The sequence below is a fragment of the Saccharibacillus kuerlensis DSM 22868 genome (assembly GCF_000378145.1).
In the GTDB taxonomy this organism is placed as follows: Bacteria; Bacillota; Bacilli; order Paenibacillales; family Paenibacillaceae; genus Saccharibacillus; species Saccharibacillus kuerlensis.
In genome coordinates, this window is the sequence record NZ_KB899291.1 from 1 (window position 1) to 57,671 (window position 57,671).

Annotated in this window: 49 protein-coding genes and 1 tRNA gene (1 of these 50 running past the window's edge); 29 read left to right on the top strand and 21 right to left on the bottom strand. The window is 50.9% G+C overall.

Features of this window, described 5'->3' with window-relative positions; translation table 11 throughout:
- Positions 1-1,262: right-handed parallel beta-helix repeat-containing protein (locus F456_RS0114545; protein WP_018977778.1), on the top strand; the 1,262-nt coding region annotated here is incomplete at its 5' end.
- Positions 1,263-1,347: 85 nt separating this feature from the next.
- Here F456_RS0114545 and nagZ read toward each other — a convergent pair.
- Together nagZ and F456_RS0114555 are read right to left on the bottom strand one after the other, a co-directional pair.
- Positions 1,348-2,802 (bottom strand): beta-N-acetylhexosaminidase, encoded by a 1,455-nt coding sequence (gene nagZ / locus F456_RS22660; protein WP_018977779.1) that lies wholly within the window; start codon positions 2,800-2,802, stop codon positions 1,348-1,350.
- Between the two features lie 93 nt (positions 2,803-2,895).
- Positions 2,896-3,864, bottom strand: a complete 969-nt coding sequence (locus F456_RS0114555; RefSeq protein WP_018977780.1) for a LacI family DNA-binding transcriptional regulator — start codon at positions 3,862-3,864, stop codon at positions 2,896-2,898.
- 90 nt (positions 3,865-3,954) lie between these two features.
- Here F456_RS0114555 and F456_RS0114560 point away from each other — a divergent pair, with 90 nt between their 5' ends.
- Positions 3,955-5,394 (top strand): glycoside hydrolase family 1 protein, encoded by a 1,440-nt coding sequence (locus F456_RS0114560; RefSeq protein ID WP_280513572.1) that lies wholly within the window; start codon positions 3,955-3,957, stop codon positions 5,392-5,394.
- Between the two features lie 299 nt (positions 5,395-5,693).
- Here the strand turns inward: F456_RS0114560 and F456_RS0114565 are convergent, their stop codons facing one another.
- Positions 5,694-6,245 (bottom strand): CcdC family protein, encoded by a 552-nt coding sequence (locus F456_RS0114565; RefSeq protein WP_018977782.1) that lies wholly within the window; start codon positions 6,243-6,245, stop codon positions 5,694-5,696.
- Positions 6,246-6,486: 241 nt separating this feature from the next.
- Here F456_RS0114565 and F456_RS0114570 point away from each other — a divergent pair, with 241 nt between their 5' ends.
- The 10 genes from F456_RS0114570 to F456_RS0114615 all read left to right on the top strand — a co-directional run bounded on the left by F456_RS0114570 (position 6,487) and on the right by F456_RS0114615 (position 20,087).
- Positions 6,487-8,298 (top strand): GGDEF domain-containing response regulator, encoded by a 1,812-nt coding sequence (locus F456_RS0114570; RefSeq protein WP_018977783.1) that lies wholly within the window; start codon positions 6,487-6,489, stop codon positions 8,296-8,298.
- On the top strand, positions 8,295-9,395 hold the full coding sequence (locus F456_RS0114575) for a HEAT repeat domain-containing protein (protein WP_018977784.1): 1,101 nt from the start codon (positions 8,295-8,297) through the stop codon (positions 9,393-9,395). Before F456_RS0114570 ends, F456_RS0114575 begins: the two co-directional genes overlap by 4 nt.
- Positions 9,376-10,878, top strand: a complete 1,503-nt coding sequence (locus F456_RS0114580) for a glycosyltransferase family 2 protein (protein ID WP_018977785.1) — start codon at positions 9,376-9,378, stop codon at positions 10,876-10,878. The genes F456_RS0114575 and F456_RS0114580 overlap by 20 nt, the downstream gene beginning before the upstream one ends.
- A 7-nt stretch (positions 10,879-10,885) precedes the next feature.
- The gene (locus F456_RS0114585; protein ID WP_018977786.1) at positions 10,886-12,094 is read left to right on the top strand and encodes a hypothetical protein; all 1,209 of its coding nucleotides are present in this window, start codon (positions 10,886-10,888) and stop codon (positions 12,092-12,094) included.
- Positions 12,095-12,368: 274 nt separating this feature from the next.
- Positions 12,369-15,362 (top strand): beta-phosphoglucomutase, encoded by a 2,994-nt coding sequence (pgmB, locus tag F456_RS22665; RefSeq protein WP_018977787.1) that lies wholly within the window; start codon positions 12,369-12,371, stop codon positions 15,360-15,362.
- A 232-nt stretch (positions 15,363-15,594) separates the two neighbouring features.
- Entirely contained in the window at positions 15,595-16,128 is a 534-nt protein-coding gene (locus F456_RS0114595; protein WP_018977788.1) for a sigma-70 family RNA polymerase sigma factor, read from the top strand.
- 21 nt (positions 16,129-16,149) lie between these two features.
- Positions 16,150-17,580, top strand: coding sequence for a hypothetical protein (locus F456_RS0114600; RefSeq protein WP_018977789.1), 1,431 nt, complete (start codon positions 16,150-16,152; stop codon positions 17,578-17,580).
- Between the two features lie 262 nt (positions 17,581-17,842).
- Positions 17,843-18,358: a sigma-70 family RNA polymerase sigma factor gene (locus F456_RS0114605; protein WP_018977790.1), complete on the top strand. Its 516-nt coding sequence runs from the start codon at positions 17,843-17,845 to the stop codon at positions 18,356-18,358.
- Between the two features lie 15 nt (positions 18,359-18,373).
- The gene (locus tag F456_RS0114610; RefSeq protein WP_018977791.1) at positions 18,374-19,780 is read left to right on the top strand and encodes a DUF4179 domain-containing protein; all 1,407 of its coding nucleotides are present in this window, start codon (positions 18,374-18,376) and stop codon (positions 19,778-19,780) included.
- 79 nt (positions 19,781-19,859) lie between these two features.
- Positions 19,860-20,087 carry a hypothetical protein gene (locus tag F456_RS0114615; RefSeq protein ID WP_018977792.1) on the top strand — a complete coding sequence of 76 codons (228 nt, stop codon included), beginning with the start codon at positions 19,860-19,862 and terminating at the stop codon, positions 20,085-20,087.
- A 78-nt stretch (positions 20,088-20,165) separates the two neighbouring features.
- Here F456_RS0114615 and F456_RS0114620 read toward each other — a convergent pair whose 3' ends face one another.
- Positions 20,166-21,095, bottom strand: coding sequence for an ArsR/SmtB family transcription factor (locus F456_RS0114620; RefSeq protein ID WP_026293901.1), 930 nt, complete (start codon positions 21,093-21,095; stop codon positions 20,166-20,168).
- 333 nt (positions 21,096-21,428) lie between these two features.
- On the opposite strand from F456_RS0114620, the gene F456_RS0114625 reads away from it, so the two are divergent.
- Positions 21,429-22,490 (top strand): lactonase family protein, encoded by a 1,062-nt coding sequence (locus tag F456_RS0114625; RefSeq protein ID WP_018977794.1) that lies wholly within the window; start codon positions 21,429-21,431, stop codon positions 22,488-22,490.
- Between the two features lie 36 nt (positions 22,491-22,526).
- A complete protein-coding gene (locus tag F456_RS0114630; protein ID WP_018977795.1) occupies positions 22,527-22,979 on the top strand; it encodes a DUF4385 domain-containing protein in 453 nt (150 codons plus the stop codon).
- 281 nt (positions 22,980-23,260) lie between these two features.
- Here F456_RS0114630 and F456_RS0114635 read toward each other — a convergent pair whose 3' ends face one another.
- Positions 23,261-24,196: a hypothetical protein gene (locus F456_RS0114635; protein ID WP_018977796.1), complete on the bottom strand. Its 936-nt coding sequence runs from the start codon at positions 24,194-24,196 to the stop codon at positions 23,261-23,263.
- Positions 24,197-24,449: 253 nt separating this feature from the next.
- Here F456_RS0114635 and F456_RS0114640 point away from each other — a divergent pair, with 253 nt between their 5' ends.
- Both F456_RS0114640 and F456_RS0114645 read left to right on the top strand, forming a co-directional pair.
- Positions 24,450-25,082 (top strand): NAD(P)-dependent oxidoreductase, encoded by a 633-nt coding sequence (locus tag F456_RS0114640; protein ID WP_026293902.1) that lies wholly within the window; start codon positions 24,450-24,452, stop codon positions 25,080-25,082.
- Positions 25,083-25,138: 56 nt separating this feature from the next.
- On the top strand, positions 25,139-26,797 hold the full coding sequence (locus F456_RS0114645) for a bifunctional ADP-dependent NAD(P)H-hydrate dehydratase/NAD(P)H-hydrate epimerase (protein ID WP_018977798.1): 1,659 nt from the start codon (positions 25,139-25,141) through the stop codon (positions 26,795-26,797).
- Positions 26,798-26,956: 159 nt separating this feature from the next.
- On the opposite strand, the gene F456_RS0114650 is transcribed toward F456_RS0114645, so the two are convergent.
- The 6 genes from F456_RS0114650 to F456_RS0114680 form a co-directional block, all read right to left on the bottom strand.
- Positions 26,957-28,543, bottom strand: a complete 1,587-nt coding sequence (locus tag F456_RS0114650) for a methyl-accepting chemotaxis protein (protein WP_018977799.1) — start codon at positions 28,541-28,543, stop codon at positions 26,957-26,959.
- 274 nt (positions 28,544-28,817) lie between these two features.
- The gene (serS, locus tag F456_RS0114655; protein ID WP_018977800.1) at positions 28,818-30,098 is read right to left on the bottom strand and encodes a serine--tRNA ligase; all 1,281 of its coding nucleotides are present in this window, start codon (positions 30,096-30,098) and stop codon (positions 28,818-28,820) included.
- Positions 30,099-30,717: 619 nt separating this feature from the next.
- Positions 30,718-31,170: an IDEAL domain-containing protein gene (locus F456_RS0114665; protein ID WP_018977802.1), complete on the bottom strand. Its 453-nt coding sequence runs from the start codon at positions 31,168-31,170 to the stop codon at positions 30,718-30,720.
- A gap of 273 nt (positions 31,171-31,443) precedes the next feature.
- The gene (locus F456_RS0114670; protein ID WP_018977803.1) at positions 31,444-32,286 is read right to left on the bottom strand and encodes a TerC family protein; all 843 of its coding nucleotides are present in this window, start codon (positions 32,284-32,286) and stop codon (positions 31,444-31,446) included.
- 333 nt (positions 32,287-32,619) lie between these two features.
- Complete coding sequence (nrdG, locus tag F456_RS0114675) at positions 32,620-33,147, bottom strand: anaerobic ribonucleoside-triphosphate reductase activating protein (protein ID WP_018977804.1); 528 nt, start codon at positions 33,145-33,147, stop codon at positions 32,620-32,622.
- A gap of 69 nt (positions 33,148-33,216) precedes the next feature.
- A complete protein-coding gene (locus tag F456_RS0114680) occupies positions 33,217-35,325 on the bottom strand; it encodes an anaerobic ribonucleoside triphosphate reductase (RefSeq protein WP_018977805.1) in 2,109 nt (702 codons plus the stop codon).
- Between the two features lie 188 nt (positions 35,326-35,513).
- Between F456_RS0114680 and F456_RS0114685 the strand changes: the two genes are divergently transcribed.
- The 6 genes from F456_RS0114685 (at position 35,514) to F456_RS0114710 (ending at position 39,885) form a co-directional block, all read left to right on the top strand.
- Positions 35,514-35,714, top strand: a complete 201-nt coding sequence (locus F456_RS0114685) for a hypothetical protein (RefSeq protein ID WP_018977806.1) — start codon at positions 35,514-35,516, stop codon at positions 35,712-35,714.
- Positions 35,696-36,028 (top strand): MTH1187 family thiamine-binding protein, encoded by a 333-nt coding sequence (locus F456_RS0114690; RefSeq protein WP_018977807.1) that lies wholly within the window; start codon positions 35,696-35,698, stop codon positions 36,026-36,028. Before F456_RS0114685 ends, F456_RS0114690 begins: the two co-directional genes overlap by 19 nt.
- A 144-nt stretch (positions 36,029-36,172) precedes the next feature.
- A tRNA-Thr gene (locus F456_RS0114695) sits at positions 36,173-36,244 on the top strand.
- Between the two features lie 162 nt (positions 36,245-36,406).
- Complete coding sequence (locus tag F456_RS0114700) at positions 36,407-37,456, top strand: tyrosine-type recombinase/integrase (protein ID WP_018977808.1); 1,050 nt, start codon at positions 36,407-36,409, stop codon at positions 37,454-37,456.
- 188 nt (positions 37,457-37,644) lie between these two features.
- Positions 37,645-38,781, top strand: coding sequence for a tetratricopeptide repeat protein (locus F456_RS0114705; protein ID WP_018977809.1), 1,137 nt, complete (start codon positions 37,645-37,647; stop codon positions 38,779-38,781).
- A gap of 474 nt (positions 38,782-39,255) precedes the next feature.
- Positions 39,256-39,885 carry a hypothetical protein gene (locus F456_RS0114710; RefSeq protein WP_018977810.1) on the top strand — a complete coding sequence of 210 codons (630 nt, stop codon included), beginning with the start codon at positions 39,256-39,258 and terminating at the stop codon, positions 39,883-39,885.
- Between the two features lie 320 nt (positions 39,886-40,205).
- Here F456_RS0114710 and F456_RS0114715 read toward each other — a convergent pair whose 3' ends face one another.
- Positions 40,206-42,113: an FtsX-like permease family protein gene (locus tag F456_RS0114715; RefSeq protein ID WP_018977811.1), complete on the bottom strand. Its 1,908-nt coding sequence runs from the start codon at positions 42,111-42,113 to the stop codon at positions 40,206-40,208.
- 504 nt (positions 42,114-42,617) lie between these two features.
- Here F456_RS0114715 and F456_RS22670 point away from each other — a divergent pair.
- Positions 42,618-44,234, top strand: coding sequence for a sensor domain-containing diguanylate cyclase (locus tag F456_RS22670; protein ID WP_051086746.1), 1,617 nt, complete (start codon positions 42,618-42,620; stop codon positions 44,232-44,234).
- A gap of 235 nt (positions 44,235-44,469) precedes the next feature.
- Here F456_RS22670 and F456_RS22675 read toward each other — a convergent pair whose 3' ends face one another.
- The 5 genes from F456_RS22675 to F456_RS22685 form a co-directional block, all read right to left on the bottom strand.
- Positions 44,470-44,709, bottom strand: coding sequence for a hypothetical protein (locus F456_RS22675; RefSeq protein ID WP_018977813.1), 240 nt, complete (start codon positions 44,707-44,709; stop codon positions 44,470-44,472).
- Between the two features lie 215 nt (positions 44,710-44,924).
- The gene (locus F456_RS23700) at positions 44,925-46,220 is read right to left on the bottom strand and encodes an Rv1352/Rv1906c domain-containing protein (RefSeq protein WP_018977814.1); all 1,296 of its coding nucleotides are present in this window, start codon (positions 46,218-46,220) and stop codon (positions 44,925-44,927) included.
- A 76-nt stretch (positions 46,221-46,296) separates the two neighbouring features.
- A complete protein-coding gene (locus F456_RS0114740; RefSeq protein ID WP_018977815.1) occupies positions 46,297-46,779 on the bottom strand; it encodes a heme-degrading domain-containing protein in 483 nt (160 codons plus the stop codon).
- Between the two features lie 59 nt (positions 46,780-46,838).
- A complete protein-coding gene (locus F456_RS0114745) occupies positions 46,839-47,828 on the bottom strand; it encodes a polyprenyl synthetase family protein (RefSeq protein WP_018977816.1) in 990 nt (329 codons plus the stop codon).
- 2 nt (positions 47,829-47,830) lie between these two features.
- Positions 47,831-48,262 (bottom strand): hypothetical protein, encoded by a 432-nt coding sequence (locus tag F456_RS22685; RefSeq protein ID WP_018977817.1) that lies wholly within the window; start codon positions 48,260-48,262, stop codon positions 47,831-47,833.
- Positions 48,263-48,568: 306 nt separating this feature from the next.
- Here F456_RS22685 and F456_RS0114755 point away from each other — a divergent pair, with 306 nt between their 5' ends.
- Together F456_RS0114755 and F456_RS22690 are read left to right on the top strand one after the other, a co-directional pair.
- A complete protein-coding gene (locus F456_RS0114755; RefSeq protein ID WP_018977818.1) occupies positions 48,569-48,796 on the top strand; it encodes a CsbD family protein in 228 nt (75 codons plus the stop codon).
- Positions 48,797-48,884: 88 nt separating this feature from the next.
- Positions 48,885-49,148 (top strand): hypothetical protein, encoded by a 264-nt coding sequence (locus F456_RS22690; RefSeq protein WP_018977819.1) that lies wholly within the window; start codon positions 48,885-48,887, stop codon positions 49,146-49,148.
- A gap of 44 nt (positions 49,149-49,192) precedes the next feature.
- On the opposite strand, the gene F456_RS0114765 is transcribed toward F456_RS22690, so the two are convergent.
- The 3 genes from F456_RS0114765 to F456_RS0114775 all read right to left on the bottom strand — a co-directional run bounded on the left by F456_RS0114765 (position 49,193) and on the right by F456_RS0114775 (position 51,508).
- Entirely contained in the window at positions 49,193-49,861 is a 669-nt protein-coding gene (locus F456_RS0114765) for a hypothetical protein (protein ID WP_018977820.1), read from the bottom strand.
- Positions 49,862-49,947: 86 nt separating this feature from the next.
- On the bottom strand, positions 49,948-50,646 hold the full coding sequence (locus F456_RS0114770) for a GNAT family N-acetyltransferase (RefSeq protein WP_018977821.1): 699 nt from the start codon (positions 50,644-50,646) through the stop codon (positions 49,948-49,950).
- 4 nt (positions 50,647-50,650) lie between these two features.
- Entirely contained in the window at positions 50,651-51,508 is an 858-nt protein-coding gene (locus tag F456_RS0114775; protein ID WP_018977822.1) for a carbon-nitrogen hydrolase family protein, read from the bottom strand.
- A gap of 214 nt (positions 51,509-51,722) precedes the next feature.
- Here F456_RS0114775 and F456_RS0114780 point away from each other — a divergent pair, with 214 nt between their 5' ends.
- The 3 genes from F456_RS0114780 to F456_RS0114790 all read left to right on the top strand — a co-directional run bounded on the left by F456_RS0114780 (position 51,723) and on the right by F456_RS0114790 (position 55,154).
- Positions 51,723-53,117 (top strand): ATP-binding protein, encoded by a 1,395-nt coding sequence (locus tag F456_RS0114780; protein ID WP_018977823.1) that lies wholly within the window; start codon positions 51,723-51,725, stop codon positions 53,115-53,117.
- Positions 53,118-53,258: 141 nt separating this feature from the next.
- Positions 53,259-54,584 carry an MFS transporter gene (locus F456_RS22695; protein ID WP_018977824.1) on the top strand — a complete coding sequence of 442 codons (1,326 nt, stop codon included), beginning with the start codon at positions 53,259-53,261 and terminating at the stop codon, positions 54,582-54,584.
- Between the two features lie 183 nt (positions 54,585-54,767).
- Entirely contained in the window at positions 54,768-55,154 is a 387-nt protein-coding gene (locus F456_RS0114790; RefSeq protein ID WP_018977825.1) for a RidA family protein, read from the top strand.
- Positions 55,155-55,664: 510 nt separating this feature from the next.
- Here F456_RS0114790 and F456_RS0114800 read toward each other — a convergent pair.
- Positions 55,665-56,429: a tryptophan-rich sensory protein gene (locus tag F456_RS0114800; protein ID WP_018977827.1), complete on the bottom strand. Its 765-nt coding sequence runs from the start codon at positions 56,427-56,429 to the stop codon at positions 55,665-55,667.
- A 415-nt stretch (positions 56,430-56,844) separates the two neighbouring features.
- Between F456_RS0114800 and F456_RS0114805 the strand changes: the two genes are divergently transcribed.
- Positions 56,845-57,671, top strand: partial view of a glycoside hydrolase family 31 protein gene (locus F456_RS0114805; RefSeq protein WP_018977828.1) — the start only. Its footprint extends 1,615 nt past the window's final position; the window shows 827 of its 2,442 coding nt (coding positions 1-827); the start codon lies at positions 56,845-56,847; the stop codon falls past the right edge of the window.

A 57,671-nucleotide genomic window follows, 5' to 3' on the forward strand; every position in this document is an offset into this window, starting at 1 on the left:
AGGTATCGGAAGAGCCGATCGATGAACCGGAAGAGCCTGAAGTGCCGGAAGAACCGATCGATGAACCGGAAGAGCCAGAGGTATCGGAAGAGCCGGTCGATGAACCGGAAGAGCCTGAAGTGCCGGAAGAGCCGATCGATGAACCGGAAGAGCCTGAGGTACCAGAAGAGCCGATCGATGAACCGGAAGAGCCTGAAGTGCCGGAAGAACCGATCGATGAACCGGAAGAGCCTGAAGTACCGGTTAAAGGATTATCTGTAATGGATTTTGGTGCTATTGCCAATGATGATAATGACGATTATGAGGCTTTTGCTGCTGCTGCTGAAGAAGCCCGGTCAAAAAATGAGGCTTTGCATATCCCGGAAGGTGAGTTTAAACTGGGCAAAATATTGAAGGTTGACGGGATTCGTATGGAAGGTGTCGGCAAAGACAAAACGCTGCTAGTCTCGACCGACCCGGAGAATGGATCGATCGATCTGCTCGGTGACGGCGTACAGATCCGCAACTTTAAGCATGCTTATCAGACGACCGTGCCAAGAGGAAACGGTTCGCATGATAAGAACAGTATCACGGTACGCAGTGCAACCAACTTTGTGATCGACAATATTCATGTTGATAGATCCAGTACGGCCGGCATCATGATCGCGTACGGTTCAAGCGACGGTACAATTTCGAACAATACGGTCGAAAACACGGGAGCGGACGGCATTCATATGACGACCGAAAGTCACGACATTAAGGTAGTTAATAATAGAGTATCGAATGTCGGTGATGACGGAATTGCGGTTGTCAGCTACGGAAGCAGCAAGGTTCCTGTTCGGGATATCCTCATCAAAGATAATTGGGTCGGCAATTTTTCCAAAGCACGCGGCATTTCCGTAGTCGGTGGAGAAGATGTGCGAATCGAGGGAAACGAGATAAGCGATACGATGATGGCAGGCGTTTATATTGCGGCTGAAGGTTCCTATAACACATTGGATGTCCACAGAGTCCAGGTTAACAACAATACAATTGATAGTACCGGCATTAAAAAGCCCGAGAATCATCCGAACGTGCTGGTGTATGCTTCGCATGGAGTTGTCGATGACGTCAAGTTTTACGGCAACCTGATTCAGAATGGAGCGCACCGGGGCATTGGGGTATGGGGACAGGGCGAGATTGGGGACGTCGTTTTCGAACGCAATACTCTCATTAATGTTAATGGGAGCGCGACAACTTTTGAGAACGGTAATATCAAGCTGATCGACAACATCGGTTTCTAAACACAGTAAAAACGAGCATCCGATTTTTCGTCGGAGGCTCGTTTTTTGCTGTCAACTGTGATCCGGCAGCGCTTATTTTAACTACTTACTTCTCGTTTAAATATTTACTTTTTAATGCAAAAATTCGTGTGAGACTCTCGTCAATGCGCTGCTCGGAAATCCTGCCGGATTTCACTGCCTGAGTGATCGCCTCAATCGCTTCGATCGCGTTGTCTGCACCATGTGCAACAAGAATAATGTCGCTGCCCGCTTGGACGGAGTGAACTGCCGATTCGCCGATCCCATAGTTTTTTGCGATAGCGCCCATGGTCATATCATCGGTCATGACTACACCTTTGAAGCCAAGTTTACTACGCAGCAGATCGGTAATGACCGCTTTCGACATCGACGAAGGAAACTGCTGATCGAGCTTGGGCAGCAGAATGTGGGCAATCATGACAACGTCTGCTCCTTCGTTAATCGCTTTTCGAAACGGAATCAGCTCCAGCTTGTTGAGTTCGGCCAAACTCTTGTTCACAACGGGGAGCGAGATATGCGAATCAACCGACGTATCGCCGTGTCCCGGGAAATGTTTGACGACGGGAATGACTTTTTTGGATTCCAATCCTTGCATGACCGCAATGCCCATTTTCGATACCATTGCTGCGCTGTCGCCGAACGAGCGATCGCCGATAACGGGGTTGTCGGGATTGCTGTTCACATCAAGCACCGGTGCGTAGTCGAGGTTAAATCCTTGGGACTTGAGCTGTTCGCCCAGCTGCTCGCCGATCGAACGCGCATATTCCGTATCGTTCTTTCTGCCGACAGCCGCTGCCGTTGGAATTTTCTCTACGCCTTTGAGCCGTGCTACGCGTCCGCCTTCCTGATCGACGCTGATCAGCAGCGGCAGCTCTTTGTTGGGGTTGGCCGCTTTGATGCTGGCGGCGAATTTCTTCGTTTGCGCCGCGGATTGAATATTGTCCGCGTAGAAAATGACGCCGCCAATCCCGTAATCTTGAATAAGCTTCTTGTCTTCCGCACGCAGCGAAGTGCCTTCCAGACCGGCAAGGACCATCTGCCCGATCTTTTCTTCCAATGTCATACCGGTGATCGGGGAAGAAGCGTTGTCCGATTTAGCCGGGACGGCGGGAGCTGCCGTCTGTCCGGATTGATCGGAACCGGCATTGGGTGAATCCGCCTTCGGCTTAACTGGAGCGTTTGTTTTGCTGGAATCGGAAGAGTCTTCTTTGGAGGCATCTTTCGAATCTGAGACATTAGGCTTGGTACTACTAACCGTTTCCGCAGGCTCCTGGTTTGGCCGAGCAGAAGCTTCGGCTTGAGGTTCAGTCTGAGGGTTAGCTTGGGCATCAGCCTGCGTTTCTGAAGATGATGGAGACACCTGGGATGCCTGAGATGCTTGAGATGCCTGCGTAGATGTATCCGTGGCTGTATTGCTGCGCTCTCCGAACAAGAGCAGGCCACCTGTTGTGATGATTAGCATAAGCAGTATGGCCGAAATGATTTTGAATAATGGAGAGGAACTCCTGGGTTTGCGGGGCATAAAGGTAGTGCTCCTTTCTAACATGGACTGCATAATGTGGAATAATGTTGACTGTATTGTTCATGAAAAGAAGCTTGGTGGCAGCCAGTCTGCTTACGTGGTCTCCCGAACAACCAATCCGAATTCCAATGGCTTTAATGGAAGAGGCTGCTTGAGCAGACCGGGAGAGAGCAGCGCAAACGCATTGTAAGCCTGATTTCGAATCGGATTCTGAACGCTGGTTAGGCCAAGCGTGCTGGCAATCTGCATATTGTCGAAGCTGACGATTCGCAGCTCGTTTGGCACGTCCCAGCCGAGTCGGCGCGCTTCACTGAGCACTCCCGCTGCCACATAGTCGTTTGCGCAGATAATGGCTTGCGGCTCTTCTCCAAGCCCCAACATTCTATGGACTACATTCTGTCCATCCGTAAGATGATAGGCAGACTTGAAATACCAGTCGCGCCGGACCTCGAGTCCATGTGCTGCCATCAAGTCCTCGTAAGCTTGAATCCGCCGCTGCGTATTCAGGCTCTCCGGGCGGCCGAACGCATTGGCGATTCGTGTGACGCCGCACGACAGCAGATGCTGGACGGCAAGCGCATAGCCGTCGTACTGGTCCATTGCGACGGATGGAATATCCGGACGTTCCATTCGCTGCCATGAGACGATCGGACCGTACTTGCCGTAGGCGCTGATCACGGATAGATCGTTAACAGAGGTAATAATAAGCAGCCCGTCTACCCTTTTCTGCTTCAGATCCTCGAATGCCTGCAGCTCCCTTTGTTTGTCCAGATTCGACGTATAAATGATTGTCTGAAATCCGTGTTCGGCAGCTGCTTCGACGAAACTGGTCATAAATGGAAGGATAATTTCGCTGATGTCTGCGGTGATCATGCCGATTTGCAGGGTTTTGCCTTTCGACAGAGAGACGGCGTTTCGGTTCGGCACATAATCCATTTCGCGGATAACACGCAGAACTTTCTCCCTGGTTTCCGGGCTGACATGACGGGATTTATTGAGCACACGCGAAACGGTCGCTTTGGAAAAGCCCGAAAGTTTCGCAATTTCTTCAAGATTGGACATACGATCGCTCCTTGGGGGTTGACGTGGAACGCGTTTCACGATTTATGCTGTGTTTAAGAACTTCTTTCCTATTCTAACACACAGGAGTGAATGCATATGAGTACACAGTTTCCGGAAAACTTTTTGTGGGGCGGCGCAGTAGCGGCAAACCAGCTTGAAGGCGCATACCAGACAGACGGTAAAGGCTGGTCCATTCAGGATGTTACGCCAAAAGGCGGTTTTGCAGGACACGGAGAAGATCCTTTTATTACGGAAGAGCCGACCGAAGATAACATGAAGCTGATCGGCATCGACTTCTATAACCGTTACAAAGAAGACGTAAAGCTGTTTGCCGAAATGGGCTTCAAAGTATTCCGCACATCGATCGCATGGTCGCGCATTTTCCCGAAAGGCGATGAGACCGAACCAAACGAAGCGGGTCTGCAGTTCTATGACGACCTGTTTGACGAGTGTCATAAATACGGCATCGAGCCGCTCGTGACGATCTCCCACTATGAGACGCCGCTGCATCTGTCCCGCGAATATGACGGCTGGGTCAACCGCAAAATGGTCGACTTCTACGTAAATTATGCAACGACCGTGTTCAAGCGCTACAAGGACAAAGTCAAATACTGGCTGACATTCAATGAGATCAACTCGATTCTCGAAGCGCCATTTATGAGCGGAGGCATCTCAACGCCGAAGAAAGACTTGAGCAAGCAGGATCTGTACCAGGCCATTCACCATGAATTGGTTGCCAGTGCGAAGACGGTCAAAGTTGGCCACGAAATTAATCCGGACTTCCAGATCGGCTGCATGGTGCTGAGCATGCCGATTTACCCGCTCACTCCAAATCCGGACGACGTGATCCAGGCTATGGAATCCGATCACAAAAATATGGCATTTGCCGATATTCACGTGCGCGGTCAATATCCGGGCTACATGAAGCGCTACCTGCGCGAGAACGGTATTGAGATCAAGTTTGAAGACGGTGATGAAGAAGCACTGAAACATACGGTCGACTTCATTTCTTTCAGCTACTATATGAGCATCTGCGAAACGGCCGACGCCGAGAAAAAAGCGAGAGGCGAAGGCAATCTGCTCGGCGGCGTGCCGAACCCTCACCTCCAGGCGAGCGAATGGGGATGGCAGATCGATCCTAAAGGCCTGCGTTACGTACTGAACACCTTCTGGGACAGATACCAAAAGCCATTATTTATCGTGGAGAACGGTCTGGGCGCAGTCGATGAGCTGATTACAAACGACAAAGGCGAGAAGACGGTTGAAGACGATTACCGCATTAATTACCTGAATGATCACCTTGTACAGGTTGGCGAAGCGATCGAAGACGGCGTTGAAGTGATGGGTTATACGACTTGGGGCTGTATCGACCTTGTCAGCGCATCGACTGCTCAGCTCAAGAAACGTTACGGCTTCATCTATGTAGACCGTCACGACGATGGCAGCGGTACGCTGGAGCGTTACAAAAAGAAATCGTTCAACTGGTACAAAGAAGTTATCGCAACCAACGGCAAAAGTCTCAAGCGCTAAGTTTGAGCACGTACATCCGACTAAAGCATAAAAAGACGCTTCCCTTTGGGAAGCGTCCTCAACATGTTGAGAAAGTCTTAATTAAAGTGAAGCGGATGTACGAAGAGGGGAATTCAGTGAAGGAACGATAGTGTTCGCCTTTGAAATCGGGAAAATTCCACTAAAATTCGATCCCTTTTCCCGATTTCAACACGCGACCGGAACGAATTCCCCTCGCAGCTATTGAGCTTCTATAACAAATTGAACTTTCTCAACAGCCTTAGGACGCTTCCCACTCGGGAAGCGTCCTTTTCTATAAATCAAGCTTTTGAAGCACCCGCCGGATTGTCGCCGTTCTGAGAACTTGCGGTCATCCGCTTGAACCGCCGGAGCATATTAAGCCGCCAATGCAGAATCATGCCAAAAGCAAGAATAAAGAATACGCCGCCAGTCTGGGGAAGTGTTACAAAACGTTCGACATAGCTGTGCAGTCCCAGTCGAATTACGATCAGCACAACGAGAATAACGAGGAATGCTTTGGACCTTTTGACAAACAGATCGCTGCCGATCTGTTCGAATTGGGTGCCGAGAATCAGGGGGTAAGCAAACAGGAACCAGCCAACGAGGAATGCGATCAGAGCGCCGGTCCAAGGAATCTGGATATCACGAATCACAAACATAAAGAAACCGGTAGCCATACCGACCGGGGGCATCATGATCTTGCGGACCGACAGCGGCCGCTTGCTGGCCTTTATGCGCATAACCAAGGCCATGGATGCCATACCGGCAAAGAACAGAGTGAACAGAACGCTGAGCAGAATCGGGTTCAGCGAGAACAATTTATCGAAGATCGAATTGATCCAGTCTATCATTATAAGCCTCTTCTCTGTATAGAATTCGAAAGTAATTATTATGAAAAATGCAGTTCCAGTATACCACAAGCGGGATATGCTTTTTACAATTGTTGGGCGCGAAATATTAGTTTTTGGGTAAGATTAAGAAGTAATATCATATACGAACGGTTTCCAATCCGGGACACCGAAGCTGAACGGGGGACCCTAATGAGCAGTTTTACGATTGCGGAGATCGGACCTCACAATGAAGGAGGCCCTCATGAATAAATATCAGAAACTGTTTATCAGTCAAGCGGAAGAAAATTTGAACCGCATGTTGAGTTCGAATGCGCACACGGATGAACGCACCGTATACCGTATGCTGCATTCGATCAAAGGAACTTCCGGAACGATCGGTTTGCAGGACTGGTACGAAGTTTCGGTGCGTCTCCTGGAAGAGTTTCAGGAAGATGGTGAGCGCATCTTTACAAACGAAGAGCTGCAAGCACAGCTGGGCGATCTTGGGCTGCTGCTTCAGTCTTCCCGCGCGGCACTCCCGTCCAATGCTGCTGCGGCGGGAGAACAGGCGGAAACTGGTGGAAGCAAAGGCAGCAAAGAAGCCGAACGCCAGCCGCCGGGCAGCGCATCTTCCGCTCTGAGCAGTCTTAGAAAAGCGATGACGAAGCGGAACAGCACACAGGATAGTGCGGACATGACATCCTTGGAAGAAACGTCCGGGGAAGGACTGAAGACTTCGGAAGAAGCACAAAATGTGAAGGGGAGCGCTCTGGCGGAGGAAGAGAAAGTGTCCGAAGGCACTGTGCTGCTGCTTGACGATGACCTCGGCCTCTTGGCGCTGCTTAAGGATGAATTGGAATCCCGCGGATTTACAGTTTTCGCGACGCCTCGCTTCGACAAGGCAGTAGAATGGTTCTACGAGATGCGGCCTGACTGTGCCATACTCGATGTGCTGATGCCGGAACAAAGCGGCTTCGAACTCATGGAGCGGCTGCGGGAGCTGTGCGAACGTTATATGATCCCGGTCGTGCTGATGACGGCCAAGACCGATGATGCGACCCGGCTGCGCGCTTACGAAAGCGGAGTCGATGACTTCCTGACCAAGCCGCTGAATCTCGATGAATTTATTATTCGGATACGACGTCTGATACGGCGTCGGCACCGCCTGACCGGTCAACTGCTGCTTGATCAGACCACCGGGGCTTATGGTATGGCGTTTCTGGAGCGGGAGCTCACGCGGCAGCTTGGTCTGCTCGGCGACTCTAGTGAACCGCTGGCGATCGCGTCCGTCCAACTGGAAGGGCTGCGTCGGCTCAATGAACGAACAGGCTACCGGGAAGGCGACCGTCTAATGAAAGCTTTCTCGGATCACGTACGCCGGAAGCTGCGACCGCATGATATCTGGGCGCGGGACCGGGCCAATCGCTTCTTTTTGCTGCAGCCGGGAATCGGTGAAGTTCAGAGCAGTGCTTTTTTGCAAAAGATTCTGCTTGAAGAAGATTTGCTGGAGCTGCTTGATTCCAATGAAGTCAGCGTCGTCTATGGCCTGGAAGAGGTCAGACCCGGAATGTCCCGCCAGCTGGCACTTGCAGGAGCGGTAAGATCTCTCGAAGCAAAGCTCGCCCAATCTGCTGTAGGCAGTGAGCAGGAAACGCCCAATGAGCCGGCTTCCCGTCAATTGCGATTGGCGCTGATCGACGATGATGGGCTGATCCGAATGATCTTGGAGCGTCAGCTTCAGAGCCTGGAGGAGGAGTATGCGCTGGAGATCCGCTCCTTCTCCGATGGAGAGGAATTCCTGAGCGATCCTTGGCATGTGGGAGGCGCACATTATTTGCTGATTCTGGATCGCATGATGCCCCGAATGAATGGTATGGAAGTGCTGTCCCGTTTGCGGAGCGGAGAGTATGACCCGGTCTATACGGTGCTGATGCTGACTGGAATCAGCGATGAACGGGGGATTGCAGAAGCGATCCGGGCAGGTACGGACGATTACATGACCAAGCCGTTCAGCATGGTCGAACTTGAAGCGCGTGTCCGCAGACTGCTCGGGAAGGTAGGCACTGCCCTATGAACGATGCCGATATTCTGCGAATCCTCTGGATAGCTGCGGCTGTTCTGATTCTGCTGATCGGACTGATTCTGTTCTACCTGGTTGAGCGGAAGGTTCTGCGTACCCGTTACCGGAAGCAGGTGGCGGAGGCGGTCGATAGGCTTGCCGCACCGGATTCGCCGCTTGTCGATTATCTAATGAGCGGCGAAAGATCTCGGCGGCTCGCTGCTTCCGGCGAAGGTTTGCGCCGGGAAGCGTTGGAGGAAGCACTGTTGAACCGGCTGACAGTCAGCGCATCGCAGATCGAACGGGAAAGAATCTATGATTTTGCAGCGTACTATTTTACCGAGGAATATGCGTATATGCTGGAACAACGGCGCTGGAGCGACCGAATGAACGTCCTGCTGCACATCGAGAAATTTCAAATGACCGGATTGAAAGACAAGATTATCGACCGGCTCGACGGACTGAAAGAACACCCGAGTCATGACGACGAGCGCTTCCTGCTGGTTCGCACGCTGTCATCTTTACAGGCAAAAGAAACGTTTGATTATTTTGATATTGCGGAGAAGCGATTTTCCGAGCTTCAGCTGATGCAGATGCTTCGTCCGCTGCAGGGCGAGCTGCTGGACCGCTTAATTCACGAATTTGAATGGTTTCCGATCCGGATTCGTTACTGCGTACTGGATACGCTGAGGCTGGGCAATGTGCGTACGAACGAAGTGCTGGAGCTGCTGGAAAACTGTATGCGTGTGGAGGACCGGGAGATGAGAATTCGGGCGCTCAAGGCATTGGCCAACTTCGGGTATATTACGCCGGCAGCTGCGGATCACCTCGAAGCGCGTATGATTGAAAGCGAGACAGTTTCCTGGCCGGAGCGGCTGATGCATGCTCGTTTGGCCGGTATGCTGCGCGAAGAACGTTTTGTTCCGCATTTGGAAACCATGATGGCCGATCCGTCCTACGAGGTGCGGCGGGAAGCGGCTTCTTCTCTAGCAAATTATCGGAATGGACTTGAGCGTATCGGCCGGATCGCTGAAGAGCACCCAGACCGTTTTGCCCGTGATATGGCCATTGAGACACTGGAAAGGAGGGCCTATGAACGGAACGTGGGTTGATATTTTGATGGATGCCCATCGCATCTTCGGTATCCTGATTATTATTTACGTGGCCATGTCGGCTGCCGTTTATTTGATTCTGACCGCAGCGGCAGCTTTCAGTCTGTGGCGCGACCGTGACTTGAGTGAAATTCAATACAGCAGTGTGCTGGAGACAGAGTTTATCCCGCCGCTCAGCATTATTGTGCCTGCCTACAATGAAGAGATTAATATTGTCGGAAGTGTGCGCTCTCTGCTTGGCATCAACTACAAACAGTTTGAAATTGTAGTCGTTAACGACGGTTCAAAAGACCGAACGGTCGAAATTATGCGGGAAGAGTTCGATATGACGGAAGTGAAGAGCAGGGTTCCTTTTTCAGGACTCAAAAAAGAAACGAAGCCTATTCGCACTGTGTATCGTTCACTGCGCCATCCCAATCTGGTGCTCGTCGACAAGGAAAACGGAGGTAAAGCCGATGCGCTTAACGTAGGTATTAATGTGTGCCGGTACCCTTACTTTGTCTCGCTTGATGGGGATACCGTACTCGATCCGGATGCATTCATCAAAGTAGTCAAACCAATTATGGATGCCCGTCCCGGCGAAGAAATCGTAGCGACCGGCGGCAGTGTCGGCATCGCCAATGGAAGTATGGTCGACAGCGGTCATCTGAGCAGCGAAAGTGTCCGCTTGTCGAACAAACCTCTTGTCGTTATGCAGGTCGTCGAGTATCTCAGAGCCTTCCTGATGGGACGGATCGGGCTCAGCCGCTATAATATGCTGCTGCTTGTTTCCGGAGCGTTCGGCGTATTCAAGAAAAGTTGGGTTGTTGAGGTGGGTGGTTATGAGACCGGAACGATCGGCGAGGATATGGAACTGACTGTCCGTCTGCATGAACTGATCCGCCGGAAGAAGAGCAAAGCGCGTATCGTTTATGTGCCGGAGCCGGTCTGCTGGACGGAAGCTCCGGAAAGCATGACCATCCTCAAACGGCAGCGTACAAGGTGGCATCGGGGCTTATACGAAAGTCTCAGGGCCCACAAAAAAATGATGTTCAATCCCCGTTACGGGCGAGTTGGATTGGTTTCGATGCCCTTTTTCCTGCTTGTTGAACTTTTGGGTCCGCTGGTTGAGCTTCTCGGGTACTTTACAGTCGTTTTCGGGTTCTTCCTGGGCCGAATCAATGTAGAAATCTCCCTAATGCTGGCGCTGGTTATGCTGCTGTTCGGCTCGCTGATGTCTACAATGAGCGTATTGTTTGAAGAATGGAGATTCCACAACTACAATCGGGTATCAGACACGTTCAAACTGTTTTTCTACGCCTTGACCGAATCGTTCTGGTACCGCCCCGTGATGACATTATGGCGCACCCAAGGTTTGTTCCAAGCTATCCGGGGCAAAAAGCACGGCTGGGGCGAGATGACACGGGTCAACGTGCTGGGCGCCAACAAGAAGCCGGGCACCATTCAGGGGGCACACCCTGTTCCACCAGAGAAGAAGGAGTGAGCCGGAGTTGAAGCAGAAAAAAAAGTTCCCTCGTTTTTGGGTCGGTCTTGGCGTACTCATGCTGCTTCTGCTGCTGCCGTGGATCATTTGGGAGGGGAAATCGGCAAAGAGCCTGTCTGTCGCGGTGCTCGACAAGACGGTAACGAACGACAGCTATCGTGAGCACAAAGGGTTATTCTGGATTCTGAATCAGCAGAAGTACCGAATGCCCGGAGGAGACAAGTATCTTTACGATCAGGACTACTATGGAAATTATCCCAAACAGAACGGTATTCGGCCGGAAGAGCGGACATTGGCCGAAATACCTCCGGATACGCAGCTGCTGTACGTGGCAGATACTTACGGACTGCTTGAAGCGGAAGAGGAGGATGAAGAAGTAACGGCTGATCGTGTGCCGGCCAATGCCGGAGGTTCTTCTCCTCGGGGACAAAACGGAGGAATGAAAATAGCCGACGTTCACGTCATGGAAGCTGCAGCTGCCCGCGGCACCATGCTTGTCGCCGAATTCAATTCGATCGCTACGCCGACAACGGACTCCGTCCGCAGCCGAGCAAGCGCGCTGCTGGGTATGGAATGGACGGGCTGGACTGCGCGTTATTTCCCCGACCTGACGGCAGGAGTAGAGGTACCGGAATGGGTGCCTGCGCAGTATAAAGAAACGACCGGACAGGATTGGGCCTATACAGGCGCCGGATTTCTGTTCGTTCAAAAAGACGGCGATCTGTTTGTACTGCGCGAAGGCAGTGAAACGGAAGGCGGGGCCCGGATTTCGTTTACGCAGGCGGGACAGGACCGCTTCGGTATGAAACCCGGCAGTCGGTACAATTATTGGTTTGATGTCGTCACTCCGGTTGGCGGCAGCGAGGTGCTAGCTGAGTATAATCTTCAACTGACGAGCACCGGACAAGCGATGCTGGCCGAGCGAGGACTTCGCGATCGCTTTCCGGCGATCATTCGGCGGGAAGCATCAGGAGCCGATACCGGAACATTCGGCTTTTCACCGGCTCTCGGGCAGGTCAGCTATTATTTCGCCGGCGATTATGCGGATCATAATGAGTATCCGTTCTGGCGGCGATATGCAGGCTGGCCGATATTCAAAAGTTGGTTCACCTTTGACACACCAGGCAGTGAAGATGCTTTTTATTGGGATGTATACGTTCCACTAATGCAGAAGGTGCTTGAAGAAGCATTGTCGGTACAGCTGTCTTCCACTTGAATGCGTCAAATCGGCAAAGTTTTCCTCCGTTTTGGTAAAATAGGGATTCACAAAACGAAAAAGGCCGATTATAATGCAGATGTAAGCCCTTTCAATACAACCCTGACTTGGAGTCTTCGTTTTGGCGAAGGCTCCCTTTTTATGGTCTGCAGCCGGCGGTCTTTCAAATTAATCTTGCTCTTTTGTAAGTGGGAGAGTTACTTACCCGAAGCTCGTTGGGTAATAAGGGGGGAGTCTGTGTGACAGAGAAACAATGGAAATGGGAGGAACTCAAATGAAGCATTCATCCGGCGGACCGATCTATGCGTATGAGCCTTGGACGGTGACCGAGCATACGTTGGACACCGAACAAAATTTGCGCGATGAAACGATTTTCGCCGTAGCGAACGGATATATCGGCGTACGCGGCAACTTCGAAGAGGGCTACTACGGTCCCGTGGGAACAACGCTGCGTGGAACATATATTAATGGCTTTTACGAATCGGGCCCGATCATTTACGGCGAGGAAGGTTACGGCTTTGCCCGTGATCGGGAAACGATGCTGAACGTGGCGGACGCTCAGATTATCCGGATCTGGCTTGAAGACGAGCCGGTGCATCTATTTCAGGGAACGCTGTTCGGTTACTGGCGCCAGCTTGATATGCGTAAAGGCTGCGTAACCCGTACCGTTCAGTGGAGGTCGCTGGAAGGGCGGGAAGTGGAGATTGTATTTGAACGGATGGCCTCGCTTGATGATCCGCATCTGCTGCTGCTGCGCTGCACGGTCAAGCCGATCAACTTCGAGGGGAAGATCCGCATCGAATCGGAAATCGACGGCAACGTCGTCAACCAGTCGTCGACGGGCGACCCGCGATCGGGATCATCCTTCTCGGGTCCTGTACTGACCACACTCGAGATGCGCGAAGACCAGACATATGCGGGTATTATACAGCGCACCCGGGTTACAGGCTTTCATATCGCCTGCGCAGCCGAACACAAGTTGACCGGCGGCGAATATGAACTGGAAACGGATTCGTCGAGTGGACGGGTAGAGAAGCGGTTCACTGTATCTGCCCAGCCTGGCGACGAGTTTGTTCTGGAAAAGTACGTGACTTATCACGCTTCCGAAAGCGCCAATACCGGCAGTTTGTGGACAGAGGCCATACATCATCTTGATGAGGCGATGGGTCGGGGATATGACAGCTACGCGGCAATTCAAGAAGGCATTCTGGATGAATTCTGGATGTCCGCCGACATTGTCGTTGAAGGAGACGCCGCGCTGCAGCAGGGACTGCGCTTTAGCGCTTATCATGTTTTTCAATCTGTCGGTCGTGACGGACGGACCAATATGGCAGCGAAAGGACTGACGGGCGAAGGGTACGAAGGTCATTACTTCTGGGATACAGAGATGTATATCTTCCCTTTCTTCCTGCATACGGAGCCCGAAATTGCGCGCAAGCTGCTGGATTATCGGTACTACATTTTGCCGGAGGCACGGCGTCGTGCAGAGGAATTGAATTTCAAAGGCGCCATGTTCCCATGGCGGACAATCAGCGGAGAAGAGACGTCGGCTTATTTCCCGGCAGGTACCGCGCAGATTCATATCAATGCGGATGTCGCGCATGCGATCAGGCTATATAACGAAGCCGTTAACGATGAGGAGTACAAATTTGGAGACGGGCTGGAAATTTTGATCGAAACGAGCCGCTTCTTTGCCGATTACGGAAGCTTTATTCCGGGGCGCGGATTCTGCATTAACGGTGTAACGGGGCCGGACGAGTATACAGCGCTCGTCAACAATAATACGTATACCAATGTGATGGTGCAGGATCAGCTTGAATACACCGTGCAGCTGTTGGAAGAAATGAAGCAGCGTCATGAAGGAGAATGCGAGGGACTGTGTGACCGCATGAATGTGACCGATGCCGAGATCGGTTCGTGGAAGAAGATGGCGGAGGAAATGTACATTCATCGGGAGCAGGGAATGATCGGGCAGGACGATTCGTTCCTCCATAAAGCCCCATGGAACTTTGCGGATACGCCGAAAGAAAAATATCCGCTGCTGCTGCACTATCACCCGATGGACATCTATCGGCATCAGGTGCTGAAGCAGGCCGACCTGGTACTGGCATTCCATGTGCAGCCCGACCGATTCACACGGGGAGAAAAAGCACGCGGTTTTCTGTATTACGAAGGACTGACGACGCATGATTCCTCTCTGTCCGCTTGTGTCCATTCCATAGTGGCGGCAGAGCTTGGCTATATGGATCAGGCTTACGAATTCTTTATGGAGACGTCTAGGCTGGATCTTGACGACACGCATGGCAACGTTAAGGATGGTATTCATGCCGCAGCGATGGCCGGCAGCCGCTTGTCAATCGTGAACGGATTTGCCGGGATGAAGCAGGACCCGGACAAACTGAGCTTCCGGCCAATTATTCCGGCACAATGGCCGCGCTACAGCTTCTCCCTGAAATGGAGAGGCCGCCGTCTGTATTTAAACATTTGCGAGGAATCGACCACGTACCGCCTGCTTGAAGGCGAACCAATGAAGATCGAACACTTCGGAGTCGAGACAACACTTGAAGAAGAGTTGACGCTGCCGAACCGGATTCTGGCCGGGGTGCTGTTCGATCTTGACGGTGTGATTACGGATACGGCCGAGCTGCATTACAAAGCATGGAAAGAACTTGCCGATGAATTGGGCATTCCATTCGATCAAGCATATAATGAGAAACTCAAAGGCGTCGATCGGATGTCTTCGCTGAGACTGATTCTGCAAAACAGCGACCGGAAATTTACGTTCGAGGAAATGGAAGAGCTCGCCAATCGCAAGAACGAGCGTTACAGAGAGCTGCTGACGACCTTAACGCCGGAAGCGCTGCTGCCGGGCGTGCGCAAGCTGCTCAAGGCACTTCGCCGCGAAGGTATACGCACTGCCGTAGCTTCGGCCAGCCGCAATGCTCCTACAGTGATCGAAAAACTCGGCGTTGCGGATCTGTTCGATTATGTAGCGGATGCGGGAGCAGTAGCTCTGCAGAAGCCGGATGCAGAGATTTTCCTCAAGGCTGCCGAAGGGCTGGGTGTGCATCCGCTGCGCTGTATCGGCATTGAAGACGCTGAAGCCGGCGTAATGTCGATTCATCGGGCGGGAATGCCGGCTGTAGGAATCGGCACACCGGAAACGCTGCCTGATGCCGACCACCATGTATCGGGACCTGGAGAGCTTACACCGGCACTGCTGCGGGAGTGGATGAAGCAGTTTCCGAAGCAGGAATTCACAAGCTAAATCCGGTCAATCCGGAATGAATAGCACAAGTTAACTAAGTATGGATTACAAGAGAAGCCGTACAGCATATCCTTAGAGGAGAAGCTGTACGGCTTTTTACTGTGTCCATGTAATGGACCGATTCATAGCAGGTGAAATCCTTTTTTACATACGATTTTTTACTTGAATATTGAAACTTTTTGCATAGCACTGTCCGTCATAGCCATGCATGTTCACAAGAGGGGGAGAGAAGGTGGCCGAGACGTTGGGACTGGAAAAGGTGGAGAAGGCGGAGGATGAAGTTTACCGGAGTGCGGAAGAATTTTTTTTCGAACGGATCGACAGGCAGAGCGGGAAGCTGTACAGCATCGCTTACAGCTATCTGCGAAGTGAAGCGGACGCACTGGAGATGCTGCAGGAAGCGTCTTTTCGGGCTTGGTCCAAAAAGAAATCGTTAAAAGATGAAGCGCTGTTCGATTCGTGGCTGATCCGCATTCTGATCAACTGCTGTATGGATGAACTGAGACGACGTAAGAAAGTTGTGCCGCTTGAACGGGTCGGAGAAGAGAGAAGGCAGCCCGAGATGCAAAGCTCCAGTGCAATCGATCTGGAACATGCCATGCAGAAAATGCCGGAGAAATACAGACATGTACTCATCCTGCGCTTTTACCATGATATGACGCTGAATGAAATTGCACGAATTCTGAACAAGCCGGAAAGCACGATCAAGACGCGGTTGTACCGGGCTTTGAAGCAGATCCGGACGAAGCTCGAAAATGACCATTAAAAGAAAAGGAGTGAGAAGAAGATGGAAAAATACCGTAAAGAAGAACGGCTGCTAATCGAAGATGCGGAGTCTGTCCGGAATAGTAACCGAATGCCTTCAGCCGCAGAGCGAAGCGCCGCAATCCGCAGAGGCATGCAGCGTGTGAACAGCGAGTCCCGACGGCGCAAAAGCTTTGCTTACGGAGGAGCCGGAGCTGTCGTTCTGGCAGCGGGCGCGCTGTTTCTGACAAATCCGGGCATCATGCCGAACGGTGAAGAAGGAGAAGTTACGAGTGTACAAGAGCCCAAGAGTGTTCCCCAAGCCGCTGCTCCGCAAGATGTCTCTTTGGAGCCGTTTCGGAAGTTGTTTAGCGGCAATGACATGTTAAGCGGTCCGTTGAATCGTGGCGATATAGAGAGGACCAACCTCATAGTGGAACAGAATGGATATACGGTTAAGATTCACGGATTGATTCGCGACAGCCGCAGCGTAACATTGATGTACGAGACGGGAGCGCCCAACGGGGAAGAAGTCGAATTGAATGAATCGGCTCTGTTGAATGCTGCAACCGGGGAAATGCTGACATCATCAATAAGACAATTCGGTTCCACTTCCTACGACAAGGCGAGTCGGACGACATACGGTTATGTCACAATGGTTTTCGAAAAAGGAACAGAGAATCGCTCGGAAGACGTTAAGCTGCGTGCGTATGCTGCAGCCGGAGGCTCTGGAATTAATAAGGAACGCCTTCAGAATTTCGAGCTTCCAATGCACCTGGCTTCCACAGAAGCAAGCGAAGAGGAACTAGTATTTGACAAGCCGAAAACGTTGACTGCGGGAGGGCAGGAGTATCTGATCCATCGAGTGCTTCTAACCCCGCTTGCCGTATACTTGGAGTTTGAAGAAGACGCCGCTAATACGGACAAGCTTTTTGACTTTATCGATCCTCGTCTAGTGATGGAAAAAGATGAGAAACGATTGAAAATGGGGTTACGCGGAACATCTGTCAGCCTCAATGAGAATGCCGGCGGAGAAATAAGCTTTGTTAATAAAGAAGGCATCGTCCGTCCCGATTCGCTGTCCTTCCAAGTCAAAGGCATTAATGCGCTGTCCAAACAAAAATTGTATTTTGTGATAGATACCGAGCAGGAAAAGGTTCTTCAGGCACCGGGAGAGGGCTTTACTGTACAGGTGCGCGACTTTGCGAAAGGGGTGCGGGAAATCAAGACGGAGTATAAGATCTCCCATGTACACAACCTACTCTTGTTAGATGAGACTTTCGTTGATGGGCAGGGCATAGAGCACGCAATGACGAATGCCGCCCCGAACGCGACACAAGGCGGGGAGGGATCAACAGAGGAAGGTACCCATTGGAGCTACATCGAGGACAAGAAATATCCGCAGCCGCTAACTTTTAAGATTCTCGCTTATCCCGCAGTAGAGATGGACGAACAGGAAGTACAGCTCAAGTAAACGGATAGCAGAATTAACAAACGGCATAGTTGTAAGTAAACGGAAAAGCTATAAATAGATCGGAACTTCAGGCTGTTTCCTATCAGGAGACAGTCTTTTTCACTTTTCACTCTCTTTTTCATCATTTGTTAAAATAAATCAATCGTTTCATGAAGATCGTACGTCTTACAAACATCGGATTTTGCAAAAGACAGATAAGCAGATAGATCCAATGATATTGGCGAAGGCTGCTGCAGCGGCTGGGAGAAGAGGGGGAAAAGGAATGGAGGACACGGCAGAACAGGTGGATCGGCAGGAAATGGATGGCACCGCAGTAACGGAGGAAGATTTGTTCTTCGATCAGATTGCCAGTCAGCACCACAAACTGTATGTCATCGCCTTCAGTTATTTGCGCAGCGAAGCGGACGCGCTGGAAGCAGTGCAGGAAGCATCGTGCCGGGCGTGGATCAAGCGCAAAAAATTAAAAAATCCGGACGTTTTCTCAAGCTGGCTGGTCCGGATTGTCATCAACTGCTGTATGGACGAATTAAGACGAAGAAAACGATCGTTTCCGACTGCAGAGGTGGAAGAAGGGTGTGCCGAGGAGATGCAAAGCAGTGACCGGATTGATCTGGAGCGGGCATTCGAACGCATGAAGCCCGATTATCGACATACGATTATGCTCAAGTATTATCATGGCATGACAGCGGCAGACATTTCGAGAGTGCTGAAGAAGCCGGAAGGTACGATTAAGACATGGGTGCGTGAAGGCTTGAAGCAGCTGCGGAAATACTTATGAGGAGGTGTACAATAAATGGACGAAAAAGTACAAAAAATGTTGCGGAGCGATGCCGAGGTCAACAGTGATCAGGCGGCCGGAATGTCCCGTGCCAAGCTGGATTCAGCGGTGCGAAGAGGAATCCGCGAAGGCAAGCTACGGGCTCGCCGCCGCTCGTTCTTCTATGCCTCCGGCGGAGTGCTTGCCTTTGCGGCGGCGCTGCTGCTGACTTTTGCTGCTCTGCAGCCTGCAGGGAATATGGCGGGTGATCCTACGGCTTCCGTTCAGCGAGATTGGGGAGAGTTCGAAGTGTTTCGGGAAAGTGCGGAAAATGATACTATGCTGACCGGCGCGTTGAACCGTGGAGAAATTCAACCTCTTGAGGCAGCGGTAGAAAAAAATGGGTATACCGTCACTCTGCACGGAGCTGTAGCGGACAGTCGGTCAATGATTCTGCTGTACAGCGTGAAGAATGATTCCGCAAATGCGGCGCTTTTGGATAACGCTGCGGTTGAGTACGAGGAGCCGGGATACGCAATGGGCAGTTCGTACAGCGGCGACAGACGGGTAGCATCGGGCGAAACTTCGTATGAGATCGTGTCCGTTATATTGAATGGAGATATCGAGTATTCATCAGCCGCAGCGCTCAACCTGATCGTCACGACCGATACCCCCGAGGCACTTCTGTCCAGCAGCTATAAATACCGGACAGAAATCAGCTTGCCGTTTGAATGGAATCCGAGTATGCTGGTCGCCAAAGAGCGCACATTGGAATATGACCGGGTTCTTACCGTAGACGGTCAGCAGATTCATGTTCTGCGCACTTTGTTGACACCAATTGGGACTTATGTCGATATCGCTTACGACGATAATAACGCCAAAAAGATATTCAATGTCATTCGTCCGAGATTGTCCATTGTACATGATGGGAGAACTATGGAATTGATCTCGGACAGTTCTTTTTCAATAGGGGAATTGGACGGGGGAGAGTCGATACATTTCACCGGGGCTGTTCCGGAGAATGTCGATTCGGTCACGCTCGAAATCGACGGAATCTCGGCGCTGGAGCGCGAGAAGCTTAAACTCGTTATCGATACCGAGACCATGCGGGTATTGGAGGCGCCCGATGATAAAACCGGAGTGGAGCCGGCGGGACCGAGATACGGCAAAGGAGTGATTGCAATCAAAAGAACCGGCGCACATGTGTCCGGCCTAGCCAGTAATATGCTGCTCGACAGCGTGTTTGAAGACGGAAGTGGGAAGCAGCACGATATGGAATCCGAGGGTCATCGCGGAGGTTCGACCGGTAGCATGAACGAGACGGAAGCGGAAACGTTTAGCTACTTCGATATCGGTGAAGAAAAGCTGCCGCAGCCGCTGACCTTCACCATCCAAAGTTATCCGAACCCGATTCTGGAAGCGGCTCGAATCCGAATCGATTGATCCGGACGCCCAACATTGACGATTGCCCCTCAGACCAACTTTCGTTATAGTAATAAAAAACGAAAAGAGGAGCGGAAATATGACCTATTCGCAGCGAGGCAGTTCGCAAGCCGGCACTTCTTCAAATATTGCGCATCTGGAATATCGGATCGGCGAGTTGAATGACCGAGTAGAGCGGCTGCACGGGGAAATCGAAGCGACTACAGGCGGATCGGAAGAGCGGATGGTCGATCTGAGAGCCGAATTGGAGCAGGCGCAAAAAGAACTTGGTGAATTGCAAAACGAACTCGAGGCATATGAGGAATAATGCCGCGAGTTCGTTTTTGTATCCGATATGTCCAGGCTGGAAAGCGGTGTGCTGCAAGTGATTATAGACTATAGGGTGTTAACCTTGAGAGTCTGGTCTCAGCGCATCCCGATAATAGAGCCGGAATAAGATGTCCTGATTATAATTGCCAAAGCCGCTTCCGAATAACGTAACGCCGCCCACATGCTGTGCATTTTCGCGTACGCCGATACGGAATTTCCATTCTTTGCTCGACGGCGATATCTGGTCGAGCGTAACGGAAGACAGCGGTGTCCCGTCCATATAAGTACCGCTGCGGTCGATCTTGAGTCTTTTCAGCAGCCCATATTGATTAATATCATTCGGCCACCAGGCAGGGGTCAAATTGCCGCGCCGCGCTCCGTAATCGCCCGGGCTTGTCCATGTACCGAGTTCGACTCCGTTCAGGTGGAATGTGATGTCGGACGGCCAGTTCTCATCAATTCCCGGCGCCTCGGATGAAATTTCCATAGAAATCTCCAGTTCCTCCGGCGTTTGACTCGAAAGCAGGAAGTTTGGGGCGCGATATTCAACGAAACCTTGTCCAAACCAGAGAATAGAGGCGCTTACCCTTTCCGGTGACAAGAAAAATCGGGGATCGTCGAACTGACCGATCATCTTCTCTGTCGTAGCGAGACCACAGGTCGGATGAACCTCCCAGTCTGTAAAATGGCCGATCGGCACATTGACCGGATGAACGGAGCGTCGGTCGCTGCCCGCTTTCGGCAAAATGATTTCGATCCGGTCCTCGGCCAGCGAGCAGACTTTGCGCGCGCCGCCCCGTCCGGACATTCGCTCCGTGCGAATCAATCCGGCTGTCTCCAGCTTGCGCACATGCATGGTCATGATCGCGCTGCTGAGTCCCGATGCTTCGGCCAGCTCGCGCACATTCATTGGCCGTTCAGCGAGCAGCGCCAACAGATTGAGACGAACTTTGCTGGCGAGTGCCTCGTAAACCGGCAGCGATTGTTCGGTAATATCCAGTTCCATGGCTTCCTCCAAATAGCAATAATTTTCAACTTTCCGATAAGTTAAGGCATGCGTGAGCACGCCCGGCGTCTTCCTACCAGTATATAATGCCGAACGTTCAAAAGCACGAGTTAAGAACTTATTTCGTAAAAACCAAGCCCAGCAGCCGTAGGAGCTGCAAGGCTATAGGAAATACAACTTCTGCTAATCGGCGTTAATAGCGGAAAATCAGTCTAGCATTTATCGAATATAGGCGAATTTTAGCGAATTGGTTTCAGAACGGAGTTCTTCTCGTTAATAATGAAGCATAAAGCGGCTTTATAAGGTGAAGCTGCGAAAAAGGAGAATGAAGATATGACGGCAGTCGACGGAAAAAAACATTTTTACGTAGGAACTTACGCCTCGCAAGAAGAGGAAGGTTTGTTCCATTGTACGTTGGATCGAAGCAGCGGAGAAATGCACGTTGTCTCTGGTATAAGCGGTATCGAAAATCCTTCATATTTGAGAGCGAGTGCTGAACTCGAAAACATATATGCCGTGAGCGAAAAAGAATACGGCGAAATTTTTGTTTATACCATTGATTCGGAAAACGGCGAGCTGCGTCTGTATGACCGCAAGCCTTCAGAAGGGATATCGCCATGCTTCGTCGATACGACGCCGGATGGACGCACGCTGTTGGCGGCCAATTACGGCGGCTGCGTTGTGGCGCTTGCAATCCGAGACCGAGGCTTGTTAGAGCAGGCAAGCAGAGTCCAGCATGCGGGCGAGGGACCCAATAACGAAAGACAGGAAGGCCCGCATCCTCACTCATTCGTGTCTTCGCCCGATGGTGTATTTCTGTTTGCAGCCGACCTTGGCGCCGACCGGATTGTGAAGTATACGTTGGAAGACGAGCGTCTGTTCAAGCAGGACGATACCGAGCTGCCGCCGGTCACAGGGCCGAGAACATTCGTTTTTCATCCAAGCGGCAGATGGGCCTACGTATCCGGAGAGCTGGATAACACGGTAACAGCCTTCGAGTATGACCCGCCAAGCGGCCGACTCAAGGTGATGCAGCGCGAACTGCTGCTGCCTGAAGATCGGGCGGCGGACCCGAACAATACGGCTGCGCATGCGGCCGTATCGCCCTGCGGAAGATTTGTGTACGTGTCGAACCGCGGAGACGACAGCATCACTCAATTTGAAGTGAACTCCGATAGTGGAAGGCTGACGTTGGTTGAACGAGTGCCGTCGGGAGGACAAATTCCGCGTCACTTCGCTATTATGGACGGTTTCTTATTGGTGGCCAATCAGGAGAGCGGCAGCGTTGTATCTTTTGCCATCGGCGAGGAAGACGGCAGGTTGACCCCGACTGGATATTCGCTTGCTCTGAACCGTCCGGTCTGCATATGTCCTCTCCCGGAAATCAAGCACTGAATCGGACGTTTCTGTGGTGAAAAAGGAGGACAGGCGATGAAGAAGTTCGATTACGATCTCGACTACGAGCAGCTTGACCTGAGGAAACATCCTGAACTGTATAGGGTGGGACGAGGCGAGCAGGGCGTCTTGCTCGTTCAGCCTTACAAAAATGAAATTTTGCCGCATTGGCGCTTCAAGACACCGGATATCGCGCGCGAATCATCGGAGAAGATCTATGCGATGTTTTTAACCTATAAGGAAGAAGGCGACTTTATAGGGATGGACATGGCGCGGAAGTTTTTGCAGATGGGCTATACAAGGGCACGGCGTTATACGAATTACAAAGGCGGAAGAAAATACGCGGAGAATGGGAGTCTGTCGATTCGCAAAGGCGATCCGCAGAAGGCGGAGTCGGCGGCGATCTTCAAAGAAGCATGGGAACGAGCGAAAACGGACCCGGATTATATACGCATGATGGAGGAGCATCGGTCAAAATACGAGCAATGATAGTTGTGAAAGTATTGGATTTTAATGCAGCGTCGTTCAGTTAAAGAGATACAAAGTAGTTAAAGGGGGCAAAAAGGCCGGTGAGCACAATGCTCCCGGCCTTGCTGTCGTACTCAATGTTAATTTGCAGTCCTGAGCTGCAAACCGGCCTTGCTGCCATATGCCGTACCCGGTGCGGATCTGCGGCCTGCAAATTGGTCTTAATGCCGAAGATCGGCTATGTACGGTAGGCTGATGTACTGTTGTAACCCGAGCACGGGGTTCGAATCATTCCGCTGTATTCAACGGGGCGCAAACACCGTCTTCGTCTCGCTGCTGGCAGAGGTGGAGGCGGCTTCCTGTGAAGAGGTACCGCGCGGACCGAGAGGCGCGGTATATTCTTCTTCAGCGCTCCACTTGGCAGAGGAGGGAAGCTGCGGCACCGCTTCTGCCGGATGCAGCTGCGGCGAGAGGCCAGCATAGGGCCGTTCGCGCCGCTTGGCGTCGACATGCCGCAGCGCCCGGAAACCGAACGCCGCCAGCACGAACTGCGCGGCGAGCAGCCAGGGCGCCGCTTCCGCATTCAGCGGCAGGTTCAGCAGCGCCGGAGCGGCTGCCAGGAGCGGCACGACGCGCCGCAGCACGGGCCGTTCGGCCCGATAGCCCGGCTCAAGCAGCCGGGCGGCGAGCAGTGCCGCCAGCAGCCAGGAGAGCAGGCGGCACAGTGGCAGCCACGAGGAGCCGTCGATCTCCGGCTCCCGGGCGAACTGCCAACCGGCGGCTCCAGCGGCCGCCAGCAGTGCCGGCACAAGTGCCGGCTTCAGCAGGCGCAGGAATCCGCCGCCCCAGGATGGCCGTTCTTCCATCTCGAGCAGCACACCGAGCTCGTGACGAGTCCGTTCCAATTCACGGTGCAGCGCCTCATGCAGCAGCGGCAGACGTGTCGAACCTCCTTCGTGCAAATACAGGGCCAACTGGCCGTCCAGTTCCGATGCAAATCCCTGCATGCCCTGACAGAGCAGCAGTCGTTCCCGAAGCCGACTCTGCAGTGCGGCCGAAGGTGCCGAACCCGGTACAGCAAGCGCTTCATCAAGCGCGGCAGCTGCCATTCCCAGCGATTCCAGCGCTGCGCGAAGACGCCTTTCGCGGCTTGCAGCGCGCCGGCTCATAGCCCGGCGGGTCTGCTCGTAGATCCATATCGCAAACGCGGCTGTTGCCAACCAGACGTACGTTTCCATTTCGATTCGCCTTCCTCTCGCATAACCTGTCCTCTCCACTATTACACAAGCATGCGGGCTCTTCAAGCTGCAATAAAGCGAATTCATGGACAAAGCGTTCGGGCACGGGTACAATTCGGGACGCGGGGACAATATGCGAAGGTGGACGAAGGTCCGATCGTCGGGGAAACGGGTATAACAATAAGGAAGCCGAACCGGCAAAAAAACGGCTGTAGGAGGCCAAATGAAAGGACGGGAAATAATAATGGAAATGATGAAGATATTGGTGCTTGGAGCAGAAGGCCCAGTCGGCCGCCACATTGTGAAGGAAGCTCTGAAACGGAAGTGTGAGGTGACGGTGCTGCTGAGAGATCCGTCGCTGTTTAACGAAGAACATGCGGCACTTCATATCCGTACGGGTGACCTGCTGGCGCCTGGAGCAATCGCTTCTGCGGCTGTGGGCTGCGACGCGGTTCTGAGTGCATTCGGTTCGGAACCGGGCGAGGGTCCGCTTCTTCCGGAAGCGGCGCGCCTGATTATTGAAGGTACACGCGAGGCAGGCGTAAGCCGCCTCATTATTGCAGGAGGTTCGGGCACACTGCTGACAGCGCCGGGCGTCCGGCTGATGGACAGCCCGGATTACCCGGAAGAGCTGCTTCCGCTGGCCCAGGCGCATGCCGACGCTTACGACATTTTTGCGCAGAGCGATCTGGAATGGACCTATGTCAGCCCGGCGGCATGGATTGAGCCAGGAAGACGCACCGGCAATTTCCGTATCGGAACGACACTGCTTGTCACGGACGACGAAGGGCACAGCCGGATCAGCGTCGAAGATTTCGCGGCAGCGATCATCGATGAGCTGGACGACCCGAACTTTATCCGTTCGCGCTTCACAGTAGCTTATTAAACGGCTGCACGGCGCGCAGAAGACGATCGTGACCTGAAAAGGAGAGTGATCCGACCATGCAAATCGTAACGGCGCAGCAGATGAAACAGATTGACCGCTACACAATCGATGAGCTGGGCATTCCTGCTTTGGCACTGATGGAATCCGCAGGCCGGGCAGTTGCCGAAGAAGTGTTGGATTTATGCCGCAGCCGCCGGGGGATGGCCGAAGACGGGAGAACAGGGGCGGGTACACGGCCGGACGGTTCGCTCAAGCGCGGGGTAACTTCGGACAATCCGATATTTGAGGATGACTTGATCGCACCTTTTGACGGAGCTGAGCGCGAGCATTGGCTTATTCTGACCGGCAAAGGCAATAATGGAGGCGATGGTTTGGCGGCCGCACGTTACCTGCAGGATGCCGGTGTCCGGGTGTCGATTCTCTGTGCCGAGTCTCCAGATCGCTTCACGGAGGAAGCCGCCGTACAATTTGAAGCGGTACGGCGATCCGGCATTCTGATATTGGAGACGGGCCAAAACCCAGCTGCAGCGGATTTCACCCCGTATACAGGTCTCGTCGATGCCCTGCTGGGCGTCGGGGCAAGCGGAGAACCGCGCGAACCGTATGCCGGGCTGATCAAGGCCGCCAACGGGAGCGGGCTGCCTATCGTAGCCGCTGACGTGCCGAGTGGTCTTGACGCGGACACGGGACAGACGCCGGAAGCTTGTATTCGGGCAGTGCGCACCGTATGTATCGCTTTTCTCAAAGCAGGACTGGTGCAGTACCCCGGAGCGGAAGCTGCCGGTGAGGTCAAGGTGCGGGCAGTCGGTATTCCGCAGCTGGCTTCTTCACGGATCGAAGAACGTTCGGATACTTACTTGATTACCGAGCGTTCGCTTCGTGTCACGCTGGGGATCGATACGTCACGTAAACGCGCAGAGGACAGTCATAAAGGAACTTACGGCCATGTACTGGTTGTCGGCGGCAGCCGCTTGATGAGCGGTGCCGGCTTTATGGCTTCGCGCGCCGCACTGCGTATCGGCAGCGGGCTGGTGACATGGGCGCTGCCGAAAGCGCTGCTGCCGAATATCGTGGGTCATGTGCCTGAATTGATGGTAGCCGAAGCAGCGGAAGGCGATGCTTGGAGACGCGATTCCGCCGGTACGATCTTGAAGCTGGCGGAGAGGATGGACGTCCTTGCCGTTGGTCCCGGGCTCGGCCGATTCGACGGCGATATGGATTGGATGAAGGAGTTGTGGACCGGTTCGGATGTTCCGCTTGTGATTGACGCCGACGGTCTGAACATTTTGGCCGACGCAGGCGGCGCATTGAAAGATTGGGGTAGACGGGAAAACGTCGTCCTGACGCCGCACCCCGGCGAGATGGGCCGTCTCCTTGGGATACCGACCGCCGAACTGCAGAGAGACCGGATCGGGGCGGCACGCAAGTATGCTGCCGAATACGGCGTCACGCTTGTCCTGAAAGGAGCCCGTACGGTTGTTGCTTCGCCGGACGGAACGGTCTTTGTAAATACGACCGGTCATCCCGGAATGTCTACCGGCGGCACCGGAGACGTACTGACGGGAGCCATTTCAGGCTTAATCGCCCAAAAGCTCTCGCCGCTGCAGGCGGCTTCATTCGGCGTATATCTGCACGGACGTGCCGGCGAGCGTGCCGCGGAGCTGAGAGAACATCCTTCTTCGCTGTTGGCTGGAGACGTTATCGAAGCGCTGTAAGAAGGATTGTATATTTAATTAAACAGTTCGTACAGAGCAGCGGATATGAAGAAAAGCCGGCTTTTCCCTTTTGGAGGGAAAGCCGGCTTTCTTGGTTCAAAGACTTAAAATGTCTGCTTATAGGTAATCTGAAACTGCTGTACCTGCTGCATCATCTATTTATACGCGGAATTTCGAGACAGACAGATGCAGTTGATCCGCAAGCTGTGCAAGCACCTGGGAAGAAGCCGCAGTCTGTTCGCTGGCCGCTGCCGATTCTTCACTGGCGGCTGTAATGCCCTGAAGCGTCTGCATCACTTCGGTAGCTTGAGCGGATTGTTCTTCGCTGGCAGCAGCAATGCCGTTGACCTTGAGCGATGTGCTGCCTACACGCTCAATGATATCGTTGAATGCGCGTCCGGATTCTTCCGACTGCTGCAGATTCAAATTGACAGCTTCTACGCTCTTCCCAATATTGAACTGCATAGAGCGGATGATGGTCGTAATTTCTTTCGTAGCTGCGCCGCTGCGTTCCGCCAACTTGCGGACTTCGTCCGCGACTACGGCAAAGCCCAGACCCGATTCGCCGGCACGTGCAGCTTCAATAGCCGCGTTCAGTGCAAGCAGGTTGGTTTGCGCAGAGATGTCGTCGATTACGCCAATAATGTCACCGATCTTGGTCGAGTGTTCTTCAAGCTTGCCGACCTGTTCGGTTACATCTTCCATACTGTGCAGGGCAAGCTGAATGGTTTCTCCGCCGGAATGTGCCATTTCAACCGTGGCATTCGACAGCTCAGCCGCGTCTTCCGCGCCTTTGGCTACATCTTCGATGGCGGTTACCATGTCCTGGAACAGCTCATTGATCGAGCGTGCCGACTCCATCTGCACGGACGTACCGCTGGCAATCTGCTGAGTGCTGGCCGAGATTTGCTCCGAGGAGGCAGCGACGTTCTGGGCAGAATCCTGAATGCCGCCAATCAGGGAGGACAGCGTGTCGGCCATCTTGCTTACGGACAGGGACAGCTCGCCAATCTCGTCTTTGGCTGTGTAATTGGATGTCTCGCGCAGATCGCCGTCGGCAATCTTTTTCAATACATCATTGATCCGTTTGACCGGAGTGCTGATCATCGTTGTGACCAGAGCGACGAGCAGCAGTCCGACAACAAGCGAAGCTGCGATAATAATCATGGTCCAGAACGAAGCACGAGCAACATCGGCTTTGGAAGAAGCGTCGGCTTCGGCCGCCAGGTTTTCGTTAAGCGTACCGAGCTGTTCGATAGATTCGTAGACCAGAGTGCTGACGGCTGCAACTTCCTCAGCCACGTATATCTGGAAAGCCGAACTGTTCGATGTCTCGGCGAGTTCAATAGCTTTCCCGTAAACTTCCTGATATTCAGACCAATTTTTATCGAAATCGGCCAGCAGGGCAGCCTCTTCCGGTGTCATCTGGATCAATCGGTAAGCGTCGATGCTTGCCGTTACCTCTTCAATCAGCGGAGCGATCGTTTCGGCAATTTCATTCTTCTCGGCCTGTGTACTGGCAATGGCGATGTCTCGTGAAGTGATGCGAAGCTTCAACAGCGCACTTTCGGTGGCCGCCAGGTGACGGATTGGCATCATGTTTTCACTGTAAAGCTTATTGAGATTGTCACGCATCAAATTGATGTTGCTGAGACCATACAATCCTACCCCTGCGGTAAGCAGGGTCAAAGCCATAACGACAACCATTAATTTCGTGAAAATCTTTCGATTTCTGAACCACTGCATAATATCACTCCGTCTTATTATTGAGTCCTAGGACACATATTTTATAGTTCATTGTATATATGCTTTTTCGTCAGGAAGACAATCTTTTTTGATACCATTCTCAAACAAATGTAAAAAAATATATTTTTCAGGATTGAAAAAACCAGTTCTGCCAAAAGGAAAACGGCCCTTCACCCATCAAATGATGGATAAAGGGCCGTTTGATTAAACTAATGATCCCAGGGAAGGGAAGCGGCGTGTATTATTCCGCAATGCAGATTAAAGGCATTTCCGTCTACGGCGCAGTTAGAAATTCACGGCCTCCCATATAAGGGCGAAGTGCCGGAGGCAGATAGATCGAGCCGTCTTCCCGCTGATGATTTTCCAGCAGTGGAATTAGCAGGCGAGGGACTGCGGCAGCCGTATTGTTCAACGTGTGGCAGTAATGCATGGCGCCGTCTTCGCCTCGGTAGCGAAGTCCGGCGCGCCGTGCTTGGAAGTCGCCCACATTAGACGACGAGTGGGTCTCTCCATAGGCGTTCCGGCTGGGCATCCAGGTCTCGATATCATACTGTTTGAAATTTTTCTGCGACATGTCTCCGATACAAACGGCCACTTTGCGGTATGGAAGTTCAAGCAGGTCCAGCAGATCTTCGGCGTTGCGCGTCATTTCCTGAAGCAGGCGTTCCGATTCCTCGGCGTCGCCTCGGCAGATTATAACTTGTTCGACTTTGGCAAACTGATGAACCCGGTACAACCCGCGCACATCTCGTCCGGCCGAACCGACTTCGCTCCGGAAGCAGGTCGAGACTCCGGCAACTCTGATCGGCTCCTTCATATCCAGCGTTTCATCCGCAAAATAGGCGATCAGCGGAACTTCCGAAGTCCCGACCAGCCAAGCATCTTCTCCTTCGATTCGATAAGCCTGGTCCTGACCGGTCGGGAAAAATCCGGTGTCTCGCATAGCTTTGGTCCGGACTATTAGAGGCACGTCCATGCCGGTAAAGCCTCGTTCCTCCAACAGATCGAGTGCCAACTGCTGAACGGCACGCTGCAGTTTCAATCCATCGCCTTTAAGGAAATAATTGCGTGCTCCGGCTACTTTGACACCACGCTCGATATCGAACAGTTGGTGCAGTTCGCCGAGTTCGATATGATCCCGCGGCTCAAAATCGAACTCAGGAGGCTGTCCGCTTACGTGCACCGTCACATTGTCATCGTCCGAAGCGCCGGGAGGCGTATCGGCCGAGACCAGATTCGGTACGAGATCCATCAGATCGCGATAGTGCTGAAGAACAGTGTCCAATTCGGCTTCAATCGCCGCAAGTTCCGCTTTGTCCGCACGAATCTGTTCCTTTTCAAGAGCTGCTTCCTGCTGTTCTCCCGAAGCTAATTTTGCTCCGATCGCTGCACTGCGGCGGTTGCGCCGTGCACGAAGATCTTCGGCTTGTCCGGCCAGCTCTCGCCTGCGCTCATCTGTCTCTAACAGTTCCACAATCGATATCGTAATCTTTTTGCCATCCGCAGCCGCCTGAAATTCCGCCGCCCGTTCCCGAATATTCCGAATGTCCATCATGTTCGTACACGCTCCTCTGAGTAATTGGGTTAAAAAAACGCAAAAACGCCCTCTCGTTTGGGACGAGGGGCGTATCATTTACGCTCGCGGTGCCACCCAACTTGACCGTTCACAAGGAACGATCCGCTCTGGAGTATCGCGATAACGGGCGAATACCGGTTGACTTAGGATGTCCTGCAGGCGATGCTAACGTTCTGCGGAATCTTGACGAAAACGCCTCGGAGTTGGATTCTCTTCATCGGCATGGTCTGTTCTCAAATTGTGATTCCAAGTATAAAGCCGCAAGTAGGGAGCGTCAACCCTGATCATACAAAAAAGGCCCGGATTCGGGGGAATCCGGAGCCTGGAGATGTACCTTGCTGCATAGAGTGGGGAGGGTACATCGGAAGAGAAGGAGAAAGATATGATGAAGCGGGTCCCAGCAAACGGAAGTGAAGTCTGGAAGAAGAGTACCGGCCGGGAAGCCGCGGAACACCCTAAGGTGAGAAAGCAGGAACATAAGCTTTGGCGGACATGTAATAAAGGGAGAAAGGGTGTCCGGTTTTGTTGAATTTATGGTTTGAAAAATGTGTCCAAACGATTCTCTTGAGTCCGGCTTGATCCGGAGTGAAGCTTGATATTAAGCGGTGATCCCGTTGTAACGGTTTGTCAGTTCCTCGAACCACTCTCTGTCCTTCAACTGCAGTGCGAGATCGATCAGGTTGTTGAGTTCGCCGCGTTCCAATTCGACCTGGTCGTTGAAAGTAATGTTGGCGGAGATCGTAATGCGCTCTTCAGCATTCTCGGAAAGGTCAAAGTCGACATTTACTTCAACATCAGCGTCCATATATTCTTTCTTCAGGAAGTAGATCACTTCGCAGAGGATAACCGGTCTAACATAGCTTTCGAAGGAGCAGTCCATAACTTTAACCCAGTAGTGTGGGTTGGAGAAGTGCAGCGTCTGTCCGGCTTCCATGTCCTGACCGTTTTGGATATCGCGAGTTAGTTCGAGCAGAACAGGCTCCGCTTCAAAAAATCTCGTAATTTGTTTGTTGAGAATTTCCATAATTCCTTGTGTATTCAGCTTGATCATGACTGCTGCACCTCTCTCTTCAGTATTTGTGGTTGATCATTTGTTTATCGTTGGGTGAATGACTTTGTCGATTTTTGTTGTTTTGTCTTCTTGAATTATTTATCGGTGCAGGGATTTGAAAGTTTATAGTTTTTTTTAAAATGATTTCGCAAAATCTACTCGTAAAAGATTAATAGGAAGATGTTCCGATACGCACCAATTTTCACGCATAAAAAAAGTACCGAAGAGTCCTAGAAAGGACCTTTCGGTACTGGGAAGTGGTAGGCTATGAGATTATTTGTCGAGATTAGGCAGCTTCTTCGCCTGCTCTTCAACTTCGCGAACCGGATCTTCATGCGTTTTCTCTTCAACCTTTTTCGAAGTGAACCAGCCAATCAGTGCAATCGCCACAAGAACAATGTAGAAGGTCGTCTTCCAGATCGTTCCTTCAACAAAATCATGTGGTACGACGCCGATAGCTTCATGGCCCAGCGTATGCATACCGAGCTTTACACCGACCCAGCCGACAATAACGAAAGCTGCCGTTTCAAGGCCCGGGCGGGAGTGAAGCAGTCCAACGAACAGGTTCGCTGCAAAACGCATGATAACGAGACCGATAAAGCCGCCTGCGAAGATAACTGCGAATTGTCCGGAATCCAAGCCGCCGATGGTGCCCCAGTTTGTCGGAGGCAGTGCCACCGCGAGAGCTACGGCTGCGAGAATGGAATCGACTGCGAACGCAAGATCCGCAATTTCGACTTTAAGGACAACGCCCCAGAAACTGACTTGTTTCTTGCCGACGCCTTTGCCTTCCGCGGACTCTTCCGCTTCGTCGGTTTCAGATTTCTTGTTTCGGAACGCCCTAATAATATGATTCAACGATATGAACAGCAGGTAAGCTGCGCCGATCGCCTGAATCCACCATACGTCCACGAGGAACGAAATGATGAACAGGGAGCCGAAACGAAGCACGAACGCTCCAAGAAGACCGTAGAACAAAGCTTTCTTGCGCTGTTCTTCCGGCAGAGGTTTAACCATAATAGCCAGTACGAGCGCGTTATCTGCGGCAAGCAGACCCTCCAGCGCGATGAGTACGAGCAGTACCCATCCGTATTCCAGCGCCAACGACAAATCCATGTGCTTCTCTCCTTTTGGGTGTGGGATTGTACTCCCTTATCTTTATCCATGAAAAGCCCCCAATAAAACAAAAGAGACTTTTACCGCCAAAGGTTACGATTGTGTAGGTGCACACAAACAAACGTAACCTGAAGCGGTAAAAGTCTCGCTAACAACGATGGTTGCCAACAAAGCCGGGGATATGCTCCCGTATTGACGACTTTGATGTAAAAGCTACTCCCTCTTACCCGGTTAAGGAAAGATCAAGTATTCAGTTATTGGGTCTTCCATAAATTTAACTTCATATTAAGGGATAGACCTTCGGTCTGTCAACAGGAAAAGGCGGAACTGGATTTATAGGGAAGATCGCGATGCTGTTCTGTCCCATAAGACAACCTTACCATGTTTCAAACTTTCGGGAATGCAGATCAGACGTTGGTTGGAGCTGCCCCGGTACAGCAGCGATACGTCGCGCAGTTGCTGCATGAACTTTCCGTCGACAAGCACTTGTCCGCGCTTCAACAATTCGTACTCATTGGAACCGGGCATACTCGCGAGCTGTTCGAAGGTATAACCGGTGTACAGCCAGACATCGAGAGTCGGGATGCTTTCACGTGCCAGATCGACAAAGGCGGCAGCTTCACGCGCGGAGAAGAACGGGTCGCCCCCGGCTAGCGTCAATCCGTCCAGCAGCGGATTGTCCGCCATTTCGCGAATAATCCGCTGCTGCCAATTCCGGTCGAAAGGCTCGCCGTAATTGAAATTCCAAGTGCGCGTGCTGAAGCAGCCGGGGCAGCCATGCCGGCAGCCGCTGATGAAGACGGAAGCGCGCAGTCCTTCACCTTCATTGATGGATTCGGGATAATATCCGCAGATATTCATGCGTATGACCTCCTTTTTTTCAGGCTTGGTAAACGACTTCGACTACTTCGGTTGCTGCAATTATTGCAATTACTGCGGCGGCTGCGAAGATCCCGTGTGCTTGACTCGATCTCGTACTTCCGCCTGTTTGGCTCCGTTGAAGCGGGTCTGGTAGTCGCCTGTCAGGTAGCCCGTTACGCGGCGCAGCCGGGAGATATGGACTTCGGTTTCCAGACATCCGCAGGACGGGCAGGATGCGCCGATAATGCCTTCGTAACCGCAGGACGTGCAGCGATCGATCGGATGGTTGATGCTGAAGTAGCTAACGTTCTGCTCTAGTGTGTAAGTGACGATTTTGCGAAACGCCTCCGGATTGCTGCGTACGCTGCCGTCCAGCTCGATGTATGAGATGGCTCCGGCGCTGCATAGTTCGTGGAACGGCGCTTCCAGCGAAATCTTGCGTGCAGCTGTGGTCGGGTAATAGACCGGCACATGAAAAGAGTTGGTGTAATATGGACGATCCGTGACGCCGGGAATCGAACCGTACTGCGCGGCATCGTTCTTCGTGAACTTGCCTGACAGCCCTTCGGCGGGGGTGGCAAACAGAGTGATGTTCAAGTTGTGTTTGTCGCTCATTGCGTCGCAGAAAGCCCGCATATGGCGGACAATCTCCAACGCTTTTGTATAGACCTCGTCGTCTTCCGCATGATGTTTGCCGTACATGGCTTTCATGGCTTCCGCAATGCCAATAAAGCCGATAGACAGACTGCCGTGCTTAAGCAGCACTTCGACCCGGTCGTCCGGTCCCAATGCTTCGCCGCCTTCCCAGACGCCTTCGCGCATCATGAAGTCGGAGGCCTTAGCCGGTTGACTGGCCTGAATCCGGTAGCGGTGAAGCAGTCCGGCTAGTGCGATATTCAGCGCTTCGTCCAGCATGGCGTAGAAGCCTGCTTCATCCGCCTGATTGCGAGCTCCAAGCACAATGCCGTTTTCAATACCGAGCTTCACCAGGTTGATCGTATTGAATGAGAGATTGCCTTTGCCCGACAAGTGGTTGCGGCCGAACCGATCCGCGATGACACGCGTGCGGCATCCCATTGTCGCAAATTCCGTATCGGGATCGCCCGGTATGTAATGTTCAAGATTGATCGGTGCGTCCAGATTGGCGAAGTTCGGATACAGCCGCTTGGTTGAGCATTCGATCGCTTTCAGGAACAGATCGTAGTTGGGCTCGCCGGGCTGCTGATTGACGCCTTTTTTACATTTGATGATTTGGATCGGGAAGATCGGCGTCTGGCCCTGTCCCAGACCTCGCATCGTCGCTTCCATCAGACTCTCCATAACAAGGCGGCCTTCGCTGGAGGTGCAGGTGCCGTAATTGATACTTGTAAACGGAATCTGTCCGCCGCCGCGGCTCGACATGGTATTGAGGTTATGAATAAGGCTTTCGGCCGCTTGAAAGGTCTCCTGGCGCGTCTCTTGGTAGGCGTAACGGTAAGCGTGGGGGTAGCGATCGCGCAGCTCTATATTGTCTATACGGATATCTTCGTCGGCTGGAACGGCGTTTTTTGCTTCATTAAATGGGGCTGTATTTGTCAGATTGTGATTGGAACAGTTTGTATCGTACAACTTCGTATCGGATAGACTCTCAGAGAGCTCTGAACGTTCTCCGGCGAAGCTTTCGAAATACGCCAGTCCTTTGCGGAAATGCTTCAGAAACGAACGGCCGACATAAGGCGCCAGATCGTGATCAAGCTTATTGGCCGACACGCCGCCGTACTGCGCATTTTGCTGGCATTGGAAAATGATCGCGGTCAGTGCCATCGCCGTCATGATCGTTTGAGGAGTGCGCAGATCGCCGTTTCCCGTGCTGAACCCTTGGGCAAGCAGTTTATCGAACGGGATAAAGATGCAGTTGGTCATCCCTACCGCGTAATGATCCAGATCGTGTACGTAGACCGTATTGCCGCGAATAGCTGCTTCCACTTCCTTCGGGAGAAGGTGAAGGCGGGCATACCATTTGGCGTATTCGCTGCCGAATTTGCTCATTTTGCCGGAAAAGCTGTCTCCGTTCAGGTTGGCGTTTTCCCGCAGCGTCTCCGTATCGAGACTGTCGGCGATGTCCCGGCCAAGCCGGGTGATTTCCTCAAGCATATCGTGCTCGCTGTATGGCGGAGAGAAAGAAAGTGTTGGGCTCATTGTAGATTCATTCCTTTCGATCGGTATGATGTAAGGCAGTGGCGATTCGTGTGGAGCGGGGAAAGGGTTGGCATGGTTTCGGAATTTAGATGCTGAACCTGCTCCCCAATACTATATTTAGAATTATCATGCTCAATTTACACCTATATATAGTGGGTGTGAAGCAGGTGAGGAGGAGCTGCCACATAATGGACATAAAGCTGCATCGAAAATTTAATCAAATTGTCAAAGTTGAAAAAGATATTTTGGAAGAGAATAGGCAGCGGCGCGCCATAAATGGAAATTCGATTTCGCGGCAAAACGGGTATACAATGGAAAGACCAACAAAAGCAGCGGACAAGGATCTGTCCGTCAGGAGGAGGAAGGGCAAATGGCAATTGCGGAAGTGACAATCATCCCGATCGGGACGGGCACAACGAGCTTGAGCGCTTACGTGGCGAACATGCAGCGAAAGCTGGAAACCCTTGAAGGCATTCAATACGAACTGACATCGATGAGCACCATCATTGAAGGACCGCTGGACAGGATTCTGGAAGCGGTGCAGGCGCTGCATGAACATACATTCGAGTCGGGAGCGCAGCGGGTATCGACATCGATCAAGATCGACGACCGGCGGGACAAGGAAGGTTCCTCTATTCAGAAGCTGGCCTCGGTTCGTGCCAAGCTGAGCGAGCATGACGGAACTGGGCAGAGCGGTGAGTAAAAACAGAGCGGAAAATACTGCAAATTGAAGAGCGAAAAGACACGAGAATTCCAGATTTTTTTGCTCCCAAATACTTGCGGATTTTCCGGATTGGTGTATAATAAATTTCGTTGTTGTTCAAGACAGCAAGAAAAAACCACATATGCTGATGTAGCTCAGGGGTAGAGCAACGCACTCGTAATGCGTAGGTCGGGGGTTCAATTCCCTTCATCAGCATCTCAACGCAAATATCCTGTAATATCAACGTTTGTTAGCAGTAAGTGTCTCGGAAGGCTGCTTGCAAGAGCAACGCAATCCAGCCTGAAAAGTGCTAAAACGTTGGTGCTAATTACGGGTCACACGAAGCCTTCTACGAATAATCGTAGGAGGTTTTTTTGTATGGCAATTGATCCACGTAAAGGGAAAGCAACGGTCGCCAGTAAGCGTACAATTCAGTCGGAAGGTTCGCGTTCAAGTCAAATTTCACTCTCGCTGGCCTTTGACATGTATTACAATGCCAAACGAGCGGAAGGCTTGAGAGAGCGAACGTTGGCGGATTGCAGAAGTTACTGGCGCTACTTTTTGGAATGGCTTGAGCAGGATCGTCCAGAGGTTGTTGAGGTTGACCAGATTACAACGGAAGTTGTCCGATCCTATGTTGGTTATATGATGCACGATCATACGCGCTACGGTTCTGTAGAGTCACGTAAGAAGGACTCGCGTAAGTTATCTCCAGCTACGGTATCGTCTAGGCTGCGAGCGGTTCAATCCATGTGCAAGTTCTGGGAAGGCGAGGGACTACTCCTGAGCGATCCTGCGGCCAAGATTAAGCCCCCGCGCATGGATGTGAAGGAGAAGCCGATCATGACGGAGGAAGAGCTGTCTGCGCTCCTGAACGCTCCTGACGTCGACACCTACGCTGGCTATCGGGACTATGTTCTGATCCTGCTACTCGCAGATACGGGATTGCGTATTAACGAAGCTTTGAACCTTCGTGAGCTGCACATCGACGTAAATGCACGCTGTATACGTCTGCCTGCTGAGCTGAATAAGAACCGTAAGCCTCGCATCATCCCACTGTCTGTTACTGTCCTACGTGAACTTATCAAGCTGGTGGAGGAGACGCGGAGTTACTTCGACACTGATTACTGCTTCGTGGCGAATTACGGAGAACCGCTTAAAGCGGATCATTTCAGAAAACGACTACTTCAACATGCTTGTGAGGCTGGAATCGATGTTAAGAAGAAGCCAGTTACTCCGCATAGATTAAGGGATTACTTCTGCACGCAATATTTGTTGAATGGAGGCGATCTGTTTACGTTACAGCGTATCGTTGCTCATGCCGATATCAAAACGACGCAAGGATATGTAAAGCCTAATGAAGCGGCCATTCGAAATAGTCATGAGCAGTTTTCGCTGTTATCACGGATAGGGAGACGGCGTAGGTGAAAGCAAACCTTAGATAAAGATCTTATGTACAAAGGTGGATGTTTAAGTGCTTAAATTCATATGAGAAATAATTTTAAACATGTTCTCATATATTTTAGAATCCATAAATTATCATTTGTGATATAATTTTTTAAAACGAAATTATTGCTAACTTGCTTTTGTTTATGCAAATATATGGGGGTAGAGTGATGAGAGAAGGAAAATTCAAGAGAATTGTAAAAAGTAAGATGTTTTTAAAAATTGCTTCAGGGATTCTTATTTGTGGGATTATCGCAATATATGTAGCAACCTCTTCGCTTCGGCAATATTCTTCAGCTAAATCAATGATGAATAAACAAAATTACGAAGGCGCGATTACAAGTTTTTCTGCATTAGGAGATTATAAAAACTCGTATACACTTTTGAAAGAAAGCCGTTATCTACTTGGAGAACAATTCTTGGAAAACAAAGATTATATACAAGCAAAAGCAGTATTTGAGGAGTTAAAGTCTTATGAAAATAGTGAAATGAATCTTCTGGAGACAAATTATCAGATAGGTATTCAACAATTTGATGACCAAGATTACGAAGGAGCAATAGAAACGTTTAATCTTACAGAAGGTTATAAAGAAACTGAACAATGGATAAATGAGTCTAAGTACAACCATGGAAAGATTTTGATGAGTGAACAAAATTATGAAGGGGCAAGAGTAGTATTTGAAAGTCTTGGTAAATTCGAAGACTCTACTGAACTAGTAATGAATGCTAAATATAATGCAGGAGTAAAACAATTTAATGAAGGAAATTTCGATAGTTCAAAATTAAGCTTTCGAAGTCTTGAAAAAGAATATAAAGACTCACAAGTCTATTTAGATAAGATAGCAAAACATTTCAGTGATGTTGCATTGATTCGACCGTTTATCGGTACATGGGAAGATGAAAACGGTTGGCATCAATTAATTTTTACAGATAATAAAGTTTCAAGTGTTTTTTATCCTGACTCACACGATACTCAAGTGTATACGTTTGATCTGAAAGTAGAAAACAATAGAGTAGTAAGCAGCGGTACTTCTTATTTTATAGAAAACAATAAATTGTACGAAGTTCATGAATATAATAATGACCCAACTAGCTACTCGAAAACTGCTAGTTCAACAAGCGTGCCAGAAGAGAAGCCATCGCCAACGATTGGTATGACCGCTAGTGAAGTGAGAGCATCTAACTGGGGCAGTCCAATTGACATTAATACGACAACAACAGAATATGTTGTACTTGAGCAGTGGGTTTACAATGATTATAAGTACATTTATTTAGAAGATGGCATTGTCACATCGATTTCAGAATAAGATTGCGGTTGATGATAGTGTATTCTCATAGAGAAGTGATCAATTTGAACACAGAAGCGATTACTTATCGTCTCTGTGTTCTCTTTTGTTTATACTGGAGGAATGGATCTTACAGCGGATTGTTGGTCATAAGGATATCAAAATGACACAAGTGTATGTGAAGCGTAGTGAGGTAGCAATAAGGTATAGCCATGAACAGTTTTCGCCGTTATCGCGAGTAGGGAAGCGGAAGAAATAAGCGCTATCCGATCTTATTGCACTCTTACTGGGAAATTAATAAAGTTTTCCTAATATAAGTAGATTAGTTAGTCGATATAAATTGTATTACATAGTACTTGTTAAGAGGGATTTTACATATTCACTTTAATATGTAGCAGAGAGGATTTTCATTGAGAATGTTAAAGTGGAATCGAGCTCTTTGCCTGCGTTGTAAGCTGTTCATTGTCCGATAACTAGATAAAGGGTTGATTAATTATGGAAGAAAGATTTAGAGAAATATCATCAACGAAACTGTTGAGAAAATCTTATAAAGCTACTGGATTAGCGTGGGGATTTGGGAAAATCAGCTTGAATACAGACTACCGTGTGAAAAAAGAATTAATTACTGAGAACTCTTTTTCTCAGTTAGGTAGCATTAAATCAGGTCTAGTGAGCTCTGTAGAAACATTCAAGCAACTAGGTATAGTATTTGCTATTATCACTTTTCTTTTGACAACGATACTGGGAACTCTACCAATGTATATGCCACAGTATTTCAGAACAGTAGATTGGACACATCAAGTAAATCTCTTGCTTATTGAAGATGCAATATCTGGTATGAGTAATGATGAAAAACAAAAATATATTATAGATAAACATGACGAAGAGGTAAGTAGCTACAATCAAGAATTAAGCGATGTTCAAAATGAACATTATAATATGTTGAATATCATTTTATGGCCAATAGTGATAATATTCGCAGTGATTTTTTTTCGTTTTAGATGGCTCTTAAGTGTTCAAGCTTGTGTTAATGAAGCATATCAAGAGAAAGAAAAAATAATTCAAGAAGAGAAAGAGAAGCTGCAAAAAATAAAGCAGCGACGAGAGTCAGTATTGCAAAAATAATAGAAGGAAATTAAAGATTGAATATTTGTATAGAAATATTACTTGTCGTTTCTATATCTTTCTTTTGCCTACTATGCGAACAACGTGTAAGGGGTTGTTTACAAATCGAATTTAATTTAAATGATAAACATGTAATAAAGGTATCTTCAGCGTCATATTCTTCTGCAAAGATTGTAAGTGTCTTAAAGACTAGTGTTGATTCTAACTAAGTTGGTGTAGGTCGGGGGTTCAATTCCCTTCATCAGCATCGGGTAAGACAAGAAAAGCGCGAGCCTCGATTCCTCGAAGTTCGCGCTTCTTTGTTACATGCATCGATGGATTTATACCATAACGTTTTTGAGCTGCTTGAGGTAGCGATGGCGGGCAATTCCGAAATACAGAAGCTGCAGCACCAGGAAAGTTCCGGTTGTGATGAAGATGGGCCAGGGGGCTGCTTCCATTTGAGCCAGAGTTAAGACCGGTCTTAAGACGATTAGCGCCTGAATCGTCGCAACCGCAATCGGCAGGAAGAACAGAAGCGCCATTTGGATCGTGGCCGAGTTCTTCATCTCGCCGACGCTGAGTCCAATCTTGGATAGCGAGTTATAAACCCGTGAATCGCGTGCAAGTTCCGCAAACAGCTTGAAGTATAGAAAGCTTGCCGAAGCGAATGAGAACATGAATGTGATGAATATTCCGATAAAGCCGATCATCGACAGTTCCTGCATGGAGTCCAGGTATGTTATGCCTGTGCTTCGAACAATTCGAGTAGGAGACACTTCGCCAGGTATGTTGCTTCCCCATTTAACTAATTGCCGGCCTACCCGATCTTCTTGACCCCCTCTTTCAAGCTTAGAAAAGGTCCAATCGGGTATATTGTAATTTACTTGCACGATTTCTGTACTGCCGAAAGGAGCCAGCTTGCGTTTTACACCATGTGCATAGGATTGATCAGACACCACTAACAAAAATGAAATATTCATGTACCGTAATCGTTCCAGTTCGCTCGCAGAAGTCAGCTGGAAGGTTATGTTGGAATTATTAAGTGTCATTGATTGTCCGACTGAAGGCAGGGTCTGATTCGTGGTGCTGTATGCTTTGAACGCACGTTTGTCGTAAAGGAGCATAGTTTCGTCTTTCCCGTTCAACTCGGCAGGCGGCGCGTTCCACTGTGGGGCTGACGAATCATAGACGGATTTCGACATTACGGTAATTGGAACCTGGGGATTCCCATACCAGTCATACAGTTTAGTAAAACGTTCCGAGTAGTAAGTTACTCCAGCATGCGCTAAGCGATCGTTGATTTCGGAAATATCCTGCTCTACACGTCTCTGCTTATTAGTGAGCCCACTACTTTCAATCATAATCAGAGAGTAAGGGTTATCGATATAAGAGCTGCGTGCATCACGGAAGGAAGCAATCAGAAAAGCAGAACAAATTGCGGCTGCCACAAGCATAATAGTCGTGAGGAACAAGACAAGCGAGTTGTTTTTGCTCTTGTACGCCATCTCTGAGATCCAGAGTAGGCGTGTCTTCCGCCATGTGAACGTACGGTTGTGCTTGAGCAGACGCAGCACGAAAATCGACAGCTGGGAATAGAACAAATAGGTTCCGCCGATAAGCGCGGCAATCAGGAGGATAACGATGCTCAGTTTCATTCGGAATGCATGGTTTAACCCGATAATGAGGGTGGCAATCAGAACCACGCACAAAAGAACCAATAAGATCGAGACTCGAGGTTCCTTTTTGGGACCGACATCGCCTTTCAACCAATCCAACACATTCTTTTTACTGACAAATAGCAAAGTGAACAGCGAGATCACAAGAAATAACGCAGCGAACGAAAATGCTGTAAGCCCGATCGCCTGCAGCGGCCAGTAAAAGGGGAGGTCAGGAAGTCCCGCTATTCGTGCGCTAATAAGGAGAAAAAATTTGGAGGATGGCAATCCGAGAATGATGCCACTCATAATCGCAACCGAGCCGATGAGCATGTTTTCCAAAAAGACTAGCGAATTTAACTGTTTACGGGACGCACCCAGCATGGATAGCAAACCGAACTCTTTTCTCCGACTTTTCAGAAAAACGCTAATTGAATAGAGGATGAACAGAAAAGCAAAGATAAAAATGATATATTCGGCGATCAACATAAACTTATAGGCTGTCCGATTAAGTTCAATAAGAACCTCTTTATTATTCTTAATCCAGGGATGATGAATAAACACCGCGAACGAGAAAAAGATCATGACCATGAAGGTGCTGCTCAGCAGATAGGCTAGGTAAGCTCGTGCATTCCGAAGCACATTGTTATAAGCGAACCGAGGAAAGTTCAGCGGTATCTCCTCCTAGATTGGATTTACTTAAGTCGGATGTTTCCAATAACAGCATCGATATTTCTCCTTTTGTATAAAAAAAGTGCTAATCATAAGGGGGAGGTTTGTGATTTATATTCTTATGTAAGTAAAAGCTCTGCTCTTGTTGAACAACCCCAAAATGGAAATGGTTAGGGATGAACAGGAAATTATTTTGAAGATTGGACTTTAGTAGTTAACATTAGAGATTAGAGTATCTTTAAAGGAAGTGTGAACTTGATCGCTGTTGAAACGCAGGTTTCCGATTATTGGAAGCCTGCGTTTTTTGTTTCTTTCATTTAATTCGATCAATTATCTAAAAAATCGACAAATTATGCCGTAATATAGAAAGAAAGCAACTCGGCAGCGATCGGCAGACAATCGCTTGAAAAGGTGATGGAGAAAGTGACAAAGAGGGCGTCGGAAGGTCGTAAAAAGGGCCTTAGCGAGCGTTTTTACTATACAAGAGGCAAAGTTAGTCTGCGTGCGCTTTTTTCAGGGCTTGTCATCTTGACCTTTGTAATGACACTGACCCTGACATTGTTTGCTTCGTATCGTTCAGAACAAAAACTTCTGGAAGAACGTACGCTCAGTGCGAATTTTCGAGAATCGGATCGGGTCGCTCAAGCGATAAATCTGCTCTTTATTTCGATCAAGAACAATCTGAACGCTTTTTCGGGCGAATTCGTGGAAACGACATCACTTGACGCATCGAATAAGAATGTGGACCGGCTAAAACTGCTGTACGACAGCGGCGGTTATTATGCTGCAGTATTCGCTGCGCAAGCGGACGGCGAGATCAGTATCATGTACCAAGGCAGCGGGGAGAAGACAGAGCGTGAAAAGGTCGAGGCAGCGGCGCTGGAAAATGCTTTGGAAGCCAGAGCCTCGTTTCAGTCTCTTCCTTATACCGACCCGCATGGCGGAGTAGCGGTGCTGCTTTCGGAACCGGTATACACGGAGAGCGGCGAATATTTGGGGATTGTCGGAGGGGTACTGCACCTGCAGACTTTAAATGTTTTGAGCAATCTTTTCCACGAAAATGCACTTGAACACACAGGTTCTTATTCGTATGTGGTCGATATGAACGGCAAAATCGTTTACCATCCCGATAAGGAAAGAATCGGGGAAGATGTCGGCTGCAATTCGGCGGTCGCACATTTAATAAATGGGGAAAGCGGCCAGGAGAAGATTCTTAATTCAAAAGATATTACTTTTTTGGCGGGGTATGTAACAGTATCAGCGGCAGGCTGGGGAGTTATAACGCAGACGCCGACCAGCCTGATCAGCGAGCAGCAGATGGAACAGGTAAGAGGAACGCTGCTTGTTGTACTGGTGCCGTTTCTAATCTTGGCCGCTTCGGCTCTGTTTCTGGCCCGCCGGCTTACGGCTCCGTTTGTCTACTTGGCCAATTTTGTGGCGGGAGCGGCGGATCGGCCGGGTGAAGCGATGCCTTCGATACGGCGTCACTGGAACAGAGAGGCGGATCTGCTGAACCAGGCAGTGCTCCGAACAGTTCGCGAAATGAAGCAGCAGCATCAGGATCTGAATGACGTTGCGTTCAAAGACCCGTTGACCGGACTTTTGAACCGGCGGGCTCTGGATGAAGCATTGGATAAACTGGAGAGAGAGGGCTCAACGTTTTCGCTGCTGCTGATCGATATCGATTATTTCAAATCAGTTAACGACACGTACGGGCATGCGGCTGGCGACGAAGTATTAAGGATGGTGGCTCATACGTTGGAAAAAACAATAGACAGCATGGATTTCTGCGGACGCTATGGCGGCGAGGAATTCGTCGTTCTGCTGCCGGACCGCAGTATACCGGAAACGTACGAAATGGCAGAACGTCTGCGTATGGCGGTTGCCAATCATAAAAATTCGCTGCAAATTCCTATTACGCTGTCGATTGGCGCTTCGATATGTCCGCTTCAGGCCAAACGTCTCGGCGATCTGTTCGATCTTGCGGATCGGGCACTGTATCGCGCAAAAGAAGGCGGACGCAATCGAGTTGTCATTTAACTAACGGATACCACTCACGCGGATAAGCTCAAGCGATACGTCCTGTGAGCTCAACCGGTATGTTTGAATAAATGCAGCTGCAAAAATAGGCATATAAAAACAAGAAAACAAAAAGAACGCGTTTTTTCCGATCCGGGAAATTACGCGTTCTTTTTGTTCAGACGTTTAATGAAATAGCCTGGAGGAAGTAAAAGTTCGGTCAGTCGTTCGAGCGGGTCAGCGTCGGAAGTTCTGTTCATTCTCCACCACCGCCGCCACCGTCTCCGCAGCTCCCGCCATCGTAGGAAGAGGAAGTGCCGCAGTTTGTGGAAGAATTAGAGCTGCCGAAACCACCAAAAAATCCTGGGCCGGAATCACTGTGGGCCATGCCGGAATGTTTTTTTCTGCGGGGATGAGTTTTCGGCCGCTTCGAATTGCCGAGAGAAACCAGCAGCAGCAGCGGAACGAAAATAACGAGAAGCCAAACGATCGTCATAATAAAATCCTCCTCTGTATACATGTTGTAAGTCTATATAGAAGGAAGCGAAGCAGGAAAAGCTGCGCTTCCTTACCTCATAAACGTAATGAATAGGGGAGGGGTTTCTCTTTTTACAAAAAAAGAAAGGTGTATCTCCAAAGTTTGTCATTCATTCAATTTCCCTTCTTACGAGCTGAGCGTCAAATTTTCCATCTGTGATGGCTCTATACGAATCAGTCAATTTTTATCCATGAAGCTCCGGTTGAAGTGAATCCTTTATCCGTCGATTGGATGTCCACCGTTACCGGAACTGTTGAATTTGGAGAACCGCTGCGCCGTATATCAGACTTCTCGCCGCTGAAGCCCGACAGAATGGCCCAGTATTGGACACCTTTTGACGAGCGATAGCGGCCCGGTGCAATATCTGTGCCCACTATATAAGTTCCGGCTCCGAATTCCGTTTTGGGCGAACTTTTGCCGGATGATACCGGCCTCCAGCGTCCGGAACCTTTGGAAATAAATCCGATATCCGAATCCTGAATTTCGACGATTGTCTGACCTGTCGGGACAAAACGAACAATCCGGTCTTTGTCTGTGCCGGACAATCCCGAGGTGCGCTCCCAATAGTCGATGCTGCCGGTAGAACGGTAAAGTCCCGGCTGGATATGTTTGCCGATTCGGTAGTGTCCGCTGCCCGGAATAACGGAAGAGTCTCTGGAACGCTCGGTGAAGGGTGCCGGTCCATTCCAATCAGGATTCTGCGCCGGACGATTCTGTTCTTCTTTCGGGCTGACTGTCTTCTCTGAAGGACGGTCTTGTTCGGCAGGCGCCGCATCTTCGGGTCGGACGGTTTCGCTGCTCTTGCGGCTGTTTTCGTTGTTGTCCTCGGAACTGTCGGTCGGCCGCTGGCGCTCATTCGGCGCAGACTGCTTCACATCGGATTCCGCTTGGCTGTCCGAAGCATTTGGCCGGCTCTGTTCCTTCACAGTATCGCGCGATTGGGGTTCTTCCGCCGTGCTTCTCGTATCCGATTCCTGGACTTCATCAGCGGGTCGGCTGCCCTCCGTCGGTCGACTGTACGTCGCGCTTTCCTGAGCAGGCGATTCTTTGGTTGGCCTTTCTTTCTCACGCACTGGCTCACGTATTGGCTCCTGCTGCGTCACAGCTTCGCCGTTGTCCGGCCGGCTCTGCTCGCTGGGCGCGTGTTCGTCGGCAGCTGGCTCGTCGGTCGGTTCCTGCGGACGACGGGACTCTGTCGGTGCAGCTGTATTGCCGACGTCCTCTTCGGCCGGTCGCGTATGCTCATCCGCCGAAGTTGGCCCCGCCTGATCCGCCGGAACCTCTTCCGGTCGTGTCCGCTCTACGGCCCCCGACCCGCTGGATTCTGCAGGTCGCTGACTTTCGGCGGAAGAGGTTCCGCTATACGTTGTGTCGCTCCTGCCGTCTCCCGAACAGGCACTCAGCACGGCAATGAGGGATGCCGCGAGCAGAATTGCACCTGTGCTCCGTTTTGTTCCGCTGCGCTTCATGGTTCTCCCCTCCAGTCCGCTCTGAAGCTGATGTGCGGTTTGAGTTCGGGCATACTCATAAAAAGATCGTAATAAATCAGCTCCGGGCCTCGTTCAAAAACCGCCGTATTCCGGCTGTGACCAGATCATGATCTTCTTGATCGGGCAGTCCTGATACGGTGATGGTGCCTACCGGTCCTTCACCGGCGATCAGCAGCGGAAAAGCGCCGCCTGCCAGTACGAATTCGTTATCGCTCAGCCCGTAATCGTCTGAAAGTGTCCGGCCTTCACTGCGGAACATAAGAGCTGTGTGCCAGGAGCTTTTCGCAAAGCGGCCGACCGTATTGTTTTTGCGTCGAATCCAGTCTTCATTCTCCGGCGAAGTACCCTCCATGGCATGAAGAAACAGCCGATGCCCGCCGCGGGTAATGTCCACCGTAATCTTCTTGCCGGTCAGGCGAGCTTCGTCGATCAGAATGAGACCCAGCTGAAGTGCTGTTTCGGAATCGAACGTGGAGAAACGAAGTTCTTCTTCTTCCTGCCGCATTTGCAGCAGTCTTTCTTCGATGGTCAGGGACATGAGGATCTCTATCTCCTTTGAAGTCAAATTGTTCAATGATTCAAAACTTTCGTTCTGATTCAAAACTTTCGTTCTCCGAAATAATCGGCCAGTGTCAGCAGGTCCTGATAGGCTGCGTAATTCTTCAGCGAGCGGGCAATCTCCCGGGCTTGTTCCAGCTCCGTTTCGCAAAATGTCTCGGCACGCTGCAGAACATCACTTGCGCGAATCTTAATCAGCAGAGATTGGATATCTGTGGGGAGGGATGTTGGTCCTATACTGCGGATTTCGGCAGCCAGCACCGGATCTTCCAGCGCATACAGAATAGGCAGCGTTACCTGGCCGACAAGCAGGTCACTGCCGGCGGGTTTGCCGATCTGCTCAGCCGACGAGGTGAAGTCCAGCAGATCGTCCCGCAGCTGGAATGACAAGCCCAGATGCTCACCGAATGTGTACAATTGGCTGCTGATCTCTTCGGGAGCCCCCGCAGCACGGGCTCCGAATTCCAACGAAACGGCTATCAAGTGGGCGGTTTTGTTTCTGGATTTGAGAAGGTAATCGTCGAGACTCAGATTATAATCGTAAGCGTGTTCAAGTTGTTCGTATTCTCCAAGACAGAGCTTGGCTGTAGCGGCTGCAGTAAAGCTCTGTCTGCCGTCTCCAAACGGATCTTCCGTATGCTCTGCATTCGCGAGCAGTTCGACAACGCGAGCCGACATATAATTGCCAACGTAGACCGCTTTAGCCGGTCCGATCACGGTGTGCAGCGAAGGTTCTCCTCGCCGCAGCGGGGAGCGGTCAATCAGGTCGTCATGAATAAGCGAGGCGGTATGAATAAATTCCGCGGCCGCGGCCAGCTGCACAAGGCGGCCTTCATCGGATCGCTTGCCGAAACGGCTCCCTACGAGCACGAGCATCGGCCGAAGGCGTTTGCCTCCAGCTTCAATTGTTCGAAGCAGAGCGCGTTCCAGCTCGGAATTCGGCGGAACATCATTGTCATACTTTACTATTCGCTTCATTTCCCGCTCGATGCGGCGCAGGTCGATGCGAAGCTTTTTATGCAGTTCCATGCTTATCTCGTCTCCTTCCGACTCATCAGTACCTGTTCGAAAGCGGAGAGCAAAGGGACTTCGCCGTTTCTGCCGAGTGCCCGGGCAATTTGGATCTTTTTGACGAAAGGAGACAATCCGCGCATCAATGATCCTTCCCTACATTTGAGTGCGTATTGGATGTAAAGACTGTACAGATAGTCACCATCGAGAATGCGGCGAGTCAGCTCGGCGTCTTCCAATTCCATAGGTTCGGCATGGCGGTCGAGAGCAGAGGACAGCAGAATGTAGACAGTCAACAGTCCCGGCAGCCGCTGTCGTTCGACACCGCAGCGTTCAAAGACGGTCAGAGCCTCCGCAAGTGCAGCCTGATCCGGAGACAATCGGATACGTGTGACCGGATCAATCTCGGTCTGCAGACGCTCCAGTGCTTCCCGGATTATAGTATCTTTCATTAAGGCACCCCTTGACGGACTAACAAAATAACGAACCGGCGCGTGCGCCAAATTATTGAGATTCCTTCACATTATGAGACAAATTGTGTGATTATGCAAAGGTTGAGTACAGGCTTTCTGCATATGGCAGTCGCTTGGGTTTGGAAACTTGTTCTTTCATAAATGAAGAGAGGATTTCAGTCTTTTTCACTTCTTCTATTCTCCTTAATTTAATGCATTTGGACAGTTCTTGCCGGGTCGATTCAGGAGAATGGAGCGAGGGTAATTCAAATTAAACGGATTCCCAACCAGTGAGGAGCTGACTTCATGATTAATCCGATTGAAGAAAAAGTAATCAAAGGTAGATGGAACCAGACGCGTAATGAAGCGAAGAAACAATGGAGCAAACTGACGGAGGAAGATTTGGACTATATCAATGGAGATCGTGACAAACTCATTGAGAAAGTCCGGGAAAGATATGGACATGACGCCGAATCGGCGGAGCTGGAGTACAAGTCTTGGGCATCGGCTCTGATAATGGGCAGCAACCGCTGACCCGATAAAGCAGAGATAGGCGCTGCCGGATAACATTCCTTTTGTCCGGCAGCTTGACGTTTGGAACAGAAAAGAGGGGGGCGCAGCCATGTTGGAATCACGTATTGTATCCGGCAAGGTCATTGAGCAGCGCGGGCATATTGTCATTACCGTGCAAGGCGGTCTTGTAAGTTCTTACGATCTGCGTTATTACAAGCTTCCCGAGGAAGATGTTGAAGAGCTGCTCGGGTTCGATGGGAATGCGGCGGAGCTTCGTTCCTCCGCTTCTCCTGTCGTACTGTCCAATTGGAAGCGTCATGCGTTCTCCCCCCCTTCTGAACAGGAAAACGAAAAGAGTGCTTACCGCGCCTGAAGGCGCGGTCGCACTCTTTTTTGCATACAAAAGGTTGAATCCGCTTATAAAGGGAGCAGCTCAATCCGGTCTTGGCGTTCAAGCGATTCAACCATTTTGGTCCATAGATCCGGCTTGGGCTCAAGAACGCTGTAATACGTGCGCAAAAACTTGGCGATAAACGACCCGGGAAGTGAGGAGGCTTCTTCATAAGGCAGGAAACACAGGTCCAGGCCTCCGACCGCTTCTCCGTCCCCCTGCCAGGAAGGGTGGACATAGTCGAAATTGAGACGGCGATAACCGAGGTGGGCAAGCACTTCGCGCCGAACGAACGGATCCATCGGCTTTACGCCGCCAAATTCATGTTCGCCAGCCTGATAAGGGTCGTAAATTTCGGCGAACATGCCCTTGAGCTTTCCTCCGGCTTCGGAAGCCAGACGCTTCAAATCCGCTTCGCGGCGAGAAGCAAGGAAAGGTCCGATTCCGAGACCGGGACGTCCAATGATGGTGAAGTCGGTCATGGCAATATCGTCGTCCGTATAATAACGATATTCCGTTGCTCCTACAACTTCCCCTTCATGAACAGCAACAAAGACTCGAATACCCGGATCTTCCAGCGGTTCTTTCCAGAGATCGAACGCCAGCACTTCTTCCCGCGGAAAGATCTCGCTCATCAACCGGTGAAGACCGGCGAACAACGGATCTGCAATATCGGTAACTCGAATATATTCCATTATGCACTCCTCCTGTAACTGAGTTTCTTGTGTTGACCGATGAATGATAATGAAGTCGATGTATCAGGTTGCATTCCGCCTGCCGTTCAGCGTTCTCGCAGCGCAAGCAGCGGATTACGCCACTCCATCAATACGGCATGATTGGCCGACTCTTCGTCTTCCAGATAATCCGGTACGACTGTCAGCGGCGTCCGTCCGCAGTGCAGCAGAAATCCGATAACGGGATCACGGCGCCGTCCGTGCAGAACGTCGTCAAGATATTGCTCCGGCGTCACTTCCGGATGCACGGCTCCATAACTGGGCATGCGGCCGCCTCCGAGCAGCCGCTCCAAGCCGAGTCCGACGACCAATTCGTAAGCCGATTGAAGCATCTGTTTGCCCAGACCCAGACCGCGGGCGGAGGGAGACACGCTGATGTCTACGACATAGAGTGTGTCTCCGTTAGGATCATGCGTACCGATGTATCCGTTGTCCGTCATCTCTGCCCAATTGTGGTTGGGATGCTTCGGGTTGAAAGATGTAATCATGGTAGTCAGGGAGCCGACCAATCGACCGTCGACTTCCGCACACAGCGCACCTGCCGGAAAGCGCTCCATATGACGGAGCAGTTGATCCCGGTTCCACCACAGTTCGGATGGATACGGCGGAGGGAAACATTCTCGCTGAATATCGATCAGCGCTTCAATATCGTTTTCCGTATAGCTGCGGATTCGCAGTTTTTCGGGAAGGTCGTCCCGAAAAACGTAACACTTCTTATCGTAAGGGTGTTCACGGTTCACGAACATTGTTCTAGGACCAATCCGTATAGAGGTCGGTACGACGATCGCGCCAAGTCGTGACGGAGCCTCTGGCCCGAACTTGTTCCAGCAAATCCAGATCCAGATCCGCGACGATGATCATGTCGTCGTTGATCTCTCCTTCAGCGACAATACCGCGCGGAGGGAAAGGGACGTCGTTCGGCGAGATCACCGCTGCCTGACCGAAATTACCGCGCATAAAGTCGACAGTCGGAAGAGAACCGACCGTACCGGTCGTGACGACATAAATCTGATTCTCGATTGCCCGGGCATGGCAGGTGTAGCGAACCCGATGAAAACCGTGTCGGTCATCTGTGCAGGAAGGACAGAACACGATATCGGCGCCTTTTGCTCGGGCCATGCGGACGATCTCGGGAAACTCGATATCGTAGCAGGTGAGCAGCGCAATCGTACCTTTGTCGGTCTCAAACACAGAAAGGCCATCGCCGCGGGCCATATTCCATTCGTGAACCTCGGTCGGCGTAATGTGGATTTTCTCTTGGGAAGCTACGCGGCCATCGGGATAAAACAGGTGGGCCGTATTGTAGAGTTTGCCTTCCCGGCGTACAACATGCGTCCCTGCAATGATGTGCATACCGGACTTAGAAGCAAGGTTTCGAAACAAATCGAGATAAGCTTGCGTATAATCAGGGAGACTCTCAATCCCGCGGGCTTTGCCCTGCTCATCGGGAATGGAGAGAAGCTGGGTCGTGAAAAATTCGGGGAAGAGTAAAAATTCGGTATCGAATTCCTGTGCCGTTTTCACATAGTGTTCGGCTTGTGCGGCAAATTCGTCAAAGGACGAGATCGTATGCAGGTGATACTGCACAGCTGCTGCGCGCATTTTCATCAGCGCAAACCTCCTCAATTTAAGATAGCTTCATCATAACAAATCAGATGTGAGGCGGCCAGGCGCGCTTTTTCTTGACAAAAAATGTATCGCGAATAAAATTAAAAGATCATACGTTCGAGAAAAGACCTCCACTACTTTTTGGTCCAGTCTTCATGTTATGATGGAGCCAATAACAGACGAAACGGAAGATTTAGGAAACAGAGGCGAAGATATGGAACTCTCCAAAATGTTTGTGCAAAATATGGCGGTGCTGGTTACCTGCGCTTACATTGCCAATTTGATTTATAAGTACATGATCTTTCGTACGTCCGGTCTCGTCAAATACATAAGTTCCGTTTTGCTGCTCATTGCAGGAGGATGGGCCGCCATGTTATTTGGGTTCCCTCTGCTGGAAGGCGTAATCCTTGATATGAGGCTCGTTCCTCTGCTGATTGCGATTTTTGTCTATAAACGGCCGCCAATCGTGTTTTTGGTCGGTCTAGGTATAGGGTTAACCCGGTTTATTTTTGGCTGGAACGAGGCTGCAGTAGCAGGATTTATTAATCTTACGCTTCTCGGCGTCGCAGGCGCACTGCTGAATGTTTGGCTGCGCCGCAAAACATGGAGCTTTGGCCGTCAGGTGAGCATCGTTATCGTTTTGATGAATCTTCTGAACTGCGTAAATATTTTTATTTTCGGCGTTCTTCCCAAAGACTATTACCTCTCGCATATTTTGCCGTATACGCTGCCGACCAGCATTGTTCTGTGCGGACTCTTTGCTTTTATTTTGCGGGATTTCCAGAAAGATCAGCAGCGGGCAGTTGCGCTTGAAGAAGCGAATGCTCTGCTGCAGAAGCAGGCTGAGGAGCTTGGCAAGAACAAAATTATATTGGAGGAACGGGCCAAACAGCTGCTGCTCGCTTCGCAGTATAAATCGGAGTTTCTGGCGAATATGTCGCATGAACTGCGTACTCCCCTCAACAGCATCATCAATCTGGCGCAGTTTATTTCCGATTCCGCGGAAGATACGCCCAGCGACGAAATGGCTCGATATGGCCAGCTCATCTATCATTCCGGAGAAGATTTGCTCAAGATCATCAGCGATATTCTCGATCTGTCCAAAGTAGAAGCGGGCAAGCTGGAAATTGTCAACGAGGCAATCAGTTTGACCGAAATTCCAAACTGGCTGGGTCCGTATTTCGAATTGACCGCTCAGCGCAAGCACTTGGAGTTCGATATACGTATAGGGGACGGACTGCCTGATACTATTCATTCCGATCCGCAGAGGGTGCAGCAGATTTTGCGCAATTTGCTCGCAAACGCCTTTAAATTTACGGAGAAGGGCAGGGTCGAGCTGAGTATCTACAAAGCCGAAGAACCGCAGCTTAAAGGGGAATGGGTCGTTTTTGCGGTCCGCGATACAGGAATCGGTATTCCGCCGGAGAAGCATTTTACGGTTTTCGAAGCTTTTCAGCAGGCAGATAATCAGGTAGCCAAAAAGTACGGCGGTACGGGGTTGGGATTGTCGATCAGCCGCGATCTATCGAGGCTTCTGGGTGGATTTATTCGAATGGAGAGCGTGGAGGGAGAAGGCAGTACGTTTTCGCTCTTTCTTCCGCTTTCTTAAGAACATGCAGCAAGTTATCGAGTTATTCGGCAGGCTATTTCGCAGCTGCGCCTAGACGTCAAATTCTTGGATTCGTTTTTCGGCCCGTGAAGGGTTGGGTAAATGAAAGGGAAAGAAACTTCCTGAAAAAGCATCAAGGAGGTGTCCCTTATCAAAGCACCCATTGTTATCCGAAACAGACCGAAACGTAAATTATCCATGCAGCGTCAGCAGCTGCGCAATGTCACGGTAGAGGGCATCCCGGCGATTGTATTCCAGACTCTTCTTGCTGGTCCCTTTCTGACCGGTTATCTGCTGTATCTTGGCGCCAGTGCATCTCAGATAGGTTTTGTACTGGCTATAACGACTTTCGTCAATATTGCTCAGGTAGCCGTCGCTTTTCTGATCCAGCGCCTTGAAAAAAGAAAGAAATTATTCGTCACTTTCGGCGTTGTACAGCGGCTGATCTGGGGCGTGACCGGTCTTGTTCCATTTTTATTCGACCGTTCGCTCTGGGTTGCCGCTTTTATCGTATTGTATGTCGCGGCATTCTTCGCCAATACCGTTGTTACGGTTCTCTGGACGTCGATTGTCAGCGATCTTGTCCCTCCGGCGGTCAGAGGCCGTTACTTCGGAATGCGCAATACGATTGTCAATGCGGTTGGCAGTGTAACGCTGTTTGTTGGCGGAATTATTCTGGATGCCAATCCGGGAGGATCGGGCTTTCTGATCCTCTATGCTATTGTATGGACATGCATACTCATTAACATTTTGGTCCTGATCAGATTTCCCGATGTGCCGTTTGAGCGCTCTGCAGAAACAAAATTTATACCGATGCTGCGCAAGCCGCTGCATGACGTGCCGTTTATCAAGGCGACAGCGTTCCTCTCGTTCTTCCTGCTGCTGCAGACGATCGTCGTGCCGCTGTACTCCTATGCCATGCTTGATATTCTTGGCTTGAGCTACAAAACGGTATCGACGATGACCGTTGTGCAGACGCTCTGCATGATGGCCAGTTTCTATGCCTGGGGCAGCCTGAACGCTCGCTTCAGCAGTAAGCAGCTGCTGTATTGGACGCTGCCGATCGTTGCGCTCTCCTGCATGGCATGGGGGCTTCAGGCCTTTCTGCCCGTTATTGCGGCGTTGGTGATCGTCCATATGCTGCTCGGCGTTGGCATAGGCGGATTTAACCAGCTGTCATTCAATTTTATTATTGGGGATACGCCGAAAAGAGAACGTCCGATGTTCACGGCCGTGTACTCGGCGGCTACCGGACTAATGTCGTTCTTCGGACCACTTATCGGCGGGCAGGTATACGAGTGGATCGCCGATGCGCCGTATTGGATTCAGGCTTACGGCGTACAGATGACGGTCGGAACGCTGCTGCTTGTCTTTTCCGTCACTGTCGGACGTCCGGTACTGGTTGGACAGCGACTTGGTGCATCGTCGCTGCGCCGTTTGAAGCGACGAAAAGCACTGCGGGCCTGACGGGGCTGCCCGTCCGCATGAATTGGAAGGGTGCACGGGTGCGTCCGCCCTTCGAAGACAGCTTGCTAGATGCCTGTTCACCCCTTAAACTGTCTCTATATGCGAAAAGCAGAAACCGCCGTTTCGCCGGCTTCGAACGGGCAAAACGGCGGACAACATTTAAGACGAAAAGGATGGGATATCATGTCGAACACCAAAAAGCCGATCGTCACCGACCAAGCGCCGAGTGCAATCGGTCCTTACTCGCAGGCCGTTGCAGCGGGAGGATTTATTTTCGCTTCCGGACAACTCGGATTGGACCCGGTAACGGGCGAATTCCCGTCCGGTGTCGAAGCGCAGGCCAAGCAGTCCTTGGAAAACGTACGCGCGCTTCTTGAAGCCGCAGGCAGCAGCCTTGACCGTGTTGTCAAAGCGACCGTGTTCCTGAAGGATATGAACGATTTTGCTGCCGCCAACGCTGTATACGGCACGTTCTTCGTTGAACCTTTCCCGGCCCGCAGCACGATCGAAGTGGCGCGTCTGCCGAAAGATGCCCTGATCGAGATCGAGGTTATCGCTCTGGCCGACTAACGCTTCGCGCGTTCGCCTGCCGATTTCTCCGGCGTCAAAAGCCGACTGCAGTACGCAGTCGGCTTTTTGCGTTCTCCGCAGGACCAGGCGCGGGCTGCCGCCGAAGTCCTGCCCGTATCTCTACAGGACCAGGCGTGCTTTGCCGCCAAAGTCCTGTCCGTATCTCTACAGGACCAGGCGCGCGCTGCCGCCGAAGTCCTGTCCTCCCCTCCTCCAACCGGAGGACGGACCCGTATGGAGAGGGACCGCCTTCGAGGCGCGGTCTTCTCCTGCCAAAAAGCCGCGCCTCGAAGGGCGCGGCTTTCCCGCGGCGTAACTCCGCAGGGGCAAACGTTTGAGGCGAACAGCGGAGCGGCCGCATCTAAAACCGGGAAATTCCCTCATGACCTGGCTTCAATCCAAATTTCCCGGTTTTAGCGGCGGGTGAGCCCAAACGTTTGCCCCTCCACCGAGCCTGCCGTCCAATCCGCTCCCGTACCCGCGTGCTCCCCAAGGCGAGGTCCCCGCGCCTCAGTCCCGATCCGTGAGGGACCGGACGAACATCCATAGAGCAAAGACAGCTAAGGCGATCGATGCTACCAGCGCCGTCGTTTGTACAGCCTGAACGGTATCCGACTGTTCGACCGAGATGGCGTACAGTCCCCAAGCGATGACAAGCGGATAGACGCCGTCGCGGAAGCGGAAACCGATAATAAAGGCCAGCAGCACGGCTGCGATCAGGATTGTTATCGCCCATCCGGTCTCGCCCAGCCCGACGTCGCCAAAGTCGTACTTGGCGACAAGCGAAGCAATGTTGACAATTGTGGCAACGCTGATCCAGCCCAGATAGAGACTGAACGGCAGCTTAACGAAGATAATATCCAGCACTTCAAGTCGCTCGTGATCCAATCGTGTCCGCAGATAAATCATAATGAGCGAGACGAGCAGCAGCAGCATAACGACGACGGACAGTTCGATCAGCAGATAGTGCCAGCAGAACAACCAGGCAATGTTCAACACGCAGCTGATCGCAAACCACGGTCCCGGCGCGGCGGCAGTAGACCGACCTTTTCGTTCTGCGTAGAAAGCGTACGCCACGAAACCGAGCAGCAGTAAATAAATAACGGACCAGATTAAGAATGCAAAGCCTGCCGGCGTAAGCAGATTTTTGTACATGTCCGAGATCTGCCCAGTGTCCCGCCCCCCAAGAGGCAGACTATTGGACAGCAGGTTAACCGCCAGAGCAGCAATTAATAAAATGACGTTCAACCATTTGTACGGATTTCTTGACGCCAATGACGACAGCTCCTTTCGTAAGTAAGTTTGTATTTTGACTCTTCAGATCCTCGAAAATGACCAGCAGGTCATTTCATTCACATCCATAATATACCCTATTTGGATACTCGTGCACCTCCTTTCGAAATTTTTGATTGCGAACAGCTGGCAAAAGTGGCATAATCGGTGAATAAGATAGCGTTTTCATTCTATTAAAGCAATGCGATCTAGATGATAAATTGAGATGGTTTAGCCTTTTGTGCAAACGTTTGCTCAAAATATAAGCGAAAAGCGATGAGAGTATTCGTTCAGATCTCAAAATAACGGTGAATAGGAGAACATAGCCGGCATTTACCGAAAAAGCAACACCGAAAACATACCGTCTCAATATCCGACTCGCGGATAGAGACAGGTTTTACAAGGAGCTGAGGCAGATATGGATACAAGTGAAGCGATACATCCCGACCGAGTAGGACCGATCGTGGTACAAGAAGCCTGGGGGACAATTGGCAGGGCGAGAGCGCTGGATCATATGAACGGTGTATACGTGCTCCGGGGAGAGCGCGCATCGCTGGCGTTCGTTTTTTTGGAAGAGAAAGTTTTTCGAATGAAAATGTTCATGGGCAGAGAAGTCGATCTATCGACAACGATTGCCGTGCTGCCGCGCAAAGGTGAGCCGCTTCAGGCGGAAGTGGAAGAAACAGAGCGGTCGTGGAAGCTGAGCTGCGGCGAGCTGGTGCTTGAGATTGAAAAGAAAACTTCTGCGCTGTCCGTATTCGACCGCGAGGAACGTATGATTGCCCGGCAGAATACGGTGAGCTGGAATCCTCGAGGTGCAGTCCATTCCGTTTACGATATGCCGGGCGACTCTCACTTTTACGGATTGGGAGAGAAGGCCAGCTTCCTCGACAAGAAAGGCGAACGCTACACAATGTGGAACACTGACGTATATGCGCCTCATATGCCGGAGATCGAAGCGCTGTATGAGTCGATTCCGCTGCTGGTGCATATGCACGGCAAATGTTCTTACGGAATTTTCCTCGATAATCCGGGCCGCACCGATTTCGATATGCGTTCGCATGGTATTTCGTATACAATAGGCTGCTCGACGGGCGATTATGATATCTACTTCGTCTATGGACCGGCGCTGAAGGAAGTTGTACGGGGGTATACCGGGCTGACCGGAAGGATTGCGCTTCCGCCCAAATGGGCGCTCGGTTATCATCAATCGCGTTACAGCTATATGGATCAGAGTGAAGTGCT

Coding starts and splice junctions, on each gene's coding strand:
- nagZ (WP_018977779.1), bottom strand. CDS start 2,802: ATGCCCCGCAAACCCAGGAGTTCCTCTCCATTATTCAAAATCATTTCG.
- F456_RS0114555 (WP_018977780.1), bottom strand. CDS start 3,864: ATGTCCAATCTTGAAGAAATTGCGAAACTTTCGGGCTTTTCCAAAGCG.
- F456_RS0114560 (WP_280513572.1), top strand. CDS start 3,955: ATGCATATGAGTACACAGTTTCCGGAAAACTTTTTGTGGGGCGGCGCA.
- F456_RS0114565 (WP_018977782.1), bottom strand. CDS start 6,245: ATGATAGACTGGATCAATTCGATCTTCGATAAATTGTTCTCGCTGAAC.
- F456_RS0114570 (WP_018977783.1), top strand. CDS start 6,487: ATGAATAAATATCAGAAACTGTTTATCAGTCAAGCGGAAGAAAATTTG.
- F456_RS0114575 (WP_018977784.1), top strand. CDS start 8,295: ATGAACGATGCCGATATTCTGCGAATCCTCTGGATAGCTGCGGCTGTT.
- F456_RS0114580 (WP_018977785.1), top strand. CDS start 9,376: ATGAACGGAACGTGGGTTGATATTTTGATGGATGCCCATCGCATCTTC.
- pgmB (WP_018977787.1), top strand. CDS start 12,369: ATGAAGCATTCATCCGGCGGACCGATCTATGCGTATGAGCCTTGGACG.
- F456_RS0114600 (WP_018977789.1), top strand. CDS start 16,150: ATGGAAAAATACCGTAAAGAAGAACGGCTGCTAATCGAAGATGCGGAG.
- F456_RS0114605 (WP_018977790.1), top strand. CDS start 17,843: ATGGAGGACACGGCAGAACAGGTGGATCGGCAGGAAATGGATGGCACC.
- F456_RS0114610 (WP_018977791.1), top strand. CDS start 18,374: ATGGACGAAAAAGTACAAAAAATGTTGCGGAGCGATGCCGAGGTCAAC.
- F456_RS0114615 (WP_018977792.1), top strand. CDS start 19,860: ATGACCTATTCGCAGCGAGGCAGTTCGCAAGCCGGCACTTCTTCAAAT.
- F456_RS0114620 (WP_026293901.1), bottom strand. CDS start 21,095: ATGGAACTGGATATTACCGAACAATCGCTGCCGGTTTACGAGGCACTC.
- F456_RS0114625 (WP_018977794.1), top strand. CDS start 21,429: ATGACGGCAGTCGACGGAAAAAAACATTTTTACGTAGGAACTTACGCC.
- F456_RS0114630 (WP_018977795.1), top strand. CDS start 22,527: ATGAAGAAGTTCGATTACGATCTCGACTACGAGCAGCTTGACCTGAGG.
- F456_RS0114635 (WP_018977796.1), bottom strand. CDS start 24,196: ATGGAAACGTACGTCTGGTTGGCAACAGCCGCGTTTGCGATATGGATC.
- F456_RS0114640 (WP_026293902.1), top strand. CDS start 24,450: ATGAAGATATTGGTGCTTGGAGCAGAAGGCCCAGTCGGCCGCCACATT.
- F456_RS0114645 (WP_018977798.1), top strand. CDS start 25,139: ATGCAAATCGTAACGGCGCAGCAGATGAAACAGATTGACCGCTACACA.
- F456_RS0114650 (WP_018977799.1), bottom strand. CDS start 28,543: ATGCAGTGGTTCAGAAATCGAAAGATTTTCACGAAATTAATGGTTGTC.
- serS (WP_018977800.1), bottom strand. CDS start 30,098: ATGATGGACATTCGGAATATTCGGGAACGGGCGGCGGAATTTCAGGCG.
- F456_RS0114665 (WP_018977802.1), bottom strand. CDS start 31,170: ATGATCAAGCTGAATACACAAGGAATTATGGAAATTCTCAACAAACAA.
- F456_RS0114670 (WP_018977803.1), bottom strand. CDS start 32,286: ATGGATTTGTCGTTGGCGCTGGAATACGGATGGGTACTGCTCGTACTC.
- nrdG (WP_018977804.1), bottom strand. CDS start 33,147: ATGAATATCTGCGGATATTATCCCGAATCCATCAATGAAGGTGAAGGA.
- F456_RS0114680 (WP_018977805.1), bottom strand. CDS start 35,325: ATGAGCCCAACACTTTCTTTCTCTCCGCCATACAGCGAGCACGATATG.
- F456_RS0114685 (WP_018977806.1), top strand. CDS start 35,514: ATGGACATAAAGCTGCATCGAAAATTTAATCAAATTGTCAAAGTTGAA.
- F456_RS0114690 (WP_018977807.1), top strand. CDS start 35,696: ATGGCAATTGCGGAAGTGACAATCATCCCGATCGGGACGGGCACAACG.
- F456_RS0114700 (WP_018977808.1), top strand. CDS start 36,407: ATGGCAATTGATCCACGTAAAGGGAAAGCAACGGTCGCCAGTAAGCGT.
- F456_RS0114705 (WP_018977809.1), top strand. CDS start 37,645: ATGAGAGAAGGAAAATTCAAGAGAATTGTAAAAAGTAAGATGTTTTTA.
- F456_RS0114710 (WP_018977810.1), top strand. CDS start 39,256: ATGGAAGAAAGATTTAGAGAAATATCATCAACGAAACTGTTGAGAAAA.
- F456_RS0114715 (WP_018977811.1), bottom strand. CDS start 42,113: ATGGTCATGATCTTTTTCTCGTTCGCGGTGTTTATTCATCATCCCTGG.
- F456_RS22675 (WP_018977813.1), bottom strand. CDS start 44,709: ATGACGATCGTTTGGCTTCTCGTTATTTTCGTTCCGCTGCTGCTGCTG.
- F456_RS23700 (WP_018977814.1), bottom strand. CDS start 46,220: ATGAAGCGCAGCGGAACAAAACGGAGCACAGGTGCAATTCTGCTCGCG.
- F456_RS0114740 (WP_018977815.1), bottom strand. CDS start 46,779: ATGTCCCTGACCATCGAAGAAAGACTGCTGCAAATGCGGCAGGAAGAA.
- F456_RS0114745 (WP_018977816.1), bottom strand. CDS start 47,828: ATGGAACTGCATAAAAAGCTTCGCATCGACCTGCGCCGCATCGAGCGG.
- F456_RS22685 (WP_018977817.1), bottom strand. CDS start 48,262: ATGAAAGATACTATAATCCGGGAAGCACTGGAGCGTCTGCAGACCGAG.
- F456_RS0114755 (WP_018977818.1), top strand. CDS start 48,569: ATGATTAATCCGATTGAAGAAAAAGTAATCAAAGGTAGATGGAACCAG.
- F456_RS22690 (WP_018977819.1), top strand. CDS start 48,885: ATGTTGGAATCACGTATTGTATCCGGCAAGGTCATTGAGCAGCGCGGG.
- F456_RS0114765 (WP_018977820.1), bottom strand. CDS start 49,861: ATGGAATATATTCGAGTTACCGATATTGCAGATCCGTTGTTCGCCGGT.
- F456_RS0114770 (WP_018977821.1), bottom strand. CDS start 50,646: ATGTTCGTGAACCGTGAACACCCTTACGATAAGAAGTGTTACGTTTTT.
- F456_RS0114775 (WP_018977822.1), bottom strand. CDS start 51,508: ATGAAAATGCGCGCAGCAGCTGTGCAGTATCACCTGCATACGATCTCG.
- F456_RS0114780 (WP_018977823.1), top strand. CDS start 51,723: ATGGAACTCTCCAAAATGTTTGTGCAAAATATGGCGGTGCTGGTTACC.
- F456_RS0114790 (WP_018977825.1), top strand. CDS start 54,768: ATGTCGAACACCAAAAAGCCGATCGTCACCGACCAAGCGCCGAGTGCA.